This is a genomic window from Sphingobium sp. LB126 (genome assembly GCF_002795205.1).
In the GTDB taxonomy this organism is placed as follows: domain Bacteria; phylum Pseudomonadota; class Alphaproteobacteria; order Sphingomonadales; family Sphingomonadaceae; genus Sphingobium; species Sphingobium chungbukense.
Genome location: NZ_NETV01000002.1, coordinates 980245 through 1022500 on the forward strand (window position 1 = coordinate 980245; position 42256 = coordinate 1022500).

At 60.0% G+C, this 42256-nt stretch carries 39 protein-coding genes, 1 tRNA gene, 2 rRNA genes and 4 pseudogenes (1 of these 46 cut by a window edge); 17 read left to right on the forward strand and 29 right to left on the reverse strand.

Annotation, left to right across the window (positions count from 1 at the left end; translation table 11 throughout):
• Positions 1 to 176 carry the beginning of an MBL fold metallo-hydrolase gene (locus CAF53_RS20455; protein ID WP_046764347.1) on the reverse strand. Its footprint begins 694 nt before the window's first position, so only the first 176 of its 870 coding nucleotides appear in the window; the start codon lies at positions 174 to 176; its stop codon lies off the left edge, out of view.
• A gap of 69 nt (positions 177 to 245) precedes the next feature.
• Between CAF53_RS20455 and CAF53_RS20460 the strand changes: the two are divergent.
• Positions 246 to 359, forward strand: a pseudogene (locus CAF53_RS20460) (transcriptional regulator); the annotation flags it as partial.
• Between the two features lie 133 nt (positions 360 to 492).
• Here CAF53_RS20460 and CAF53_RS20465 read toward each other — a convergent pair.
• A complete protein-coding gene (locus CAF53_RS20465; RefSeq protein ID WP_100238210.1) occupies positions 493 to 1575 on the reverse strand; it encodes an IS5-like element ISSsp126 family transposase in 1083 nt (360 codons plus the stop codon).
• 73 nt (positions 1576 to 1648) lie between these two features.
• Here CAF53_RS20465 and CAF53_RS20470 point away from each other — a divergent pair.
• The 3 genes and pseudogenes from CAF53_RS20470 to CAF53_RS20480 form a co-directional block, all read left to right on the forward strand.
• A pseudogene (locus CAF53_RS20470) lies at positions 1649 to 1858 on the forward strand (helix-turn-helix domain-containing protein); the annotation flags it as partial.
• A gap of 4 nt (positions 1859 to 1862) precedes the next feature.
• On the forward strand, positions 1863 to 2381 hold the full coding sequence (locus tag CAF53_RS20475) for a rhodanese family protein (protein WP_100239405.1): 519 nt from the start codon (positions 1863 to 1865) through the stop codon (positions 2379 to 2381).
• Between the two features lie 7 nt (positions 2382 to 2388).
• Positions 2389 to 3171 (forward strand): sulfite exporter TauE/SafE family protein, encoded by a 783-nt coding sequence (locus CAF53_RS20480; protein WP_100239406.1) that lies wholly within the window; start codon positions 2389 to 2391, stop codon positions 3169 to 3171.
• Between the two features lie 117 nt (positions 3172 to 3288).
• Here the strand turns inward: CAF53_RS20480 and arsH are convergent, their stop codons facing one another.
• From arsH to CAF53_RS20500, 4 genes are read right to left on the reverse strand one after another with little or no spacing between them, the layout of a single operon-like run.
• Positions 3289 to 4038: an arsenical resistance protein ArsH gene (arsH, locus tag CAF53_RS20485; RefSeq protein ID WP_100239407.1), complete on the reverse strand. Its 750-nt coding sequence runs from the start codon at positions 4036 to 4038 to the stop codon at positions 3289 to 3291.
• On the reverse strand, positions 4035 to 5066 hold the full coding sequence (arsB, locus tag CAF53_RS20490; protein ID WP_197707500.1) for an ACR3 family arsenite efflux transporter: 1032 nt from the start codon (positions 5064 to 5066) through the stop codon (positions 4035 to 4037). Before arsB ends, arsH begins: the two co-directional genes overlap by 4 nt.
• 1 nt (position 5067) lies before the next feature.
• The gene (gene arsC / locus CAF53_RS20495) at positions 5068 to 5493 is read right to left on the reverse strand and encodes an arsenate reductase (glutaredoxin) (protein ID WP_100239408.1); all 426 of its coding nucleotides are present in this window, start codon (positions 5491 to 5493) and stop codon (positions 5068 to 5070) included.
• Between the two features lie 11 nt (positions 5494 to 5504).
• A complete protein-coding gene (locus tag CAF53_RS20500; protein ID WP_046764354.1) occupies positions 5505 to 5834 on the reverse strand; it encodes a metalloregulator ArsR/SmtB family transcription factor in 330 nt (109 codons plus the stop codon).
• Positions 5835 to 5890: 56 nt separating this feature from the next.
• On the opposite strand from CAF53_RS20500, the gene CAF53_RS27605 reads away from it, so the two are divergent.
• The 4 genes from CAF53_RS27605 to CAF53_RS20515 are packed head-to-tail and all read left to right on the forward strand — an operon-like array spanning position 5891 to position 8295.
• Positions 5891 to 6223, forward strand: a complete 333-nt coding sequence (locus CAF53_RS27605; protein ID WP_197707501.1) for a hypothetical protein — start codon at positions 5891 to 5893, stop codon at positions 6221 to 6223.
• Between the two features lie 17 nt (positions 6224 to 6240).
• Positions 6241 to 6438, forward strand: coding sequence for an acyl-CoA dehydrogenase family protein (locus tag CAF53_RS27610; RefSeq protein ID WP_052757453.1), 198 nt, complete (start codon positions 6241 to 6243; stop codon positions 6436 to 6438).
• A gap of 16 nt (positions 6439 to 6454) precedes the next feature.
• Positions 6455 to 7357, forward strand: coding sequence for an MBL fold metallo-hydrolase (locus CAF53_RS20510; RefSeq protein WP_100239409.1), 903 nt, complete (start codon positions 6455 to 6457; stop codon positions 7355 to 7357).
• Complete coding sequence (locus tag CAF53_RS20515; protein ID WP_100239410.1) at positions 7342 to 8295, forward strand: MBL fold metallo-hydrolase; 954 nt, start codon at positions 7342 to 7344, stop codon at positions 8293 to 8295. Before CAF53_RS20510 ends, CAF53_RS20515 begins: the two co-directional genes overlap by 16 nt.
• Before the next feature lie 340 nt (positions 8296 to 8635).
• Here CAF53_RS20515 and CAF53_RS20520 read toward each other — a convergent pair whose 3' ends face one another.
• Together CAF53_RS20520 and CAF53_RS27615 are read right to left on the reverse strand one after the other, a co-directional pair.
• A complete protein-coding gene (locus CAF53_RS20520; RefSeq protein WP_242443562.1) occupies positions 8636 to 10057 on the reverse strand; it encodes a GAF domain-containing protein in 1422 nt (473 codons plus the stop codon).
• A complete protein-coding gene (locus CAF53_RS27615) occupies positions 9985 to 10470 on the reverse strand; it encodes a pyridoxamine 5'-phosphate oxidase (RefSeq protein WP_046764358.1) in 486 nt (161 codons plus the stop codon). The genes CAF53_RS20520 and CAF53_RS27615 overlap by 73 nt, the downstream gene beginning before the upstream one ends.
• A gap of 138 nt (positions 10471 to 10608) precedes the next feature.
• On the opposite strand from CAF53_RS27615, the gene CAF53_RS20530 reads away from it, so the two are divergent.
• A complete protein-coding gene (locus CAF53_RS20530) occupies positions 10609 to 11466 on the forward strand; it encodes an arylamine N-acetyltransferase (RefSeq protein ID WP_242443541.1) in 858 nt (285 codons plus the stop codon).
• Between the two features lie 1055 nt (positions 11467 to 12521).
• Here CAF53_RS20530 and CAF53_RS20540 read toward each other — a convergent pair.
• The 3 genes from CAF53_RS20540 to CAF53_RS20550 all read right to left on the reverse strand — a co-directional run bounded on the left by CAF53_RS20540 (position 12522) and on the right by CAF53_RS20550 (position 17083).
• A complete protein-coding gene (locus tag CAF53_RS20540) occupies positions 12522 to 14690 on the reverse strand; it encodes a TonB-dependent receptor (RefSeq protein ID WP_100239414.1) in 2169 nt (722 codons plus the stop codon).
• Between the two features lie 304 nt (positions 14691 to 14994).
• The gene (locus tag CAF53_RS20545) at positions 14995 to 16464 is read right to left on the reverse strand and encodes an MFS transporter (protein WP_100239415.1); all 1470 of its coding nucleotides are present in this window, start codon (positions 16462 to 16464) and stop codon (positions 14995 to 14997) included.
• Positions 16364 to 17083 (reverse strand): FCD domain-containing protein, encoded by a 720-nt coding sequence (locus tag CAF53_RS20550; protein ID WP_046764363.1) that lies wholly within the window; start codon positions 17081 to 17083, stop codon positions 16364 to 16366. The genes CAF53_RS20545 and CAF53_RS20550 overlap by 101 nt, the downstream gene beginning before the upstream one ends.
• Positions 17084 to 17241: 158 nt before the next feature.
• Between CAF53_RS20550 and CAF53_RS20555 the strand changes: the two genes are divergently transcribed.
• The 4 genes and pseudogenes from CAF53_RS20555 to istB all read left to right on the forward strand — a co-directional run bounded on the left by CAF53_RS20555 (position 17242) and on the right by istB (position 21636).
• The gene (locus CAF53_RS20555) at positions 17242 to 18111 is read left to right on the forward strand and encodes a fumarylacetoacetate hydrolase family protein (protein ID WP_100239416.1); all 870 of its coding nucleotides are present in this window, start codon (positions 17242 to 17244) and stop codon (positions 18109 to 18111) included.
• A gap of 14 nt (positions 18112 to 18125) precedes the next feature.
• Positions 18126 to 19234: pseudogene (locus CAF53_RS20560) on the forward strand (FAD-dependent monooxygenase).
• A 106-nt stretch (positions 19235 to 19340) separates the two neighbouring features.
• Positions 19341 to 20864: an IS21 family transposase gene (gene istA, locus CAF53_RS20565; protein WP_100239417.1), complete on the forward strand. Its 1524-nt coding sequence runs from the start codon at positions 19341 to 19343 to the stop codon at positions 20862 to 20864.
• On the forward strand, positions 20854 to 21636 hold the full coding sequence (istB, locus tag CAF53_RS20570) for an IS21-like element helper ATPase IstB (RefSeq protein WP_100239418.1): 783 nt from the start codon (positions 20854 to 20856) through the stop codon (positions 21634 to 21636). Before istA ends, istB begins: the two co-directional genes overlap by 11 nt.
• Before the next feature lie 466 nt (positions 21637 to 22102).
• On the opposite strand, the gene CAF53_RS20575 is transcribed toward istB, so the two are convergent.
• The 6 genes and pseudogenes from CAF53_RS20575 to CAF53_RS20600 all read right to left on the reverse strand — a co-directional run bounded on the left by CAF53_RS20575 (position 22103) and on the right by CAF53_RS20600 (position 25731).
• Entirely contained in the window at positions 22103 to 22351 is a 249-nt protein-coding gene (locus CAF53_RS20575) for a hypothetical protein (protein WP_157801323.1), read from the reverse strand.
• On the reverse strand, positions 22348 to 22782 hold the full coding sequence (locus tag CAF53_RS20580) for a putative toxin-antitoxin system toxin component, PIN family (protein ID WP_157801324.1): 435 nt from the start codon (positions 22780 to 22782) through the stop codon (positions 22348 to 22350). Before CAF53_RS20580 ends, CAF53_RS20575 begins: the two co-directional genes overlap by 4 nt.
• 156 nt (positions 22783 to 22938) lie before the next feature.
• The gene (locus CAF53_RS20585; protein WP_100239421.1) at positions 22939 to 23829 is read right to left on the reverse strand and encodes a plasmid partitioning protein RepB C-terminal domain-containing protein; all 891 of its coding nucleotides are present in this window, start codon (positions 23827 to 23829) and stop codon (positions 22939 to 22941) included.
• 2 nt (positions 23830 to 23831) lie between these two features.
• Positions 23832 to 24710 carry a plasmid partitioning protein RepB C-terminal domain-containing protein gene (locus CAF53_RS20590; protein ID WP_100239422.1) on the reverse strand — a complete coding sequence of 293 codons (879 nt, stop codon included), beginning with the start codon at positions 24708 to 24710 and terminating at the stop codon, positions 23832 to 23834.
• A 98-nt stretch (positions 24711 to 24808) separates the two neighbouring features.
• A pseudogene (locus CAF53_RS20595) lies at positions 24809 to 25156 on the reverse strand (hypothetical protein); the annotation flags it as partial.
• 86 nt (positions 25157 to 25242) lie between these two features.
• Complete coding sequence (locus tag CAF53_RS20600; protein WP_100239423.1) at positions 25243 to 25731, reverse strand: DUF736 domain-containing protein; 489 nt, start codon at positions 25729 to 25731, stop codon at positions 25243 to 25245.
• A gap of 359 nt (positions 25732 to 26090) precedes the next feature.
• Between CAF53_RS20600 and CAF53_RS20605 the strand changes: the two genes are divergently transcribed.
• A complete protein-coding gene (locus CAF53_RS20605) occupies positions 26091 to 27605 on the forward strand; it encodes a DUF6880 family protein (protein WP_197707505.1) in 1515 nt (504 codons plus the stop codon).
• 191 nt (positions 27606 to 27796) lie between these two features.
• Here CAF53_RS20605 and mazF read toward each other — a convergent pair whose 3' ends face one another.
• Genes mazF through CAF53_RS20625 form a run of 4 tightly spaced genes read right to left on the reverse strand, consistent with a single transcriptional unit; the run spans position 27797 to position 29275 of the window.
• Positions 27797 to 28129: an endoribonuclease MazF gene (mazF, locus tag CAF53_RS20610; protein ID WP_100239424.1), complete on the reverse strand. Its 333-nt coding sequence runs from the start codon at positions 28127 to 28129 to the stop codon at positions 27797 to 27799.
• A complete protein-coding gene (locus CAF53_RS20615) occupies positions 28129 to 28371 on the reverse strand; it encodes an AbrB/MazE/SpoVT family DNA-binding domain-containing protein (RefSeq protein ID WP_100239588.1) in 243 nt (80 codons plus the stop codon). Before CAF53_RS20615 ends, mazF begins: the two co-directional genes overlap by 1 nt.
• Entirely contained in the window at positions 28356 to 28790 is a 435-nt protein-coding gene (locus CAF53_RS20620) for a hypothetical protein (RefSeq protein WP_197707506.1), read from the reverse strand. The genes CAF53_RS20615 and CAF53_RS20620 overlap by 16 nt, the downstream gene beginning before the upstream one ends.
• A 23-nt stretch (positions 28791 to 28813) precedes the next feature.
• Positions 28814 to 29275 (reverse strand): hypothetical protein, encoded by a 462-nt coding sequence (locus CAF53_RS20625; RefSeq protein WP_100239425.1) that lies wholly within the window; start codon positions 29273 to 29275, stop codon positions 28814 to 28816.
• Positions 29276 to 29496: 221 nt separating this feature from the next.
• On the opposite strand from CAF53_RS20625, the gene CAF53_RS20630 reads away from it, so the two are divergent.
• Both CAF53_RS20630 and CAF53_RS27185 read left to right on the forward strand, forming a co-directional pair.
• Complete coding sequence (locus CAF53_RS20630) at positions 29497 to 29718, forward strand: hypothetical protein (RefSeq protein ID WP_100239426.1); 222 nt, start codon at positions 29497 to 29499, stop codon at positions 29716 to 29718.
• On the forward strand, positions 29715 to 30053 hold the full coding sequence (locus tag CAF53_RS27185; RefSeq protein ID WP_157801325.1) for a hypothetical protein: 339 nt from the start codon (positions 29715 to 29717) through the stop codon (positions 30051 to 30053). The genes CAF53_RS20630 and CAF53_RS27185 overlap by 4 nt, the downstream gene beginning before the upstream one ends.
• A gap of 132 nt (positions 30054 to 30185) precedes the next feature.
• On the opposite strand, the gene CAF53_RS20640 is transcribed toward CAF53_RS27185, so the two are convergent.
• The 3 genes from CAF53_RS20640 to CAF53_RS20650 form a co-directional block, all read right to left on the reverse strand.
• Entirely contained in the window at positions 30186 to 30392 is a 207-nt protein-coding gene (locus CAF53_RS20640; RefSeq protein WP_100239428.1) for a hypothetical protein, read from the reverse strand.
• 85 nt (positions 30393 to 30477) lie between these two features.
• Positions 30478 to 31674, reverse strand: a complete 1197-nt coding sequence (locus tag CAF53_RS20645; protein ID WP_100239429.1) for a DUF932 domain-containing protein — start codon at positions 31672 to 31674, stop codon at positions 30478 to 30480.
• Positions 31675 to 31832: 158 nt separating this feature from the next.
• Complete coding sequence (locus CAF53_RS20650; RefSeq protein WP_100239430.1) at positions 31833 to 32039, reverse strand: hypothetical protein; 207 nt, start codon at positions 32037 to 32039, stop codon at positions 31833 to 31835.
• A 210-nt stretch (positions 32040 to 32249) separates the two neighbouring features.
• Here CAF53_RS20650 and CAF53_RS20655 point away from each other — a divergent pair, with 210 nt between their 5' ends.
• Positions 32250 to 33119, forward strand: coding sequence for a MucR family transcriptional regulator (locus CAF53_RS20655; RefSeq protein WP_100239431.1), 870 nt, complete (start codon positions 32250 to 32252; stop codon positions 33117 to 33119).
• A 73-nt stretch (positions 33120 to 33192) separates the two neighbouring features.
• Here the strand turns inward: CAF53_RS20655 and CAF53_RS20660 are convergent, their stop codons facing one another.
• The 5 genes from CAF53_RS20660 to CAF53_RS20680 all read right to left on the reverse strand — a co-directional run bounded on the left by CAF53_RS20660 (position 33193) and on the right by CAF53_RS20680 (position 42163).
• The gene (locus tag CAF53_RS20660; RefSeq protein WP_242443542.1) at positions 33193 to 37491 is read right to left on the reverse strand and encodes a strawberry notch family protein; all 4299 of its coding nucleotides are present in this window, start codon (positions 37489 to 37491) and stop codon (positions 33193 to 33195) included.
• Between the two features lie 117 nt (positions 37492 to 37608).
• Positions 37609 to 38541 carry a hypothetical protein gene (locus tag CAF53_RS20665; RefSeq protein WP_100239432.1) on the reverse strand — a complete coding sequence of 311 codons (933 nt, stop codon included), beginning with the start codon at positions 38539 to 38541 and terminating at the stop codon, positions 37609 to 37611.
• A gap of 337 nt (positions 38542 to 38878) precedes the next feature.
• A tRNA-Met gene (locus CAF53_RS20670) sits at positions 38879 to 38955 on the reverse strand.
• A gap of 152 nt (positions 38956 to 39107) precedes the next feature.
• Positions 39108 to 39222: ribosomal RNA gene (gene rrf / locus CAF53_RS20675) — 5S ribosomal RNA — on the reverse strand.
• A gap of 132 nt (positions 39223 to 39354) precedes the next feature.
• Positions 39355 to 42163 (reverse strand): 23S ribosomal RNA (locus CAF53_RS20680).
• Positions 42164 to 42256 lie beyond the last annotated feature (93 nt).

Consider the following 42256-nt stretch of genomic DNA (forward strand, 5'->3'; position numbering starts at 1 on the left):
TCGCGCGCGCAATCAAGAATCCGCTCGGCCGAACGTGTATCGGCGATGCCGCTCGCCATGTCGAAGTCCAGCACCGGATCGATCACTGCCGCAATCCGTGTCGCGGGGTCACCCACAAGGTAGCTGATCGTATTGGTCGGCGCGTCAAAAAACGCCTCGATGAAAGGCTGCGTCATAAACATCCTCCATTAGCTATTGCCAATATATTAGATATTACTATATTAGCAATAGCTAATGGAGTGGTGATGATGAACAAGCCGCCGATGGACCTGGCGACATTCGAGGCAAAAGCCGAACAGGTGGCCGACACGCTGAAGGCGATCGGCAACGTGCGCCGGCTGATGCTGTTGTGCAAGCTGGACACCTCGAAAAACCGGGTGATTTTGGTCTGATGGCGTAGGAAGGGGCACGCGGCGCTGATGAAAGGCACCGCTTCGGCGGCATTGGCGGGGTGATCGCCGTGTCGGCGGAGTTCTGGGCGCCAATTCCATGTCATGCAGGCGCAGCTCTGCCCTCGATCCAGGCGAGACGCTGGAAATTATAGACCAGGTTGGCCATGCCGATCTTGATCCTGGCGCGAGCGATGCCGATGGTGCGGACGACGAGGCCCATGCGGTGTTTCTGCCCGGCAAAGACATGCTCCACGGCGGCGCGGACCTTTGAGCGCCTTGCATTGGCCCTGGCTATCCGTTCGGGCAGCGGCCGCTTGGGCAGGCGCTTCTGGTGGATATTGCTGGTGAACATGCCCCTGGCGAGAAACGCCTCGTTCTTCTTGGATCGATAGGCGGTATCGGCCCAAACGCCTGAGGCGGTGTTCTCCTTGCTGATCAGATCGGGCAGTCGCGCGCCATCATGGGCATTGGCGGCGCTCGCATCCCAGGTGCGGATCAGTCCGTGGACCCGATCGATGCCGATATGGTTTTTATAGCCGAACATCGGGATGGCCAGATCGACCGGCTTTGTCGCCTTAGGATCGTCGCCTTCCCTGACCTTGGCTTTGGTATATTTGATCGACCAGCGCGCATCGCGGTCTTTCTGTCGGGTCTTGGCGGGGTTCCAGTCCTGAGGGATCCGGCCTTCCTTGATCGCCGCCTTCTCCTCCTGAGTATTGCGTTGCTTGGGCGCGGGCACGACGGTAGCGTCGATGATCTGCCCGCCCATGGCCAGATAGCCCCGATCCTTGAGAGCGGTATCGAAGCGCACGAACAGCCGGTCGATTGCTTTGGCCTTCACAAGCCGTTCGCGGAACAGCCAGACCGTGGTGGCATCGGGCACGGTGCCTTCCAGGCCAACGCCCAGGAAGCGCTGAAACGAAAGCCGGTCCTTGATCTGGAACTCGGTCGCCTCGTCGGACAGCGAATACAATGCCTGTAGAACCAGGATTTTGAACATCAGCACCGGATCGAACGGCGGTCGTCCGCCCTTGTTACGAGGGCCGCGTCGCAGCGCGGCCACCAGCGGTCCCCGGAATAGCTCGAAGTCCACCACGGCGGACAACCGTTCCAGGGGATCGCCCGCCGCGCTCAGCGCCTCGTATCGGTCCGAAAGATCAAAGAAACCCGGCTGTACTGCCATCTCTGCCTCCGCTGTCGCGTACGCGCAGTGAATCACCTCAAGCCGTCAGACGCCACCGGTTTTTCGAGGTGTCCAGCTGGTCGAACATGGCGAAGTGACGGTCGGCGACCTAGCACGCGATGTCGGCTTGTCGCAGTCGGCCTGTTCGCAGCACCTGGCCAAGATGCGCGACGAAGGCCTCGTCACCTATCGGCGGGAAAGCCAGACGCTTTGGTATGCCATTGCGGACGTCCGTGTCGAGACCCTCCTCGCCACCCTCTACACGCTCTATTGCAAGGATTGATGCGATGACGATTCCGACGCTTTCCCCGGCCAGCACCCGTGCCGCGATCGACACCGGTGCGCGGCTGATCGACATTCGCAGTCCGGATGAACATGCGCGGGAGCGCATCCCGGGCGCGATCAACGTGCCGCTCGACCGGATCTGCGATCTGCCGTGCGATGGGCGCCCGGTGGTGTTCCACTGCAAGTCCGGGATGCGCACCGCCGCCAACGCGGCGCAGCTTGGCGAGGCTGCGGGCGATGCCCCGGCCTATATTCTCGCCGGCGGCATCGACGCGTGGCGCCGGGAGGGACAGCCCACCGTGACCGATCGGTCGCAGCCGCTGGAGATCATGCGGCAGGTCCAGATCACGGCCGGCGCACTGGTGCTGACCGGTGTGCTGCTGGGGCTGTTCGTCGCGCCGGGCTTTTTCGGCCTGTCGGCGTTCGTCGGCGCAGGCCTGATGTTCGCAGGCGTGACGGGGTGGTGCGGTATGGCCAACCTGTTGCGGGTGATGCCTTGGAACCGGCGCACCGCGGTCTGAGGCGATCATGGATACCGCCACCATCCTTGCCACGCTCGCATCCGGCGGCGTGATCGGTCTGATCCTTGGCCTGGTCGGCGGGGGTGGATCGATCCTCGCGGTGCCGCTGCTGGTCTATGTCGTCGGCATCGGATCGCCGCATGCCGCAATCGGTACGGCGGCGGTCGCGGTCACGGCCAATGCGCTCGCCAGCCTGATCGGTCATGCGCGGGCCGGGCGGGTCAAGTGGCGATGCGCGGGCGTGTTCGCGGTATCGGGGATGACAGGCGCCGCACTGGGGGCCGAGCTTGGCAAGGCGGTCGACGGCCGGCGGCTCCTGGTGCTGTTCGGGCTGCTGATGATCGGGGTCGGCCTGTCGATGCTGCGCAAGCGTCGCACGGCGGAAGCGCCCGATGTGCGCTTGACGCGGGACAGTGCCGCCATCCTGTTGCCGCGACTGGTTCCGATCGGGCTGGGCGTTGGTCTGGCCGCCGGCTTTTTCGGGATCGGAGGCGGGTTCCTGATTGTGCCGGGATTGATCCTCGCAACGGCAATGCCGCTGCCCTTCGCCATCGGCACGTCGCTTGTTGTCGTCAGTGCGCTGGGGCTGACTACGGCGACCTCCTATGCCATGTCCGGGCTGGTCGACTGGGGGGTGACGGCGCTGCTGGTGGCGGGCGGGGTCGGCGGGACAATCGCAGGCATTGCGCTAGGCAAGAAGCTTGGCACCAGCAAGGGATTGCTGGAGCGCGGATTTGCCGCCGTGGTGATCGGAGTGGGCGGATACGTCATCGCGTCGTCAGGAAGCTGAATGTTGGAAATGAGGTGATGCAACTGCCGACGTTGCGCGCTGTCGGCAACGGACTGGGAGCACCGCTACCCGGTGAAGCGACCGGATTGGGTCGATTCCCCAAATCGCCCGATACACTCAGGCCCCATCGTTCAGCGCGGCCCTTGCCCGATCCGCTGCCGGGTCGATCCTGATGCCGGCTGCCTTACGCTCGGAATATCGATCGACAAGCTGCCCTGAATGAGTTCGCATCAGCACGGTGATCCGGACCAGTTCTTCCATCACGTCGACGATGCGGTCATAATAGCTGGAGGGCTTCATGCGGCCCGCTTCGTCAAACTCCCTGTAGGCCATGGCGACGGACGACTGGTTCGGGATGGTGAACATGCGCATCCAGCGCCCGAGCAGGCGGAGCGTGTTGACCGCGTTGAACGACTGCGAGCCGCCAGACACCTGCATGACCGCCAGCGTTCGTCCCTGCGTCGGGCGCATGCCCTTCATTTCCAGCGGCAGGTGATCGATCTGCGCTTTCATGATGCCGGTGATCTGGCCGTGCCGTTCGGGGCTGCACCACACCTGCCCTTCCGACCACATCGATAGCTCGCGCAGTTCATGCACGGCCGAATGATCGTCGCCCGCGACCTGATCAGGCAGCGGCAGATCCGAGGGATCGAATATGCGGGTTTCCGCCCCGAAGAAGCGCAGCAGGCGCGCCGCTTCCTCTACCGCGAAGCGCGAAAAGGATCGTTCGCGCAGCGAGCCGTAGAGCAGCAGGATGCGCGGTGGGGGCTGATCGTCGCCAAAGCCCAGCGCCGGGCGCGCGAGTGCATATTCAGGATCGAGCGCGGGGAGATGGTCGGGGTCGGGCAGCGGGCGGACACGGCTCACGAAAAGAGACTCCTTTCATACCATGGGCGGCTGCGCTTCACGATCGCGACCACGGAGAGCATCACCGGCACCTCGACCAGCACGCCGACGACCGTCGCAAGCGCCGCTCCGGAGTTGAGGCCGAAGAGCGAGATGGCCGCCGCGACGGCGAGTTCGAAGAAGTTGGAAGCGCCGATCAGTGCGGCGGGCGCGGCAACGCACCAGGCGACACCCAGTCGGCGCGACAGCCAATAGGCAATGCCGGCATTGAGATAGACCTGGATCAGGATGGGCACGGCGATGAGGGCGATGACGATCGGCTGCGTTACGATCTGCCCGCCCTGAAAGCCGAAGAGCAGGACCAGCGTGGCCAGCAGCGCCACGAGCGAGACCGGCCCGAGACCGGCGAGAAGCCGATCCACCGCGGCCTGGCCACCCGAGGCGAGAAGCGTCCGGCGAATGGCCTGCGCCACGATGACCGGCACCACGATGTACAGCCCGACCGAAAGCAGCAGCGTGTCCCATGGCACGGTGACGGAAGCCACGCCCAGCAGCAGGGCAACCAGGGGCGCGAACAGGAAGACCATCAGCAGGTCGTTCAGGGCAACCTGACTGAGCGTGTAGTTCGGCTCGCCGTCGCACAGGTTCGACCAGACGAAAACCATGGCCGTGCAGGGTGCGGCGGCCAGCAGGATCAGGCCGGCGATATAGGACTGGATCTGATCGGCCGGCAGCAACGGCGCGAAGAGCCAGCCGAGAAAGAGCGTGCCCAGCGCAGCCATCGAGAATGGCTTGACGCCCCAGTTGACGAACAGCGTCACGCCCACGCCTCGCCAGTGCCGGCGAACCGAACCGAGCGCGCCGAAATCGATCTTCAGCAGCATGGGCACGATCATCAGCCAGATGAGCGCGGCCACGACGAGGTTCACCTGTGCCATTTCGGCTGATGCGATCGCGGCGAAGGCGCCGGGGACGGCCTGCCCGAGAAGGATCCCGACAAGAATGCAGAGCCCGACCCAGAGCGAGAGATAGCGTTCGAAAGTCCCCATGTCAGCGCACGCGCCGTCCGGCCGCATCTATCACCAATTCGCCATCTTCCTTGGCGAAGGGCCCACGCTGCGCATCGGGCAGAATGTCGAGCACGGTCTCGGACGGGCGGCACAACCGAACGCCGAGCGGCGTGGCCACCAATGGGCGGTTGATGAGGATCGGATGCGCCATCATGGCGTCCAGAAGCGCATCATCGCTCAGGCTGGCATCGCCAAGGCCCAGTTCGGCAAAGGGCGTCCCCTTCTCGCGGAGCAAGGCGCGCGGCGTAAGGCCCGCACGCTCGATCATCTCGGCGAGCAGCGCCCGCGTCGGCGGGCATTTCAGATATTCGATGATATGCGGCTCGATGCCTGCATTGCGGATGAGCGCAAGCGTGTTGCGCGACGTCCCACAGCCAGGATTATGATAGATCACGATAACGTTCATGCCCCGATCCTTCAACAGCAAGTGAGTTCGGCGAGCAACGGCTCGCACAGTTCGGCGCGCCCCTGACAGCAGTCCTTTGCCAGGAAGAGCATCAGTTCGCGCAACGTGTCGATATTGGCGCGCTGGATCTGCTGGCGCCCCCGCTTTTCCGAGACGACCAACCCGGCCTTCGCCATGACCGCCAGTTGGGTGGAGAAGGTACTCTGGCTGAGATCGCTCGCCTCAACGAGTTGCCCGGTCGACAGCCCTTCGGGCTCGCATTGGATGAGGAGGCGGTACGTCGCCAGTCGCGTGGGGTGCGAAAGAGCCGCCAGGACGGTGAGCGCGGTGTCGAACTTCATCCATCGGAGATAACCGATATGATGGTCGCGCGTCAATGATTCATCGGAAATATACGATGTTTTTTGGCGGATTGACGACTGACGGCCCGGACCTGTTTTCGACTAACGGAGGAACGCCGCTGCATGGGCTTACAACGGTTGTCGCCGTGACCGATCCCGACAAAGGGCCGCGCGGGCTATCCACTTTCGTCGTGCCGGTGGGTACGCCTGGCTTCTCGATCGGTTCCCACGGTAGGAAGATCGGCTGGCGCATCGCCGATTCGGTCGAATTGTTTTTCGACAATTGCCACGTGCCGGCATCGGCCATGGTCGGCCAGCGCGGCGAAGGCCTCAGGCAGATCCTGACGACGCTTAGTATCGGGCGGATGCGGATCGGCCCTTCCGGGTAGACAGTTCCGCCGCCAAATTGTTCGCCAGCGAATTGGCCGGACGCGCCGCCGACATGGCCGTCCAGGTCCACGGCGGCTATGGGATTTTCGAGGAATATCCCGTGTCCGGCTTGTTGGGTGAAGCCAAGGTTCTTGCCATGGTGGAGGGAACTTCCGAGGTTCAGCGCAGTATTATCGCACGCGAACGGCTCAACGACCATTCGGCATATTTCTAAAATGAGGAGATAGGCGATGGAAGAGCCTACTAGCTTCGACACATATCGTCTCGGTGACATCACCGTCACCCGGATACCTGAATTATCCCTTGAGGATTTTCCGGCCGCGGTCGTCATCCCCGAATGGGATTCGGATATCCTCGTCCGCCATCCGGACTGGATCACCCCCGGTTCGATGGATCCGGCCCGGAAGAACCTGTACATGCAAGTGCATAGCTGGCTGGTCCGAACGCCACGCTGGACGATCCTGATCGACACCGGGGTAGGCAACGACAAACCGCGCCCCTTCACTCCCGGCTTCGACCGTCTCAGCACGCCGTTCCTCGAACGCTTGGCGAAAGCCGGCGCCCAGCCCGAGGACATCGATTATGTGCTGATGACTCATCTGCACGTGGATCACGTGGGATGGAACACGCGTCTGGAAGGCGGCCGCTGGGTGCCGACCTTCCCCAACGCGCGCTATCTGTTCTCAGGCCGGGAACTGCAATATTTCACCGATGAGCGTCATCATAATGATCGCAACAAGACCAGCTTCATCGTCCAGCGTGACAGCGTGCTTCCGCTGGTAGACGCCGGGGTTGCCGAACTGATCGAGGTCGACGGCTCGGAGGTGCTGGAAGGTTTCGCCTTCCAGCCTACGCCGGGCCACAGCATCGATCATGCATCGATCACGGTCACTTCACGCGGCGAGACGGCGATCTTTCCGGGCGATACGCTGCATCACCCTATTCAGATATTCAAGCCCGAGTGGAATTCGATGTTCGATGCGTTCGAGGATGAAGCCAGGACGGCGCGCAAATGGGTGCTCGATTATGCGGCAAATGAGAATGCGCGCCTGTTCAGCACCCATTTCCCGGAAAGCGCGGTCGGCGAGGTCCGACGCAGGGGCGACGGAGGTTTTGAATGGCAGTTCGTTTGACCGCCTTGCTGGCAGCGGCGGGGCTTTCGCTGCTAGGCACGGCCGCCTCGGCCGAGAACGGACGGCAGATCGGCTATTACCGGGTCACGCTGGGCGATATGCGCATCACTGTCATTTCCGACGGCACGGCGTTTCGCGACACAGTAAAATTGGTGACCAGGCTGGATGCGAAGCTGGTGGCGAAGATGCTGCACGATGCCTATCGTGAACAGCCGACCGAATTGTCGATCAACGCCTTCCTGATCGAGACAGGCGGCAAGCGGATTCTGATCGACACGGGAGCGGGCGACCTGTTCAAGCCGCGGGATGGCGGGCGGCTGATCGAGAATTTGAAAGCTGCAGGCTTCTCACCTGATGATATCGACGCGGTTCTGATCACCCACATCCACGCCGATCATACCGGCGGGCTGATGTTCGATGGCAAAAAGGTCTTCACCAGATCAAAAATCTACATACCCGAAGCTGACTATGCTTTCTGGATGGACGAAGACGCGGCAAAAAGGGCGGTCGAACCCCTGAAACATGTCTATGATCAGGCGCGCACATGCATTGGACCCTATATTCCGACTGGGCAGATCAGGACATTCGCATGGGGCGAGCAGTTATTCCCCGGCATCACCGCGCTCAAGGGCGCGGGCCACACGCCGGGCCACAGCTATTTCGCGTTGGAAAGCGCGGGGCAGAAGATGCTGATGGTCGGCGATACCGTGCATGTTGCAGAGGTCCAGTTCGCCCGGCCCGATGCGTCGGTCCAGTTTGACGTTGATCAGAAGGCGGCGGCAGAGCAACGCAAGGCGCTATTCGATGACGCGGCACGGCGGGGCTATTGGCTCGCCTTTGATCATGTTTCCTTCCCCGGTATCGGTCATGTCCGGGCGGACGGGGACGGCTATGCATGGATACCGATCCCTTATGGAGTCAATGACCCGAAACGCTGATTCGAAGGACGGATTCTATCAAAGCAAAATGCACCGGATGTCAGGAGTAGAGCGTGCCCCAGGGTGGGGCAAATGGGACCATAATGATTGGCCGTCACTCTGCCGCCGAAGGAGGGACATCTGCTGGTCGTTCAGTCGTACAGGTCGCTCATCTTCAGTCTCCTCGCGGAGGCTGATTCCGATCCGCCTCCTCACATCCATAAGTTCTGACCCTGATCCTTCCCTCGGTCGACGCCACTAGAGCGATTTCCAGTCAGATGGCATCATCTGACGGTTAAGAAATCGCGGCAAATAAAAGACTTAGAGCGGCCGATCTGATTCAATCAGATCGGAATTCGCTCTAGTCGTGCCTCATTTCCACCGAAGCAAGATCGGGCACGAGCAACCGCAATTGACCCCGGCCGGTCTTGGCCAATCTGAGGGGGGTCTCCTTTTCGTCGAGACGCCGGCGAAGAAGGAGTAGTCGCGTTTCCAGATTGTCCTTGAAATCCGGCATCCGGGCAGCCAGCGCGAGACGCAGCTCGCGATTGGAAAAGTCGATGCGTCTTTGATCCCTGTGCCATTCGAGCATTTGCCTGAGAATCGCGCCGGCAATGCCCTTCACAACATAGGCGTCATCGACGAACACGCTGTCGTCGAAACGGTGGTGAACCACCCGGATCACGTCGGAATCGGTGGCGCAAGGCGTCGCGACAGCGTGATCCGGGGCCGGTTCCTGCCGCGCGGACGCCGCCAAACTCTCGGCCCCACGCATCGCGCGTGCTGCACTCGCGGCGAGCATTTCGAGCGCCGCCTCCTCGTCGGCTCCGAACGCGGCGGGACGCTCGCTTTCCGTCAGTAACACCGCGACGACTTCATTATTGGTCAGGAGAGGTATCGCAATCTGGCTCCGCGCGCCGTCGAAGCTCGGTCTGGTGATATTGCGGGATCGGTCTTCATCGCCGCCATCGGTCGCCTTGATGGCATCGCCGAAGCGGCGGAACCGGCTCATGTCGCTTACCTTGGCGATCTTGCCGGACGATACAGCGAGACCGATAAGCCCCTCGTTCGATGCGACTTCGGATCCGATGCCAGAGTTGTCGTAGCCCAAGCTGCCGATCGTGATCAGGCTGCCGCCGGTCGTATCGGGAGCTAGGATCTGGGCGTGCCGGCAATCCAGAAGGCGCCGAACATTCTGCAGCAGTTGCTCGATTACCGCGCCCATATCCTCCTGCCGCTCGATGCTGCGCACTGCCGCCGCAAGCGCGGTCAGGCCGATGATGGGCTTTCCGGTCTCGGAACGGGTGGGGACGAGCGGCGAAGGGATCATGCCGATCGCCTCCACGCGGAACATGTCCGCGCTTTTCAGCTTCATGACGTTCGCCATGCCGATCTGCGCGCTGCTTGCGGCCAGATGGCGCGCAATCCCTTCGAACAAGGGCCCGGAATCAAGCGAGCGCACGAAGCGGACGTCGAGCAGATACTCTTCCCCGGTGAAGCAATCGACGAGGATCAGCGTCACCAGCGGATTGGCGCGAATGTTCGCCGCGGTCTTGGCAAAAAACTGGTTGGACAAGGCGACGTGATCGTCGTCCACCCGCACCACATGCGAAAGATACGAGACGTTGGGTGTTCCATCGGCGGCGGCGGTCGCAATGATCGAGGGAATGACCCCGTCGAAGCAGGCCGAGAGGTCGGCGAGGCGGAGGGTCATAGCGTCGGCGCACCATTCGCAGCGTCGGCACGCATTCCAGCGTGCGGCCCGGGCGTCTGGACATAGCATTCCGCGACGGCGAGCATGGCCACACGCGCGTCGCGCGTCGTCATCCATTGCGGTATGATGCCCCGCGGCACGCCCAGCGCGGAGAGCGAAGCCGTCGCGTCCGCAATGAATGTTTCGGCTCGGGCCAAGTCTGCCGGGCCGGCTTCGCGCAGGTGCGTCCGGCCCTTGAACTGGTACGTGACGTAGTCGCACGGACTGACGAAGGTGGCGGCGAGCTTTCCGGTCTGCGCGACGGCGTTGGCAAGGGCAGAATAGTGCCAGGCCGACAGGATGATGCCGAGGGTCTCGCGATCGTCGCTCACCATGACTCCGATCCCACGCCCGGCAGCCGGACGACCGCTCGCATCGCTGCCGGCCAGGATGCACATCAACGGCCGGTGCAGAAATGCCACGATGGTATCGTCAAGCATCATCCGGCCTACTCCCTTCCGTTTCAGTCGCGCTTTAATATTCTTTTAGGAAACCGCCAACCTTTGCTCATCCTTTTAGGAAGCCAAGGACGCGGCATTTTTCTACATCCCTGTCATCGAGATGACCGGAGGATGAATATCGTGGCCCTTTCCCTTCCCGATCCGCACGCCGCCGCCCGCGGCTTCGCTTTGACCGAAACGCAGCTTAAGACCTATCTTGCCAGGATCGGCGTCGACGGTCCGGTGACGATAGACCGTGAAGGCCTGACCCGGCTTCACCGCGCGCATCTCCTCACGGTCACCTGGGAAGCGATCGACTGCTTCATGGGCTGGCCGGTATCGCTCGACCCTGCTGCGGCGCATGCCAAGATCGTCCACGGCGGTCGCGGAGGCTGGTGTTTCGAGATGAACGGCCTGTTCGGGGCCGCCCTACAGGCCCTCGGCTTTCAGGTGATGCGGCTGGCCGGTTGCGTCGATCTGCCCAAACTCGGAAGCGCGGCGATCGGCAATCACCTCACGCTGCGCGTGGATCTGGAACGCCCCTATCTCGCGGAGGTGGGTGTCGCCGATGCACTGATCGATCCGGTGCCGATGGCACTTGGTGAAATCGAGCAGCGCGGTTTCGCCTTCCGCATCGACCTTGCCGAAGCCGGCTGGCTGCGCCTGCACAACCACGAACAGGGGATTGCGGGGACAATCGACCTGAAGCCCGATTATTGTGACGAAGCGGCCCTGCAACGGTCGATGGAGTGGCTTGTACATGACGTCGGCTCGCCTTTCAGAAATGCGCTTGCCGTTTTCCGGCATGTCGAGGATGGCTACTTCGCCCTGCAGAACGATGTGCTTCGGCGCGTCACTCCCGGCGGCGCCGAGAAAACCGTCGTCAGCGACGCCGATCATCTCGCCGAGCTGTTCGACACGGTCTTCGCCCTGAACGTGCCGCAAGTGCCGCAGATCTGGGACAAAGTCGTCGACGCGCGTCAGCGCTCGGTCGCGTGATCCACTTTTGCAGCAATGCAGAAAGGTCGTGAAACGCCTTCCTGCTATGCGACCCGAACGTCCAATTTTGGGGCGCGCCGCTGTCGTTGGCGCCACGGGGGCCTTGCCGCGGTCATGACACGGCCGCTATCTGGAGACCGGAAACACGTCGCTGAACAACGAAGAAGGGGCGACAGGGGCTCAATGACTGCGGTTTGCGCGACGGTTACGGCGGTCGCCGTCGCCCGCGAGCGCGCGACATTTGTCTGGCATTGGTCGGGAGGTGCCGATCAGGGCCTGGAGACCCCGCTATCGGCAAGGCTGGAGGCGGCGGAGCGCCGCCCACACCATCACGACGATCCTTATTCGAGGGCGGGCATTATGTCCAATGTTCATCGCCGTTTTCTTGAGATATCACAAAATAGAATCCGACCTTGAAGACGATAATATCAATAGATATTTTTCTTATTAACGGGACATATTAAAATAATGAATTTTATTCCCATTGTTTTGATAACATTCAAGATTGTTGTACTCGGTACTGGTATGTTGTTCGCCATCAAGTGGCATTACGATCAGGATAAAAAGACACAGAAGGGTGAAGTGTTAATCACTGTTAGCAAGATAACTGCTATCTTATTGCTATCGCTCCTGGGCCTGCTGTTCGTCACATTCACCCTTGCCAGGATGCTCGGCCTGGACTTGACATTGCCACGATAGAAGACGTCCTTTGCAAGGAATGAGGAAATTTTCAATTTAATTTCCGGTATATATTTATAATTACTCGATGATAGGGGCCTGAAAGCCTGATCGCGTCACTGGAGCCGACCTTCCGACGGGGGGAAGAGACGTAATCGGACCGACCAGCTGGTGCCGTTATGATGTCCGACGAAGCCGCCGTTCGCGACGAATATTCGCCGACGTCGCGAACGAGCGGATTTCGTATGGCATCTGAATGAGATGGCGGTGCACATACCATAAGAACACCGTCCATCTGCGTGACCTACCTCTATAGAATTGCTGCCTTCAGCCGACCGGCAGCGTCCGATTGCTCCGGCACGTCTTTCGGTTCAACATCAGAACTGCACCTTCATCTCGACACCAAATTCACGGGGGCGGCCGACATTATAGGTGAGGTTGCCCGCGTTCGGTATGAAGTTCAGCGCGCCGTTGAAATAGACTTCCTTGGTCAGATTTGTAACGAAACCGGCGATCGACCAGCCGCTGTCCTTGTGATGATAGGTGATGCGCCCATTGACGAGGCTATAGCTGGGAAGCAGCAGGCGATTGCTGTCGACGTCCGATCCCCATTGTGCGGCCGTATAGCTGTAGTCCGCATTGAAATCGACGCTCGAACCATTGGCCAGTTTCAACTTGTACGCCGTTCCCAGAGACACTTTCCATTTCGGCACGCGAGGCAACGGGGTAGCGGTTGTGATGAAAGTCGTGTTGACCTTGTCATAGGCTGCCTTGAGGTAGGAAACGGCCGCGGTAAGGCTCAGCCCAGGCAAGGGATTGAGCTGGGTCTCGAGCTCCGCGCCATAGATATGCGCCTTGCCGGCGTTTTCGAGGATGGGCGCGGGCGGGCCGACCGCGGGAATACGCTGGAGCTGGATATTGTCATAGTCGGTGTAGAAAATGGTGGGATTGAACCGCAGCCGGTTGTTGAGTGTCTGCAACCGCATGCCGGCCTCGCCCGTCCACACTGTTTCAGGACCGAAGGGAATCAGCGCACCTGTCGGCAGAATGTTATAGCCGCCAGCCCTGAAACCCTTGCTGATCCCGATATAGCTCATCACATCGGGCGTCCACTGCATCTGCGCACGCAGCATCGGCAGGAACTGACTCCAGTGCTTGTTGCTCTCGACACCGTTGTTGACGGCCGCGCTGGCCTCTTCCCGACCGATGCGAAGGCCGCCCGTGACGGTCAGCCGCCCGGAAAGGTCATAAGAAATATTGGCATAGACCGAGTCAGACTGCGATCCACGTTGGTTCAGATTGACGGCGGTGCTGCCTATCGCGCCTGCAAGATTGTAGGAGACGAAGCCCGCATGGCCGCTGAATTTCTCGATATAGTGATAGACCCCGATGGTATAATTGAGCGCCCCGGACTTCCCGATCGCCTGCAATTCATGCGACCAGTTCGCGATACGATTGTCCCCAATTGCCAGAAGTACAGGCAGGGGCGTTCCGTCGGCATCGTTGGCATATATGTTGCGGATGATCGTCCGACCCGACAACAGCTTGAGCTGCAAGCCGTCGCTAATATCGGCGGCGACCACGAGATGGGTATTGTGCGCGCGGCTCTCGTCCGAACTCAGCGGCGATGCGCCATAAGCGAGCTTCGGGCTGACGGATGCGTAGGCCTGCGTATAGTCGGGGTCGGCGTAGAAATTGTAAAGCCTGCCGAACGCCGTCGGCACCAGTGGCCCCGGCGTGACGCCGATGGTCGGTATATAGACGGTATAGCCGTCTAGCCTGCTCTTGGTATATTCATGGCTGAGATCGACCGTCACATCGTCTACCGGCCTAAAGCGGACCTGCCCGCGCAACAGCCTGTCCGACATCGCGCCATTCCGATCATTGTCGATGATCCGGCGCTGCCAGCCGTCGCGCTCAAGCCGCGCTCCCGTAACCCGCACGGCAAGCTTTTCTCCTAGCGGCACGTTGATGACGCCCGTGAGATCAGCACGACCATAGCTGCCGATCGTCCCGGCAACAGTGCCCCCGAATTGGTCGTCGGGTTTGCGCGTCTGGTAACGGATAGCGCCGCCGACGGCATTCCGCCCAAAGAGCGTACCCTGCGGGCCGCGAAGGACTTCGATGCCGGAAACGTCGAGTGCGGCGAGAAGATTGCCGGCAATGGTCGGATAATAGAAATCATCGATATAGATCGCGACGGCGGGCTGGGTGCCGTTGCCATCCCGCTGCTGGCCGAGCCCGCGAATGGCGAAGGATGCAGCGTTACCTCCCTGGGACGCCGTCTGCGCACTCATGGACAGGCTGGGCACCACGTTGACCAGGCCGGACAGATCCCCGACGCCGCGGCCGGCCAGTTGTTCGGCAGACAAGGCGGTAACCGCAACAGGTGTGGTCTGGAGATTCTGTTCCCGGCGCTGCGCGGTTACGATGATTTCGTCAATACTGTCCCCGGTGCTCGCACCGCGCGACTGGTCTGCCTGCGCCAGCGCCTGCCCCGAAACGCAGGTGAGACCTATTGCTATGGTTGATATTGCACGTCGCATGCCGCCCTCCTCCCATTATGCCGTTTCTTTTTCGAATTCTGTTATGGATCGACGCGCCTATCCGAGGGAACAGCCACCTGACGATGGGGTTTCGGGGCTGCCCCGTCGGCGATGCGTCTTTTTAAATCAATAATAAATATATTTTTATGTGTCAAGGATTGTAATTTCCGGGAATATGGCCGCTTAATTCCATTAAATATCTGTATTTAATGGAATTATTTTCTTATACGGAAAATAAAAACAGAATATCCCTGATATAAAATATATTATATTTAGATAGAGACTCGACCCGGCTATCGATCCTTCAGGATGTCGGCTGGAAGAGGCGTCTCCCCAAAATAAGGACGAGCGTTCCCGACAAGGCGATCACGGAAAAAACGGCGGAGACTTCGGCGCGGCCAAGGCCGGCGGCAAACATCCAGCCAGCCATAGCTGGAGCGATCGCACTTCCGATCCGCCCCACTCCGATCACAAACCCACTGCTGGTCGCCCGCGCCTCCGGAACGAAAACCGTACCCAGGATAGCGTAAATGCCCGCTCCTGACGCGAACACGAAATAACCGCACAGCGCCGCTGCACCAAAAAGCGCGTATGGAGAGGCAGGCGACAGACCAAGCGCCCCAACGGACAGGGCAACACCGAGCATCGCGACTATGGCAATCGGCCGCAACCCAAGTCGGCGAGCCCCGATACCAAGCGATACGCCTCCAGCTATTCCGGCCATGTTCGATGCCGACGATACAAGACTGGCCTCCACGGGCGAAAAGCCCGTGTCTGCAATCATTTGTGGCAGCCAGGTTGAGAAATAATAGGCAACCATGACCAGGCAAAGATTGACGACGGACATTTGAACGACCTGCTGACGCTGGTTCGGAGCAAACAGCAGCGCATATCCTCGCCGGACAGGTGCCGGAGCGGGGATGTCTGCCACGGGCGGGCAATTGAAGCGCTGTAACAGGGCATTTACACGAACAAGCCGCTGATCCGGCGGTTGGCTTCCGGCAAGATAGCTCAGCGACTCGGAGAGGAACAGAATGACGGCGGGTAGAATTATCAGCGCCACGCCAGCGCCGGCGAGGAAAACGGCCGGCCAGCCGTGATTCCGCAAAAGGATCGCCGACGCCAGACCGCCCAGCATCCCACCGATCGGAAAGCCCATAGCGACGATCGCCAGCACCAGCGTTCGCCTGCGGCGGTTGGCCAGTTCGGAGGCCAGCGGAATGATCACCGCCACCATGCCGCCGATCCCCAACCCGGTCAGGACACGGCAGAAGGCAAGCTCCTCGACCGTCCGACAGGCGCTTGAAAGTCCCGTTCCGATAATCATCGTCACAAGGTTGGCGATCACCAATCGACGACGGCCGTACAAATCGGCCAGCGGAGCGAGAATGAACGACCCGAACGCCATGCCGACAAGTCCGCTTGCCAGAAGAAGGCCAACAGCAGCTTTGCCGATAGCCCATTCCGTGCTGAGCGCCGGCATGGCAAAGCTGATCGCCAGGACGTCATATCCGTCCAGCACGGAAAGCAGTATGACGATAAGGATGTTGACCATCTGGTGACGGCTTAACGGACGGTCTTCCAGCCATCCGGATGGATTGCGACCATCCATTGCGTTTCCCTCTCCACCAACTTGCTTCGAGAGATAAACACTTTTTTGAATAAATAAATATTTATTTTTGCAATTGCTCGCTGCGCTGATTGAACGACTGAACAACCAGTTGCGTCGTAAATCGCAGATGATGTTCCATAGCGGCCACAAGACCATCGGCATCACGCGCAAGCGCCAGATCGACCAATGCGTGATGCTCTTTCTCGACGTCTCTATTTGGCTCGGCAGGCGCCGACAGGCTCCTGTACCGCTCTGACTGCTCGTACAGCTGCGCATGCAAAGCCGTCAGTCGGCGACTTCCACAGGCGGCCACCAGTGCCGCATGAAAGGCCGTATGCCGAAGGCGCCACTCTTCCTCGGCGACAGGATCGTAGTTCTGCGGGTAAGCGGTTCCGCGAAGACGATGTGCGGCCGCCAATATACCCGCCTCCCAGTTGACGTCACCGCGTTCTACCGATCGCCTGAGGGCGATAGCCTCGATCGAGCAGCGCAGATCGGTCAAATCCTCCAGATCTTCGATCGACAGTGGAGCCACGTGAAACCCGCGCTGCTCACGCGCAACCACGAGCTGTTCGGGAACCAGACGTGACAGAGCCTCGCGCATCGCACCTGGACTGACGTCGAACTCTGTGGCCAATTCCTGAATCCTGAGTTTCTCGCCGGGGGCATGGACCCCTCTCAGAATTCTGATCCGCAAAATCTCATAGGCATAAGCGGACTGACTCTTTCCCCTCGCCTCTTCCACCCTATCCGAATCCAAATATATTTTACTCGCCATCATGTATGATTGCCATAATTCCGCCCCGCTTTCCACCATCAAGATACGGGTTCAACGGGACGCTTTGCGCGCCTCGTGCTGGGCACGACAATAAAATATATATTGTAGTATAATATATTATTTGATAGGAGGGATCAAACACATGGCGAGGAGAGGCATATATGCGATTGCTGCGATATGAGAGCGCTGGGCGCGTCGGGCTCGGAGTGCTCAAGGAAGGGGCGATTTTGCCGCTCACCGCTCTTCGCGATCATTTCCCGACGATGCTGGCCATCATCGAGGGCGGACAGGCCGCACTCGACCGGGTCGCCGCGTTTGTCGCCCAGTCAGACGAAACGATCCCGCTCGGCGAAGTGCGCCTCCTCGCCCCCATCGAACGTCCCGGTAAATATATGGCGATCGGGATGAATTATCGAAAGCATGTCGAGGAAGCCGAACATCTGGGCGCCAAGCCTGTATCGCATCAATTCTGGTTCAACAAGCAGACAACCTGCCTGGCCGGGCCATATGATCCCATCGATCCACATGTTTCGACCCAACTGGACTATGAGGTCGAACTCGGCGTGGTGATCGGAAATACGGCCAGGAATGTGCGCGTGGCCGATGCGCCAAACCATGTCTTCGGCTATTTCGTGGCGAACGACGTCTCGGCCCGGGACTGGCAGTTTCACTCCCCTACCTTTACGGTCGGCAAATCGTTCGACACCCATGGCCCGATCGGCCCCTGGATCGTTACGGCCGACGAGATCGACGATCCGCACGCGTTGACACTGCGCTGCCTCGTCAATGGAGAGGTCCGCCAGGAATCGTCGACGGGCGAAATGATTTTCAATATATGGGAGCAGATCGCTTATCTCTCGACGGCATTCACGCTCGAGCCTGGAGACCTTATCGCTACGGGTACTCCTGACGGTGTAGGCGTCGCCATGCAGCCGCCGAAATTCCTACAGCCAGGGGATATGGTCCGCTGCGAAATCGACGGAGTTGGAGCGATCGAAAATCGGGTCGCCCAGCCTGGCCAACAGCTATAAGCGGGAGGCTTCTGATGACGATCGAGACACAGGTACTGGTAGTCGGTGCGGGACCCGTCGGCCTGGCGCTGGCAATCGAACTGGGCACGCATGGCATACATGTAATCGTCGTGGAAAAAAGCGACCGCACTGGTGATTCACCCCGCGCGAAAACGACCAATGTTCGCACCCGCACGCTGCTGCGGCGCTGGGGCATTGCCGACAGGCTAGCCGAGGCTTCACCGTTCGGCGTAGACTATCCCAATGATGTCAAGTTCGTGACGAGCCTCGCAGGCAACCTGCTCGCCAACTTCCCCAACGCCTTCAATGGCTATCCGGTGCGGGCGGACGAATATCCCGAACATGCGCAGTGGATTCCACAATACACGCTTGAGCGGATTCTTCTGGAACATGCTTCATCCTTGCCGACTGTCGAAATACGCCTGGGCGCGGCTTTCATCGGCGCCGGTCAAGACGAAGGCCATGTCACCTCGTCGATCGAGACGCGTGACGGGTCATATAACATTCGCAGTGCGTTTCTGGTCGGGGCGGATGGATCGCGCAGCAGCGTGCGGAATCTGATCGGCGCGAAGATGGAAGGGCGGTCGCGCATCGTCCGGGCCTATAACATCGTCTTCCGCGCACCGGGCCTGGCAACCGCACATCGGCAAGGCCCCGCGGTCATCTACTGGCAGGTCGGGCCATCCGGCCTGAGCACGATAGGCCCGATGGATCAGGGCGATCTATGGTTCTTCATGCCTGCTTTCCTCGATGAAAACGAAACACTGACGCATGAAGAGGCAATCGAACAGATCAAGATGACGACCGGCATTGACCTGCCCTATGAAATACTGAGCGCCGACATCTGGTATGCGAACGAGCTCGTGGCGGATCGTCATCGTCTCGGCCGCATTTTTCTGGCCGGGGACGCATGCCATCTTCACCCCCCTTTGGCGGTCATGGGATGAACATGGGCGTGGGCGATGCGGTCGATCTTGGCTGGAAAATTGCCGCGCAATTGAAAGATTGGGGCGGCCCGCGCCTGCTCGACAGCTATCAGAGTGAACGGCGCCCGATCCATCAGGCGGTCGTCAACGAAGCCATTTCCACCATGCGCGAGCATGTGCGCTTGTCGTGGTGTTGATTGCCGTTGAGAAGTGACCCGGGAAGGGCCCAAATTTCCACTGAGAAGTGACCCATGTTGAACTCACCCCTGGCTTTGACGAGCGAGGGGTCATGGAGTGTTGGACATGGCGTTATTGAGCGTTATCCGGCGCTGGCATTTCCGCGATCATCTTTCGATCCGCGAGATTGCGCGGCGTACCGGGCTGTCACGTAATACGATCCGTAAATATCTACGTTCGGACACGGTCGAGCCGCGGTTCAAGGTGCCCGATCGCCCAAGCAAACTGGACCCGTTCGCGGAGCGGCTGTCAGCCTGGCTGAGACGGGAGATGGGTCGGACCCGCAAGCATAAGCGGACGATGAAGCAGTTGCATGCTGATCTGGTCAGCCTGGGCTATGATGGCTCCTACAATCGGGTGGCGGCCTTTGCCCGGGACTGGCGCGATGATTATCGTCGTGAGCAACAGATGAGCGGGCGCGGGACATTCGTGCCGCTGTCCTTCGCACCGGGGGAAGCATTCCAGTTCGATTGGAGCGAGGATTGGGCGATCATCGGCGGCGTGCGCACCAAGCTGCAGGTCGCCCACTTCAAGCTCAGCTACAGCCGCGCCTTTCTCGTGCGGGCCTATTTGCTCCAGACCCACGAGATGCTGTTCGATGCCCATAATCATGCGTTCCGCGTGCTGGGTGGTGTTCCGCGCCGGGGCATCTATGACAATATGCGCACCGCCGTCGATAAGGTCGGGCGCGGCAAGGAGCGGAACGTCAACACCCGCTTCCTCACCATGGTCAGTCATTATCTGTTCGAGGCCGAGTTCTGTAATCCGGCAGCAGGCTGGGAAAAGGGCCAGATCGAGAAGAACGTCCAGGATGCCCGGCATCGGCTATGGCAACCCACGCCGCAGGCGGAAAGCCTGGATGCTCTCAACCTATGGCTGGAGGAGCGCTGCAAGGAGCTGTGGCAGGATATCCCGCACGGGATCGAACCGGGTTCGGTCGCCGATGCCTGGGCCGATGAAGTGGAAAGCCTGATGCCGATGGGCAGACCGTTCGATGGCTTTGTCGAACATGGGAAACGGGTCTCGCCAACCTGCCTGATCCACCTGGAACGCAACCGTTACAGCGTGCCGGCGTCGTTCGCCAATCGGCCCGTCAGCCTGCGGGTCTATCCCGATCGCTTCCTGGTCGTCGCCGAAGGGCAAGTCATATGCGAGCATCAGCGCATTATCGACCGATCCCATGATGGGCCGGGGCACACCGTCTATGACTGGCGTCACTATCTGGCGGTGGTTCAGCGCAAACCCGGCGCCCTGCGCAACGGCGCGCCGTTCCTCGAACTGCCCGAGGCCTTCCAGCGGCTGCAACGGCATCTGCTGCGCAATCCCGGCGGCGACAGGGAAATGGTCGAGATCCTCGCCCTGGTTTTGCACCATGACGAAGAGGCGGTGCTGACCGCTGTCGCCCTGGCGCTGGACGCGGGCGTGCCCACCAAGACCCATATCCTCAACCTGTTGCACAGGCTGCTCGATGGAAAACCGCTCTCGATGCCGCCGGTAACGGCGCCACAGGCGCTGAGGCTGGTCAGCGAGCCAATGGCCAATGTCGAGCGCTACGATGCCCTGCGCCGGGAGAACCGTCATGCGTCATGATCCCGCCACCGGTGCCCTCGTCGTGATGCTGCGCGGCCTGAAAATGCCCGGCATGGCTCAGGCCGTGACCGATCTCATGGCTCAGGGATCGCCCGCCTTCGAGGCGGCCGTGCCGATCCTCTCCCAGTTGCTGAAAGCCGAGACGGCCGAACGCGAGGTGCGATCCGTTGCCTATCAGCTCAAGGTTGCGCGGTTCCCCGCCTATCGCGATCTCGCCGGCTTCGACTTTGCCAGCAGCGAGGTCAACGAAGCGCTGGTGCGCCAGTTGCACCGCTGCGACTTCATCGATGTTGCCGACAATGTGGTGCTCGTTGGAGGTCCGGGCACCGGGAAGACCCATCTCGCAACGGCGCTGGGCGTTCAGGCGATCGAGCATCATCGAAAGCGGGTCCGCTTCTTCTCTACGGTCGAACTGGTCAATGCCCTGGAACAGGAAAAGGCCCAGGGGCGCGCCGGGCAGATCGCCAACCGGCTCGTCCACTCGGACCTCGTCGTGTTGGACGAACTGGGTTATCTGCCGTTCAGTGCCTCCGGCGGCGCGCTGCTCTTCCACCTGCTGAGCAAATTATACGAGCGCACCAGCGTCATCATCACCACCAACCTGAGCTTCAGCGAGTGGGCCACCGTGTTCGGCGACGCGAAGATGACCACAGCGCTCCTCGATCGGCTCACCCATCACTGCCACATCCTGGAGACCGGCAACGACAGCTTCCGGTTCAAGAACAGCTCAGCCCAGCAAGCCAGACCCAGAAAGGAGAAACCCGCACCTTGACCCACATATGACATCCGAAACATAACCATCAGGCGGGTCACTTCTCGGTGGAAATCCCGGGTCACTTCTCAACGGCAATCAACACTGACAGCGCTTGAGGAAAAAATCGCAACAGCGACTAGCAAACACAACGTCTTCCTGAGGGAACTGGGGTTGCCGCTGTTGCGTTGAGGAGAAGCGATTTGCAGGTTTCAGTTCTCGACCCCAAGTCGCTCAGAAAGGCGTTGCTCCGACTGATCTGGAAGCATGAGAGGGACCAGTTTGAACCGAGTTGTCTAGTAAAAGGGCCGTTGCAAAAGGGGTTGCCAAACTGCCTCCTAGGCGACAAAATGTGTCCTGGGACTTTTTTCAAAGTCTCATAAATAATTGATTTTGCGCCATTTATTGCCAGCACTGGTGCGTGGGGTGAATTACCGCGCGGGACGACCCACTTCAGTTCTGGCCAAGGATCGGGAGCTGCGTTGCCTCAATGGGTTCCGGGCAACTCATCGCCAACAAGCGGCACCCGATCCGGCGTCCGCGTGAGGATCTCCAGTGCCGCAGCCGGATTGGCACGCTCAGCACGGACCCGAATGTCCGCTATCGCCCTCAATTCACCAACCCGCTCCGCGATCAGCGACGACAGAAATTGGTTGAGCGAGGTGCCGTTCAGTTCCGCAAGATGCTTGGCTTCGGCCATAACGTGGTCAGGCAGTCGCAACGGATAATTACTCATTTCGTCTCTCCTCGCTCGAGGCGTAAAAACAATTCACCGGGCTTAATCACATCCACGCGGTACAATTCTCGCGCAGGGACAAAGTCCCGTACATTCATCGTGACGATCGCATCTGCGCCAGCTTGGACCGCGCACTCCAATACCATATCGTCGGCCGGATCGTTGAGCGTCGGACGCAGCTTAGTTCTGATCGGCATAATCCTCCGTGCTTGTCCGACCAACGCATCGAGCACCGTATCCAACTCCGCCTTCGATGCCCAACTCGCCTCGCGCATCGCTGCACGATTGAGCACTGCTTCATATTCCAGCACCAGCGCAACAGAAACTGCATAAGCGAGCTCGCCCCTAAGCGCGCACTCGATGATCCGATACGATGCTCCTGATCGGGACCAGAGCGCAGCGACGAGTATATTCGTATCCAGCACGTACATGACGTCATATATAACGTCACCCCCCTCGATTCGCAATAGCCGCGAAATGGGCAAATTTATGACCGCAATCGGTTAGGCTCAATCGCTTCGAACAACCACCTGCCCGCCATTTCGCAAGGATGACGCATCATCCCAAAGAATGGGCAAACCCCCAGATCATTGTGCCGATTGCTCCAAGGACGCGTTCGATATTATAGTCCGAAATTCAGCGCTAATTTCAGGGTGGCGCCGTTCGAGGTAGGCGGTGATGCGCTCATTCGCCAATAATTTGCCCAGATAACGAGAGGCGACAACGAGATGCAAAACGTCGTCGCCTAGACCGTCTTCCACCGCCTTCATATCGCGGCTGAGGTTCTCCATCTCTCTTTCCATCCGTGCCATTTGGTCGGGGGTAAGGCCCCCAACCCGTCGTTTGCGATTTGGCTTGGTCAGATCCTCCTCGTTCGTTGCCGCCAGTAACGCCTTCGCGTACGAGTGAGAGAAATTGTTCAACGACACCATTAGTTCGGCCGCCTCAAATTGCCGGGGCGCCTTCATTTTTTTCAACACTTCGAAGGTCTGGATACTGATGTGTCGATCGGCAAGAAGGTTGGCAACCTCTGCCGTGATACCGGTCAGGAGGTTTCGCCGCCTTCGCACAACATTGACTTCTACGCCAAACGCTCGCGCAATCTTCTCCTCCGAAGCCCCACGCCTGACGGCACGGTCAATCATGTAATGTTCCTGCACGGTCGCGAGCCGGTTTACCCGTTTATTGTAAGTGAAGGCCTCGTCGTCGTCGGAGACGATGCACCGAACCTTTGTATCTCCTCGCTTCAGGAGCGCATAATAACGAAGGTGACCGTCTACCAGCAAGTACGGCTCACCTTCTTTTTGCTTGGCGACAACGAGGGGTTCAGCCAGGCCGACGGTGTCAATGGAAGCCACGATCCGACCGAAGCGTTTCGAAATCTCTATCGCAGCCGTAAGCTGACGAAGTGGCAGAATGTCCGCCAATTGCAGTTCGATCACTACGCGGTCAAACGCGACCTTAACCTTCCTTGGCATCCTCAAGCCTCCGATATGCCAATACGCTCCGCCAGAGGAAGCGGAAGCGTTCCCATAGATTCTGCGCGAAGAAGGGTGACAAAATGTTCTTCTGAGAGTAGTTTCTTCATTGCATTCACAACGAACAATAACCGACTCTGCGCGAGGCTCGCCTTCTTCACAAGCAGCTTCTGACGCTGAACCTCTTTTTGATAGACGCGGACAAGAGAAGTGGCCGTCGGCTTGAGCCCTTTTTGGGAAGAACCTCTTGCGGACCGCATCGTTTTGCCAATCTGGGAGCGTTCATCAAGAATCCGCCGGATTTTCACGATCTGCGAGATCGTAACAAGGCCCTTTTCGTAGGCTTCTGAGAGGGCATTCTGAGTATCCGTATCTCCCGCCATTACAATCTCATAAGCAACCGAATGAGGTATCATTCCACGTTCAACCGCGTTTAGAAGACGTTCTTCTCCACGGTCAAGCATTGTACAGATCATCGACACATATTCGTTGCTGAAACCGATCTTATCAGCCACCTGCTGGTTGTTGTATCCTCGATCTCTCAGCGCACCAACTTCTCGGATTAGTTCCAGCGGGCTGTGGTTTCGCCTAGCCATGTTCTCCACGAGGCTAAGAATGTAACTGTCCTCCCGTGACACTTCGATCACGATGGCGGGAATGCGTTCTTGCTTCAACTCAATGAATGCTTCGAGTCGGCCTTGGCCGCAGACGAGCGAAAATCCGCCCTTGGATGCTGGAGTCACAGTAATCGGCTTCTTCAAGCCAAGCTTGGAAATGCTATCTACAAGCTCCTCAAAGATGCGCTTATTGCGCTTCCGGGGATTGATAACCTGAATCGCGTCGATGGGGATCATAACGATCTCTTCGTGCGCTTCGCTCATGCGACATCTCGAATCTGAAATCGCCGGGACAGGTGGTAGAGTGGTGAAAGATCATCCGCCCGATAGGCGTCCAAGCCAATTCCATTGTGCTCAGCGAGCCTCGCCATGTCGCGCAGCTCATCGACAAGTGCATCCTCGCGCCGTTCCAGCTTATTGGCCACGAAGTGGAAGGAATTGACGAAGCCCCAGGCAATCTCCGCCGCCAGCGGTTCAAGCCGGGTGTCGGTGAGGAGGTCGAAAATGGTCGCGATCACCGCCCCGCATTCGGCCTGCGCGGCGAGCGGTTCGGGCATGTCGTGGTCGCCCGGTTCCTCCCCCGGTTCGATGATGGTGAGGGGGATGGGATCACCGAAGGCGCGCTGGAAATCGGGGCTGGCGGTGATCGCGGCATAGAGGCTCTTCAGGTCAGCGAGGCTGTCGACGCTGCGGGGATGAATGTCCGTCATGGGATCTCTCCTCATGGGATGAGGGCAAAGGAAAAGGGCTGGAGAAGCGATGCTCCTCCAGCCCCATTGCGACGATGATGAGGACCTTAGAAGGCAACCTCGTCATCGAAATCGGCACCGGCGCCGACGAGTTGGCCGCCCGGTTCCGCGGTGCTTGCGCCAAAGCCGCCTTCGCCGCCCCGTTCATAGTCGGTGTCGCCACCGCCCATGCTGTCGTAATTGGCCGCACCAAAGCCGGAGCCGCCAAAGTCGGACCGGAGCGTATCGCGCCGCCAGGCGATGGAGTAACCACCCGTCTCAATCGGGAACAGGGCGATCGCCAGCGGCTCGGGAAGGCTCGGGTCGTCGATATTGCCGGCGAGGAAGACCTCCCCGGACTTCTTGGCGACGGCTTCCCAAAGCGCCCCCACCTGCACCCAGCGCCGCGCGACATTGAGGGCGATGACTTCATAGGCGGGTGCCCTGGGGTTCATGCTCTCGACCTTGCGCAGGCCGATCCGGGGGAGATCGATCGTCCGGGTGGCGATGCGGCCTTCGAGGCGACCATTGATTTCACGAACTTCACCGATGTTCATTGACTTGACCTTTCATTCTGTCGCTCGAAACCCATTTTCGGCGACAAAAATCTCAAATCCCTCTTTTCTCTGATCCCGGCAGCGCGGCTGGGCGCGCCCGTCGCCGCATCGGCACTACCTCTCCAGGCCACGCTCCCCATTCGCGCGCATGTGTCGCCCACTGACAGCCGCGCGACGTCTTCCCCCCACACGCCACCGCGGCAGGGATGAAAGCCCGCCAGGGCCGAGACCCGCGCAGCCGGGCTCGGGGCGCAGCCCGTCAGCCCGGCGCCCGCGTCATGCGCGGGCGGTCGCCCAGCCCCAAACCCCACACCGTTCCACCCTTGACGCCCTGCCCCATCTGGCGACAGACAGATTCCATGGCTTCTTCCAAAACCCTCAACCAGGCCAATCTCGAGGCGCTGGGCGCCAATCGGCTGGCCCAATTGCTGCTGGAGCTTGTGGCAGGGGATGCCCAAGCGAAACGGCGCCTGCGGCTGGAGCTTGCCAGCGCAAGCGGCAGCGGCGATGTGGCCGGAGAGGTCGCCAAGCGCCTCGCCACCATCGCCAAGGCGAAAGCCTTTGTCGACTGGAACAAGGTGAAGCCCCTCGCCCAGGATATCGAGGCACAGCGGCGCGCGATCCTGGAGCATGTCGCGCCGACCGATCCGGCGACGGCGCTGGATCTGCTGTGGAAGCTGATCGCGCTCGCGCGCCCAGTGCTCAGCCGGTGCGACGACAGCCATGGGACGCTGGGCACCGTGTTTGCAACGGCGCTCTCCGATCTTGGCTCGCTCGCCGCTGCTGCCCGCCTGCCCACTGACCGGCTTGTCGACCGGGTGTTCGACAGCGTCTGCGACAATGACCATGGCCAATTCGACGGCCTCGTCGCCCTGATGACGGAGCCGCTTGGCGAAGCAGGACTGAAAGCCCTCAGGCACAAGTTCGAGGCCATGGCGCGCGAAGGACCGCAGCGGCCACCCCAGGCCGAACGGCGCGTCATCGGCTATGGCTCAGGCGGCGTTTTCTACGAGGACGAGATGGAAGCCCGGCGCCATGAGCGGCTTGTCCGCCAGGCGCTGGTCGACATTGCCGATGCGCTGGGTGATGTCGATGCCTTCATCGCGCAATATCCAGTCGATCAGCGCCATAATCCCGCGATTGCCGCTGCCATTGCCGAGCGCCTGCTGGCTGCGGGCCGCGCGGCGGAGGCCATGACCGTGCTCGGCGCGGCCGAAGCAATACGGCGTCGGGGTGGCCATTGGCCGGACTGGGACCGGGTGCGGATCGCGGCGTTCGATGCGCTGGGCCACGCGGACGAGGCCCAGGCGGCTCGCTGGGAGCGGTTCGCCACCGCGCTCGACGCTGAATATCTCCGTGCTTATTTGAAACGCCTGCCCGACTTTGACGATCTGGAAGCAGAGAAGCGGGCGCTGGCCCATGTCCGCGCCTTTCCATCGCTCCCGCACGCTTTGCATTTCCTGCTCGCCTGGCCCGCTATCGACAGCGCGGCGACAATGCTGCTCGCCCGCGCCGACGAACTGGATGGCGGCCCCTATGAAATCCTCACGCCTGCGGCCGAGGCGCTGGAATCGCGTCATCCCCTGGCCGCAACGCTGGCGCTTCGCGCCATGATCGATTTCGCGCTCGAAAAGGCCCGGGTCAAACGTTATCCGCATGCCGCACGCCACCTGCAAAGTTGCGCGCATCTCGCGCGGCGCATCGATGATTATGGCGGCCATCCCGACCATGATGCCTATGTAACGGCGCTCAAGGCCAAGCACGGCCGCAAGCGCGGCTTTTGGGACGGCGAGTCTGATGAAAGGATGGCGCCGATGTCGCGTGCGCCATGCAGAATGCGCTCAATGCGGATGACCGAAACCAGAACGCTGTAGAATATGACATAGCTGCCATGAGGCCTGGATCGAAGCCGGCGCGAATCTCGGAAAGGGCGACGCCGGATTGGGAGAAGTCGACGATCTTCGTCAAGCCGCTTCGAGTTCATCAAGGAAAGTGACGTCCCGAACGAGATTTTGCAGGGAGAACGCTGCCCATCGAGATGAAAAATCGCCTGAACGGATATAAGCTAGATCGCCAGCAGAGCGCGGATTTTTCCCTGAACTTCCAGCAGCGCCGCTTGCGATACTGTTCCTTTTTTTGTCGCCTTCCGTGCCATCCAGTCAACGCTTTTGAGCTGATCTGCCAATACAGCGCTGGGTGGGTTCTGGCTGATTAACACCTCAAAGGGATAGCCTTTGATCTTGCTCGTCATAGGACAACAAATCATCATCCCGCGCACGCGATTATAGGCCGCCGGTGACAGGACAAGGGCGGGTCGATGACCGGCCTGCTCATGTCCAGCCTGGGGATCAAAGTTTAGCCAGACGATATCGCCCATATTGGGGATATATTTCGCCATTACCAAACCTCATTGCCGACAGGCGGACCGAAATCGACGTCTTCGGGAAAGTTTTCAGGCTTCATCCCCGCCAGCAACTCCTCAAGGGTGAAGGCAGGCGCGGTGATCGGCTCGATGATGACCCGGCCCTCTTCTTCCCTGACATCCACCTCCTGATCGATATGCAGCGCAGCAGCGGCCATGATCGAGGTAGGAATCCTGACCGAAGCACTGTTGCCCCACTTTTTCACTTGCACACGCATGACCATCTCCAATGTATCGACATTGATGATACATTATCATAGCGCGAATCCGTGTCAACATTGTATCGACTTTTGTTGCGTGGGGTATGCACAAGCTGCGGTGCCGATGCCGTCGGCATCCGATGCGGATTTGCCGGATCCGACCAGTTGATATTTTCGATCACCCAGTCGGGCACGAAATCCCAATCAAAGCAGAGCAGATAGGTTCCGCTGACTTCCTGCCAGGCTTTCTCGACGGCGCTCGTCCAATCCACGACGATAAGGCGCAATGCAGCGGTCCCGACGGTCTCAAAGCTGCGCGCAATCGCCGCGGCCAAAAGCCTTGCAGCCGGATCGCCGCCGGCCTGGTCCCGCAAAGCAAGCACGGCTTCCCAGAGGCACGCCGCGGTTTCGAGACTGAACTCTTCGCTCTGGTTCATATGCCGATCCTTTCTTGTGAAGCTCAGGCCGCGTTTTGGGCGTCGCCCTGGTAAAGTCCGAGATCGCACGCCATCAGCGCATCGAGAGCCAGCTCGAGCCGATCAAATGCATCTGCGAGGTCCATAATCGGAACGCAATGGCAGGCATCGCCCGCCTCATGATCGCCGTGATAATGGATCGGCAGCATATCGGCGGTCATTTCGGGAAAAACCGCCCGGACAACCAGCGTCTCGACCCGCCGGGCCACAAGACCGATGCGGCAGGCCAGAGAGGACCGCTCAGGTTCCCGCATGGCGAAATAGCGATCGGGCGCGATCAGCGGTGCGATGCGTACACATTGAGGCCGGCCCGCTATATGAGGACCAAGGACCGAGGGCAGCATCGCCTGTCGGTCAGTTGAGAGTGCCGCCCATGGCACCAGCGCACGATATTGGAATAGGAACGCCGCGCCCGGAAGCCGGACGCGGGTAACGATCATGTCCATGATGGACCTCCGATGAAAGAGAGGATCGCGCCACGAAGTCCTGACGAGGACGGATCGATCAGATTATCGCCGATCGCCGGCCAATGGCGCAGTTGTGGTCTTGCGCGTCAAATATTATTCTCGGCGCATGCCAGACTCGGCACCGATGGCAATCCCGCCCGAGCCGGCCATGCTCCAGGATTTCAACCACCCTTTGGATCGACGCAGATCGGGGAGGCTTTATGCGCGAACTTGACGAAGAGGAACGTGAGATACTCCGCATGCTGGACAGTGGCATCTCCACCCCGGACCTGATCACGATTGTCCGTGATCTGGGCGATGTACTGCGGCAGCAAGGCTATGTGATCCAGGCCAATGTGGCCGAGCTTGCCGCCGACCGCTTGATCCATCTCGATGCTCGCCTGAAGGCGTTGTTGGCAGGACCAGCCGATTACCAGTCATGAACGGGCAGTTCCGCGAGCACTGGGCCATCGCAATCGAAATGCAGCAGGCCTATGCCCCGGCTGCGGGCCAGGCGGACCGCGTCCAGAAGATCCTTGGGAAGCAAACATTCCCGCATGGGATCAAACTGCCTCGTCGCGACAAACCAGCCACGCGCGTTCCGGGCAACGGTGATCGGCGCCTCATGCGCGTGACCGTTGGTCCAACTGTCAAGCACCGCTGCGGTCGCCATGGAGAGATGAGAGGTGGCAAGGACGCAGTACCGCCCGATGTCCGCCCCTGGCAGCGCTGGAAGTTCGCCATTCGGACTTCGCAGCTCTGGATGGGTTCCGGTTGAGGATGGAGAAGCTGACAATAAGGATGCCAGCCCGCGTGAGGAACAGGACATGGGAAATGCTCCGGATTTGAAGAATCTAACAAGAATGCGAACTGAAGATGGACCGATCCCGGGGTGATCGATCCATCCTTCTCAGGCCTGCCTGGCAATAGCGCGGCGCCGCAAATCAGGGATCAGCGGGTTATCATAGACGCTCATCCCTGAGCGTTCGAGCGCATGCTGTTCGGCGCGATACCAGTTCGGCGCGTCGATCGTGTAGAGTTCCATCCCATATTGCTCGTCACCGCTCAGGAACTGGACTTCGACAAGGAAGGTCTGGATTTGAGGGGAAGCGCCCATGACGGGATCCTTTCGCAAGAGTGATTGCGGCCCCGGCGGGCGCGGGGGCCGAAGGGGATCGAAAAAGCGGATTGACGTCAGGCGCTCAGTGCGCCTTTTCGAGGAGCCTGCGCCCCTTGACCTCGACGTCGAGGCGATTGTCCTGATGGGATTTCGTCCGCGCATGGGCGGTGATGCCCTGGACGAAATCGAAGAGACTGGCGGGCGGGTGGCCTTCCTCGGCCAGCACCGTCGAAATGATCTTGCCGGTTTCAGCCTTCGAAAAACCCTGCTTGCGCAGGAAAGTCTCGCGATCCTCGTCGGTGCGCGCCACGATCCGCTCGCGCGCGGTGCGAATGCCATCGATAAAGCTTCGGGCTGAGGAATCCGCGAAATTTTCAAGCGCCGGCGCGGCTTCAAGGGCGAAGCGATTGGCGGCGAATTTGGAGTGGCGGATCGAGATTTCCTCGAAATTCTCCACGCCCCACAGGTTCCTGTTCATGCACACCGCGCGGAGGTAGAAGGTCGCCATGCCAAGGGTTTTGGAACCAACCTCCGAGTTCCAGCAATAGAAGCCCCTGAAGAAGAGATCAGGATCGCCATTGGCAAGCCGACCCGCTTCAATCGGGTGTGTGTCATCGACCAGAAACAGGAAGACGTCGCGATCAGATGCATAGAGCGTCGTCGTGTCGCGGGTCACATCGACATAGGGGTTGTAATGCATGTTTCCCCAGTCAAGCACGCCCGGCACTTTCCAGCGCGTGTCGCCAACGCCATTGCCTGCGATCTTCATGACCGCGGAAACCAGTTCATGATCCCAGATTCGGCCATAATCCGGCCCGGTAACAGCCCGCAGTTCCGTGCGCCCTTCTTCTGTCTGGAGCAGCTTCACCTGTTCACCGCGATGGGCGAGCAGGCCATGCTGGAGATTGATGCCAGCCAGAGCCGCCGGCAGCGAGCGGAGATAGGAAGCCGGCGCACCGACCAGGCTTGACAGCTGACCGAAGGACCAGTTGGTGGGCGCAACAGGACGGTCGTCGCCGGGAACAAACAGGCTGAGACGCTCGGGATCTTCGGACCGTGCTTCGACCCGGACCGCCCTGCTTTCGACGATCCGGGTCGAAGCACGGTCGGCGCGGGCGCGGACACTGTCATAAAGATCGGTCAGCGAGAGAAACTTATCATCGTCGGGACGCGAATACCATTCGGAGGACACGCGGCCGATATTGCGGCCGCGCGAGATGTCGACGCGATAGGCGCCGCCAACAGGCGACTCATCATCGTGCGGGATGAGACTGGACATGGGATGATCTCCTCATTCGGGCTGGACATCGGGCGCATCGACACCCGGTCCATATCCACTCCGCCCCCTTCCCTCCCGTTCCTGCCTCGCTGCCCGGTCTTACAGACCATCCAAGCGCGAATATTCGCGTCATATCCTCAGCGAAAAACGGCCCCGGTTCAGGCACGCAATACAGGATCGATCAGCGCATCCTCTGCAAAGGCGGTAGACCAGACAATGGCGTCAACACAGTTCCTCCCGCGAGCGATGACTTCATTCTCTGGGAAGATGGCAATGCTGCCATCGACATCCTGGATGAGACAGAAGATCTCGCCGCTTTCGCGGGCACGGACCATCGCCCACTGCTGCATCTGGTAAATGATCATGACGAAGTGCTCCCGGTAGCGGATGGGGCATGAAGTTCTGTATCCGGGGTTGTTTGATCGTGCGATTTGGCGCGATCAAACATGGCGACCATTGACTCAGCCCGTCGTCTTTCCTTTGACTCCGCGAACTGAACGGAGCATGGCTTTACCGTTTCGCAACTGACCCGAGTCCAGGGTCACTTCCTTCTCAATATCCCAGGAAATATCCTCATGGCTGACACCGAACAGACCGACACCACGACTTTGGCCGTTCAGTTGCTGAGCGCCTATGTCGCCAATAACAGGGTCGAGAGCTCTGACCTTGCCGCCCTCATCCAGTCGACGCGCGCAGCGCTGGTCGACGAGCCTACCGCTACGGAAGCGGCACCCGTCGAATATGTTCCCGCAGTCAGCATTCGCAAGAGCCTCGCGTCGAAGGACCATCTGATCAGCCTCATTGACGGCAAGCCCTACAAGACGTTGAAGCGTCACCTGGCCGCAAACGGGCTTACACCAGAGGAATATCGCGCACGCTATGGTCTGCCCAAGGCCTATCCCATGGTAGCGCCCGCCTATGCGGACATGCGCCGCGACGTCGCCCAGCGCAACGGTCTTGGTCAGCGGCCCGCCGCAGCTAGGGCAGCGGAAGCCGCACCGGCGGCAAAGACAGTGACACCAACTTCGAAGCCCGCTTCCGGGAAAAAGGCCAGCGCAAAGGCTGCCGCTGCGCCGGCCAAGGCCGCAGTAGCTTCTGAAACGGCCGGGACGCCGGCTACGACAGCAGTCACCGACAATGGAGTGACGAAGTCGACGCCGAAGGCAGCAGCCGCTTCCAGCAAGCCTTCCGTCAAGGCGTCGAAGCCCAAGGCGGAAGCGAAGCCTGCCAAGACGGCCACGGCTGAAAAGGCAGCGAAGCCAAATGCGAAGGCAAGCCCGGCCACCGCGAAAACTGGCAAGAAGCCGGTAGCGGCAAAGGCGACGCCTGATGCCAAGGCGGCACTTACGGCCGCGCGCAAGAAGCTTGGTATCAAGATTTCCTCGGCTGAACCGACATCGCCGGCAACGGGCGAAGCGGCGGCTCCCGCAACCGAAACCGCATGAGAGCGAATGCCGCCTTCGGCTGTTTCAACAGGGCGAAGGCGGCATGATTGGAAGGTAAGCCGCGCGACGCTTGTCAGCATCGTTCAGCGATAACAGCGTTAAGGATTGCCTCCGCCTTCTCAGGCGGCAGAAACAATCTGGTTTTATACTGGATGATTTCAGTGAAGGCGCCGCGCGCCTTCAGCCATTCCCTGTCATGGGGTTGGAAGTCTCGGATCTCCATTCTTCGGGTGCCGTTCACGATCGACGATATCAGTCGCGCGCCACCAAGGCCGGGAACAGAGGCCCCCTCTCCATTGTGAGCGGCGGCGATCAACTCTTCAGCGCTCAGCTTGATGGCCTGTTCCAGGCCGAACGCCGATTGCAACTTGTCGAGGGCCGATGGCCTGATGATGCGGCCCAGCACCGACAATCCCGCGCCATCGTCGATCCGCCAGACACGAACATCGTCCTGTGGCAATTTGTGCCATACAGGGAGCAACAGACCGGTCGCGACGCTGATGGTTTCCACATCGAGCCGTGCCTCGGCCTCCGCGACTTCAACCTCCCAAAGGTCCCTGAATGGCTGGCGGCTGATCGCAGTCCAGTGGCTGTGCGCAAGCGCTGCGATTTCCATGCGTGATGCACCAGTCGGCCGGACCAGCTGGCACATGACGATGGGCCGCCCGTCTTCGTCCGTGATCGACCAGGATGGCACGCGCAAGGCGACGCGACCGGACCGACCGTTGCGGAGAAAGGCGATGTCGCTTGTCTCTCCCCAGAGATGCATGAGGCGGTTCCAACTGGTCGCGTGCGGACGCAGATGGAGTTCCAGGCGCATGAGCTTTGTCTCTGCGCCCGTCACCGGATCGGTCCGCAGAACCTGATCTGTCAGGGCGACGATCTTCTCCGCACGGATCGTTTCGACGCCAAGATCCAATGTCCCCGCCTCACGCGCGGCGTCGACGCGGGCCTGGATGAGGCCCATATATTCTTCGAAGATGGCGTTCTGGGTCGCGATCCGCAGGGCCAGGATGCGATTGAGCCAGCGCTGGATCGGCGGGAGCCGTTCAAGCAATGCGCCGCCATCGTCGACAAGCTTGAGACCCGTCATGTCCATGAAGTCGTCCAGCGTGACGCTGGCGAGCTTCCCCGCGCCCAGCAGATGATACCATTGGGTCAGCGCTTCGCGCGCATCATCGCTTTCGAGATTGTCGGCCGGATCGAAGAGATTTTGTCCACCGGTCTGTCGCTGACCGCGCGTCAAGGCGCCCAGGCTGTCGAGGCGCCGGGCAATCGTGCTGATGAAACGTCGCTCGCCCTTGCAATCGGTGGTGACCGGCCGGAACACCGGCGGAAAAGCCTGGTTGGTACGGTGCGTGCGCCCCAGCCCCTGGATCGCCACGTCGGCGCGCCAGCCCGGTTCGAGCAGGAAATGAATGCGGCGCTTATCGGCGCTCTTGCAGGCAAGATCGGCATGATAGGATCGGCCGGTCGACCCGGCGTCGCTGAAGACCAGGATCGACTTGATCCCATCCATGAACGCCTGCGTTTCAGCGATATTGGCGCGGCCACTGCGGCGCTCGACCTTCTGGTGGCCATGACTGTCGATGACGATACGGCGTGAGCGGCCTGTTACCTCGGCGACCATATTGGTCCCGAAATGCGCGATCACGGCATCGAGCGCGGCGGGAACTGGAGGCAGGGAGCATAATTCCTCGATCAGGGCTTCGCGCGCCACAATGGCCTCCTGGCAGTGAACCGGCCGCCCCTCGGCATCGGCCATGGGCTCGGACCGCAGGCTGTCGTCGCTGGCGCGGAAGACCCGCATCTGGCGCGTGGGGAAGGCCGATGTGAGATAGTCGATCAGGATCTGAAGCGGCGATAAATCCAGATCCAGCGTGGCGCGTTCCTCCGCCGACAGGCCCGCGAGGCGCCGATCAAGAATGGCTTCAGCGGTGGTAACGAGCTGCACGACAACCGCGTGCCCCGCGGTGATTTCGGCCTCGAACGCCTTGATCGCCGTGGGCATCTTCATGGAGATCAGCAGCTGCGAAAAGAAGCGCTGCTTGGCGCTTTCAAAGCGGCTAAGCGCCGCCCCCTTGGCCTGGGCATTGAGAGTCGCGCCCGACATGCGGTCGACGATGTTGGAGGCTTCCAGGACTTTCTGGAGTCCGCGATGCACGATCGCCCAGCTATCGGCGTAAGCATCGTAAATCGCGATCTGATCGACGGTCAGCTTATGTTCGAGCGGCTCATATTCGACGCCGGCGAAACTCAATGCCCGGGCGGTATAATGCCCCATGGCTTTCAGGTCGCGGGCCACGATCTCCATGGCGGCAATGCCGCCGTCGTCCATGGCAGCCATGAAGGCATAGCGATCGGTAAAGGCGGTACCCGGTCCCCACAGGCCAAGCCGCGAGGCATAGCTCAGATTTTCCGGCTTGGTGGCGCCGGTTGCCGAGACATAGGCGATGCGTGCACGGGGCAGCGCATTTTGGAGCCGGACGCCAGCCAGGCCCTGGTCCGAGCCCTTTGCGGTCCCGAAATCATTTTCGGTTCCGGCGGCATTGCCCATGGCATGGGACTCATCGAACAGGATGACCCCCTCGAAATCCGGTCCGGTCCATACAAGTATCTGTTGCAGGCGGGTGGCGGTCTCATGACGCGCGGAGCGCAAGGTTGCATAGGTGAGGAAGAGAATGCCCGACGCCATGCTGATCGGCTGCCCGATCGGGAAAGCGTCCAGGGGCTGGATATCGATGGGAAGGCCGCCAAGGGCGCTCCAGTCCCGGCGCGCATCCTCGAGCAGCGCTGCGCTCCGCGATATCCAGATGGCGCGGCGATTGCCCCTGTTCCACTGGTCGAGGATGCAACCGGCCCCCTCGCGGCCCTTGCCGACGCCCGTGCCGTCGCCGATGAAATAGCCGGACCGGTAGACCTGCCCCTGCGCATCCTCGACAAGCTGATCACCGGCGCTATTCGGGGTGAATGTGCCGGGCAGATCCCTCGCAAAAGCCTCGCCGGCATGGATGATGGTCTCAAGCTGCGCGTCGGACAGCTGTGCACGGGCGCTGCGCTGAAGCATCGGCCGCCAAGCTGGCACCGGCGGCAGAACCGACGCCATGGCCAGGGATTCCACGAGCTGGTCGGGATGCTGCGTTGCCCCCTCGATTGTCATACGGGCAAGCCGCCAGGGCGTATAGAGGCCAACCGGCGCGCCCGGCGGCACCGGCTCGTCCAGTATCTGATAATTTATGGGTTCAAGATCATCTTTCTCATCCGGTCGCCGCGTGGGCGGCGCAAGGCGCGACGCCGCAAGCGCGCTGAAAAGCGGCGACGGGCGGGCACCGCGTGGCGGCCGAGGCCGGGAGCTTGCAACTGGTGTGGAGGGTTCGGGGGGCAAAGAGGTGTCCAGCCTTGGCGGCAGCTCCAGGACAGGGGCAAGCGCCGCGCGGATATCGGGCGCGCAATAACAGGCCGCAGACCCCGTCCAGCCCTTGTCGAACAGGAGCAGGCGAACGGCGATGCTCGTCCCATGCCTGGCATAGGGCGATCCCAATATCGTGATCTCCGCGCGCGGCGGCACGATCTCGGCAACCGAGGCATAGGCCGCCGCGCCGCTGCCGTCGGCGGCAAAGGTTGGAGGCATGATCGCAACGCAGCGTCCGCCTGGCGCCAGGCGCAACAATGCCGAACGGAGATGGCGGGCGCCGGCATGACGGTCGCGGCCCCGGCCCTCGCTGCGGCTGAAAGGCGGATTGATGAGGATGACGGAAGGCCTGATATCCGCCGACAGATGGTCATGGATGAATTCAGCATCATGGGAGGTGACGGTCTGGCCCATGACAAGCGCGAGCAGCACAGCGCGGGCCGGGTCGCGTTCGTTGAGCGTCATTTGCGCTGGTGCTGCCGCCCCGATATGGGCCAGCAACATGCCCGTGCCGGACGAAGGCTCCAGGAGGTGATCATCGACGCCGATCCGCGCCGCCTGGTTGACGAGCCAGGAAAGGGCAAGCGGTGTGCTGAACTGTTGCATCGCCACCTGATGCTCGGAACGATAGCTGTGGGTCGGAAGCCGGTCCTGGAGGAGCAGCAGATTGTCAAACCGCGCCTCAGCGGTCCGGGGTTCCGCTTCGTTTGCCCTGCTCTCGCGAAGGAACAGGACCTGCGCGGCTTCGAGCGCGTCATAGGCGTCGCGCATCGACCAGCCGCCCGCTGCATCGCTGGTTCCAAAGCTCTGCGTCATCAGCCGCTTGAGCGTCTGGCGGCTGGGCGGCCGGGAGGCCGCCAGCAATGCGGACACGGTTTGGGCAACATCGAATAGCTGCCGGACCTTTTGGGGCACATCTGCATCGGGCGCCTCGATGGGCGCGAAGAGTGGGAGGGTCATGCAATTTTCCTGGCTGGGGACCGTCACGGTCCGTCGGCATCCACCTGCGCCGCACATGCGACCGGACGGAACGGATGCAAAAGGGGCCGCAGCGCAAGGCGGCGACCCCAAGGATGATCAATGGTGGCTGTCAGGCCGCATGGGCGATGTCGTCGTCCTCAGCCGGGGGCAGCCCTTGCGCATCCGCGACAAGATCGTCACCGCTTGCGCCCGGTTCGATGTCGCCTTCCACCAGATCGACCAGCGGACTGAAGCGCATGGCGTCAGGCAACCAGCCAGCGCCCTTTCCTTGAGCTCCGCCTCGATGATCAGCGCGCCGGAGAAAAGCTTTTCGGCCGACAGGGCGAGATCATGCTTCTTCGAGGCGCTGTAACGGCTGCTGAGTTCGATCCCGCCGATCCCCTCGAACTCCGACAGGATCGACGCCTTGCTGATCCGGTCGAAATAGTTGGTCGCGGTGGGCCGCCACCATGAAGCAACGTCGATTTCCAGTTTCTGGCCGAGATGATCGACGAAGCGGCTCCCGGTGCGACCAGCGGGTATGGCCTGCATCGTTCGGGCGATCGACCAGCCGAACCAAGCGGCACGGGCTTCCTCGGCCAGCGCGCAGAAGGCGTCATAGCGGTCCCGCTCATCGGCATGTTCGGTCCAGCTGCGATCGAGTCCGGCGTCGAACTTCATCCACTCCTCAGCCGCCGGCGTCCCGCTCTCATAGCCGGTGAGCCGGGAATAAGGTGCATTGGCGCGCAGTTCTGTGGCAAGGTCGCTGCTGCCATATTTGCGGGTGGCGGCATCGGCCATAGTGAAGGTGGCAAGGTCGAGCGCGAAGCGGGGATCGCTGGCGACATGGACGCGGAGCAGTTCGGCCTTCATCTCGGCCAGTTCATCGGCAAGGCGCTGGCTGATGCGGGGCTGGCCCGGAGCCTCCTCATCTGATGCCGTCTCTTCTTCTTCATCCTCGCCGGACGGCTCCTCCTCGTCGACGGGTTCGACCGATGGGGCGATATAGAGCTGCTCATGGATGCGCGGCTGGCCATCCTGGCCGATCACGACATAGGCGAGGGCGGAAGCCTTCTGTTCGTCGGTCAGGATCGGCGCGCGTTGCCGTTGGGCAGGACGCAGATGTGCAAGCCGCCGCCATCGGCTTTCTTGACGGGGCGTTCGGAGGGTAGAATGGATTGAATGAGACTGTTGGTCAGCACCGGTCAGGACTCCTGAAAACGGTGCGTGGGATTTGAAATCCTGTTCCAAAGACCAACAAATCCCATGCAAACCACCTGAGCGGTCATGATCCCATAGGAGACCATGTTACATGGGATAACTGCTTGAAAACAGCAGTTTTTTTGGCGACCTCTTGAAACTTTGTTGGTCCATTTGGACCAAAGTTTGGTTGCGGGAGCAGGATTTGAACCTGCGACCTTCAGGTTATGAGCCTGACGAGCTACCGGGCTGCTCCATCCCGCGACACTTATGTTTGCCTCACGGGCCGGCGGATGCATCGGCATCCTTGGCTATCCTCGCATAAGCTCGGGCGGCCGGTTGGCCTTTGGGGCCTTTGGCCCGATGTCCTGGGCCAGAAGGGGGGTGAATGGGTTTATCAAAGCGCGAGCTGTAATGCCTGGCGACGCCCTACTCTTCCGGGGCTTGAGCCACAGTACCATCGGCGCAGACTGGTTTCACGGCCGAGTTCGGGATGGGATCGGGTGGGTCACAGACGCTATGGTCACCAAGCAATAGAGCTTGCGCTTTGGGTTTTAATCGAATGCCGTGCATTTTACGGTAGATATATCTGGCATGAGGTTGATCACCACATTCAATGGCTGACGCTGGTTTGTGTCCAGTGTTGTCATTGATGGTGGGACTCTCAGGCGCGATCAGAGCAATTAGGACCGGTTAGCTCCATATGTTACCACACTTCTACATCCGGCCTATCAAGGTCGTGGTCTACGACCGCTCGAAGAAATCTTATCTTGAGGGAGGCTTCCCGCTTAGATGCTTTCAGCGGTTATCCCGTCCATACATAGCTACCCTGCTGCGCCCTTGGCAGGACGACAGGTACACCAGAGGTATGTTCAACCCGGTCCTCTCGTACTAGGGTCAACTCCTCTCAAATTTCGACGCCCACGGCAGATAGGGACCAAACTGTCTCGCGACGTTCTGAACCCAGCTCACGTACCACTTTAATTGGCGAACAGCCAAACCCTTGGGACCTGCTCCAGCCCCAGGATGTGATGAGCCGACATCGAGGTGCCAAACGATTCCGTCGATATGAGCTCTTGGGAATCATCAGCCTGTTATCCCCGGCGTACCTTTTATCCGTTGAGCGATGGCCCTTCCACGAGGGACCACCGGATCACTATGACCGACTTTCGTCTCTGCTCGACTTGTCAGTCTCGCAGTCAGGCGGGCTTATGCCATTGCACTCTAACAGACGGTTTCCAACCGTCCTGAGCCCACCATCGCGCGCCTCCGTTACTCTTTAGGAGGCGACCGCCCCAGTCAAACTACCCGCCACAGAGGGTCCCTGCACCGGATAACGGTGCGAGGTTAGACATCAGAAAACAACAGGGTGGTATTTCACCTATGGCTCCACGACAACTGGCGTCATCGCTTCAAAGCCTCCCACCTATGCTACACAGTTCTTTCCTAATGCCACTCTGAAGCTGCAGTAAAGGTGCACGGGGTCTTTCCGTCTAACCGCGGGTACTCCGCATCTTCACGGAGAATTCAATTTCGCTGAGCATATCCTGGAGACAGTGGGGAAGTCGTTACGCCATTCGTGCAGGTCGGAACTTACCCGACAAGGAATTTCGCTACCTTAGGACCGTTATAGTTACGGCCGCCGTTTACCTGGGCTTCAATTCAGAGCTTGCACTCCTCCTCTTAACCTTCAGGCACCGGGCAGGCGTCAGGCCCTATACGTCGTCTTGAAGCCGACTTAGCAGAGCCCTGTGTTTTTGCTAAACAGTCGCTACCCCCTGGCCTGTGCCCCCCACAAAAAGTTGCCTTAATGTGGGGCCTCCTTCTTCCGAAGGTACGGAGGCAATTTGCCGAGTTCCTTCAGGATACTTCTCTCAAACGCCTTGGTATACTCTACCATTCCACCTGTGTCGGTTTAGGGTACGGTCTATACGGAGGGGCTATTTCCTGGGACAACTTCACTGCCCGGACCAATCCAATAAGGCCGAACAATTTACGCCATCCGTCACACACCTCCAGGCCCACGAATATTAACGTGGTTCCCATCGACTACCCCCTTCGGGCTCGTCTTAGGGGCCGGCTTACCCTGCTCAGATTAGCTTTAAGCAGGAACCCTTGGAATTTCGGCGACAGTGCATCTCACACTGTTAATCGCTACTCATGTCTGCATTCGCACTTCCGATACCTCCACGACCCATTACCAGATCGCTTCAACGGCCTACGGAACGCTCCGCTACCGCTCAGCACAAGTGCTGAACCCTAAGCTTCGGTGCACGTCTTGAGCCCCGTTACATCTTCGCCGCAGGATCTCTTATTTAGACCAGTGAGCTGTTACGCTTTCTTTAAAGGATGGCTGCTTCTAAGCCAACCTCCTGGTTGTTTTGGAAATCCCACATGCTTTCCCACTTAGACGTGACTTGGGGACCTTAGCTGTAGGTTAGGGCTGTTTCCCTTTTGACGACGGACCTTAGCACCCGCCGTCTGTCTGCCGAACTAGACTCGTTGGTATTCGGAGTTTGGTTAGTATTGGTAGATCTCGCGACCCCCGCAACCATCCAGTGCTCTACCCCCAACGGCAATCATTCGACGCTCTACCTCAATAGATTTCGCGGAGAACCAGCTATTTCCCGGCTTGATTGGCCTTTCACCCCTAAACACAACTCATCCGATAATTTTTCAACATTAAACGGTTCGGCCCTCCAGTGCGTGTTACCGCACCTTCAGCCTGGTCATGCCTAGATCGCCGGGTTTCGGGTCTAATGCATCATACTCTGTCGCCCTATTCAGACTCGCTTTCGCTGCGCCTACACCTAACGGCTTAAGCTTGCATGATACACTAAGTCACAGACCCATTATGCAAGAGGTACGCGGTCAGGTCTCAAGGACCCTCCCACTGCTTGTAGGCATCCGGTTTCAGGTACTGTTTCACTCCCCTCATCGGGGTGCTTTTCACCTTTCCCTCACGGTACTGGTTCGCTATCGGTCATGTACGAGTATTTAGGCTTGGAGGGTGGTCCCCCCATGTTCAGACAGAGTTTCACGTGCTCCGCCCTACTCAAGTCCTGATGCTTCATTTTCGCATACGGGGCTGTCACCCGCTATGGCCGAACTTTCCAGATCGTTCTGCTAATTAAGCACCAGGCACTGGCCTGGTCCGCGTTCGCTCGCCACTACTAACGGAATCTCGGTTGATGTCTTTTCCTCCGGGTACTGAGATGTTTCAGTTCTCCGGGTTCGCTTCACCAAAGCCTATTTTATTCAGCTTAGTGATACCTCTCCCATTTAACTACGCGGCTGCCAGCTCCCGAAAGAACCGCCAACAACGGAATTAAATGGTGAAGGTGGGTTGTCCCATTCGGAAATCGCGGGATCAAAGCTTGCTCACAGCTCCCCCACGCTTATCGCAGCGTGCCACGTCCTTCATCGCCTGTACATGCCAAGGCATTCACCAGATGCCCTTACCTCACGCTTGAGAGTCCACACCACCAATGACAGCACTGGAGTAGCACTGCATCAGTCTTTATCGGTGTGGTGATTTTAACTCAGCCAGATAATCATTTGTGTA

Coding starts and splice junctions, on each gene's coding strand:
- CAF53_RS20465 (WP_100238210.1), bottom strand. CDS start 1,575: ATGGCAGTACAGCCGGGTTTCTTTGATCTTTCGGACCGATACGAGGCG.
- CAF53_RS20475 (WP_100239405.1), top strand. CDS start 1,863: ATGACGATTCCGACGCTTTCCCCGGCCAGCACCCGTGCCGCGATCGAC.
- CAF53_RS20480 (WP_100239406.1), top strand. CDS start 2,389: ATGGATACCGCCACCATCCTTGCCACGCTCGCATCCGGCGGCGTGATC.
- arsB (WP_197707500.1), bottom strand. CDS start 5,066: ATGGGGACTTTCGAACGCTATCTCTCGCTCTGGGTCGGGCTCTGCATT.
- arsC (WP_100239408.1), bottom strand. CDS start 5,493: ATGAACGTTATCGTGATCTATCATAATCCTGGCTGTGGGACGTCGCGC.
- CAF53_RS20500 (WP_046764354.1), bottom strand. CDS start 5,834: ATGAAGTTCGACACCGCGCTCACCGTCCTGGCGGCTCTTTCGCACCCC.
- CAF53_RS27605 (WP_197707501.1), top strand. CDS start 5,891: ATGTTTTTTGGCGGATTGACGACTGACGGCCCGGACCTGTTTTCGACT.
- CAF53_RS20510 (WP_100239409.1), top strand. CDS start 6,455: ATGGAAGAGCCTACTAGCTTCGACACATATCGTCTCGGTGACATCACC.
- CAF53_RS20515 (WP_100239410.1), top strand. CDS start 7,342: ATGGCAGTTCGTTTGACCGCCTTGCTGGCAGCGGCGGGGCTTTCGCTG.
- CAF53_RS20520 (WP_242443562.1), bottom strand. CDS start 10,057: ATGCTATGTCCAGACGCCCGGGCCGCACGCTGGAATGCGTGCCGACGC.
- CAF53_RS27615 (WP_046764358.1), bottom strand. CDS start 10,470: ATGATGCTTGACGATACCATCGTGGCATTTCTGCACCGGCCGTTGATG.
- CAF53_RS20540 (WP_100239414.1), bottom strand. CDS start 14,690: ATGCGACGTGCAATATCAACCATAGCAATAGGTCTCACCTGCGTTTCG.
- CAF53_RS20545 (WP_100239415.1), bottom strand. CDS start 16,464: ATGCCGATGGTCTTGTGGCCGCTATGGAACATCATCTGCGATTTACGA.
- CAF53_RS20550 (WP_046764363.1), bottom strand. CDS start 17,083: ATGATGGCGAGTAAAATATATTTGGATTCGGATAGGGTGGAAGAGGCG.
- CAF53_RS20555 (WP_100239416.1), top strand. CDS start 17,242: ATGCGATTGCTGCGATATGAGAGCGCTGGGCGCGTCGGGCTCGGAGTG.
- istA (WP_100239417.1), top strand. CDS start 19,341: ATGGCGTTATTGAGCGTTATCCGGCGCTGGCATTTCCGCGATCATCTT.
- istB (WP_100239418.1), top strand. CDS start 20,854: ATGCGTCATGATCCCGCCACCGGTGCCCTCGTCGTGATGCTGCGCGGC.
- CAF53_RS20575 (WP_157801323.1), bottom strand. CDS start 22,351: ATGAGTAATTATCCGTTGCGACTGCCTGACCACGTTATGGCCGAAGCC.
- CAF53_RS20580 (WP_157801324.1), bottom strand. CDS start 22,782: ATGTACGTGCTGGATACGAATATACTCGTCGCTGCGCTCTGGTCCCGA.
- CAF53_RS20585 (WP_100239421.1), bottom strand. CDS start 23,829: ATGCCAAGGAAGGTTAAGGTCGCGTTTGACCGCGTAGTGATCGAACTG.
- CAF53_RS20590 (WP_100239422.1), bottom strand. CDS start 24,710: ATGAGCGAAGCGCACGAAGAGATCGTTATGATCCCCATCGACGCGATT.
- CAF53_RS20600 (WP_100239423.1), bottom strand. CDS start 25,731: ATGAACATCGGTGAAGTTCGTGAAATCAATGGTCGCCTCGAAGGCCGC.
- CAF53_RS20605 (WP_197707505.1), top strand. CDS start 26,091: ATGGCTTCTTCCAAAACCCTCAACCAGGCCAATCTCGAGGCGCTGGGC.
- mazF (WP_100239424.1), bottom strand. CDS start 28,129: ATGGCGAAATATATCCCCAATATGGGCGATATCGTCTGGCTAAACTTT.
- CAF53_RS20615 (WP_100239588.1), bottom strand. CDS start 28,371: ATGCGTGTGCAAGTGAAAAAGTGGGGCAACAGTGCTTCGGTCAGGATT.
- CAF53_RS20620 (WP_197707506.1), bottom strand. CDS start 28,790: ATGAACCAGAGCGAAGAGTTCAGTCTCGAAACCGCGGCGTGCCTCTGG.
- CAF53_RS20625 (WP_100239425.1), bottom strand. CDS start 29,275: ATGGACATGATCGTTACCCGCGTCCGGCTTCCGGGCGCGGCGTTCCTA.
- CAF53_RS20630 (WP_100239426.1), top strand. CDS start 29,497: ATGCGCGAACTTGACGAAGAGGAACGTGAGATACTCCGCATGCTGGAC.
- CAF53_RS27185 (WP_157801325.1), top strand. CDS start 29,715: ATGAACGGGCAGTTCCGCGAGCACTGGGCCATCGCAATCGAAATGCAG.
- CAF53_RS20640 (WP_100239428.1), bottom strand. CDS start 30,392: ATGGGCGCTTCCCCTCAAATCCAGACCTTCCTTGTCGAAGTCCAGTTC.
- CAF53_RS20645 (WP_100239429.1), bottom strand. CDS start 31,674: ATGTCCAGTCTCATCCCGCACGATGATGAGTCGCCTGTTGGCGGCGCC.
- CAF53_RS20650 (WP_100239430.1), bottom strand. CDS start 32,039: ATGATCATTTACCAGATGCAGCAGTGGGCGATGGTCCGTGCCCGCGAA.
- CAF53_RS20655 (WP_100239431.1), top strand. CDS start 32,250: ATGGCTGACACCGAACAGACCGACACCACGACTTTGGCCGTTCAGTTG.
- CAF53_RS20660 (WP_242443542.1), bottom strand. CDS start 37,491: ATGACCCTCCCACTCTTCGCGCCCATCGAGGCGCCCGATGCAGATGTG.